The 57,360-nt window shown below is 59.5% G+C and carries 52 protein-coding genes (1 of these 52 only partly in view); 27 read left to right on the plus strand and 25 right to left on the minus strand.

The genetic code is table 11. From position 1 onward, the window contains the following. Positions 1-193: 193 nt before the first annotated feature. On the minus strand, positions 194-1,393 hold the full coding sequence (gene tyrS, locus AC1DKH_RS01840; RefSeq protein ID WP_477797439.1) for a tyrosine--tRNA ligase: 1,200 nt from the start codon (positions 1,391-1,393) through the stop codon (positions 194-196). 211 nt (positions 1,394-1,604) lie between these two features. Here tyrS and AC1DKH_RS01845 point away from each other — a divergent pair, with 211 nt between their 5' ends. Continuing rightward, positions 1,605-3,023 carry a peptidoglycan DD-metalloendopeptidase family protein gene (locus AC1DKH_RS01845; protein ID WP_477797266.1) on the plus strand — a complete coding sequence of 473 codons (1,419 nt, stop codon included), beginning with the start codon at positions 1,605-1,607 and terminating at the stop codon, positions 3,021-3,023. Positions 3,024-3,026: 3 nt separating this feature from the next. After that, complete coding sequence (locus AC1DKH_RS01850; RefSeq protein WP_477759774.1) at positions 3,027-4,118, plus strand: anhydro-N-acetylmuramic acid kinase; 1,092 nt, start codon at positions 3,027-3,029, stop codon at positions 4,116-4,118. Between the two features lie 68 nt (positions 4,119-4,186). On the opposite strand, the gene erpA is transcribed toward AC1DKH_RS01850, so the two are convergent. After that, entirely contained in the window at positions 4,187-4,537 is a 351-nt protein-coding gene (gene erpA / locus AC1DKH_RS01855; RefSeq protein ID WP_007906865.1) for an iron-sulfur cluster insertion protein ErpA, read from the minus strand. 166 nt (positions 4,538-4,703) lie between these two features. Then, positions 4,704-5,738, minus strand: coding sequence for an N-acetyl-gamma-glutamyl-phosphate reductase (gene argC / locus AC1DKH_RS01860; RefSeq protein ID WP_477797267.1), 1,035 nt, complete (start codon positions 5,736-5,738; stop codon positions 4,704-4,706). Between the two features lie 135 nt (positions 5,739-5,873). On the opposite strand from argC, the gene hemJ reads away from it, so the two are divergent. From hemJ to coq7, 6 genes are all read left to right on the plus strand, one after another. After that, positions 5,874-6,305, plus strand: a complete 432-nt coding sequence (hemJ, locus tag AC1DKH_RS01865; protein ID WP_477797268.1) for a protoporphyrinogen oxidase HemJ — start codon at positions 5,874-5,876, stop codon at positions 6,303-6,305. A 33-nt stretch (positions 6,306-6,338) separates the two neighbouring features. Continuing rightward, positions 6,339-7,307: an NAD(P)H-dependent flavin oxidoreductase gene (locus AC1DKH_RS01870; protein WP_477762829.1), complete on the plus strand. Its 969-nt coding sequence runs from the start codon at positions 6,339-6,341 to the stop codon at positions 7,305-7,307. A 93-nt stretch (positions 7,308-7,400) separates the two neighbouring features. Further along, positions 7,401-8,366, plus strand: coding sequence for a DUF805 domain-containing protein (locus AC1DKH_RS01875; protein ID WP_477797269.1), 966 nt, complete (start codon positions 7,401-7,403; stop codon positions 8,364-8,366). Between the two features lie 61 nt (positions 8,367-8,427). Continuing rightward, positions 8,428-9,216, plus strand: coding sequence for an SDR family NAD(P)-dependent oxidoreductase (locus AC1DKH_RS01880; RefSeq protein WP_116265103.1), 789 nt, complete (start codon positions 8,428-8,430; stop codon positions 9,214-9,216). A gap of 80 nt (positions 9,217-9,296) precedes the next feature. Continuing rightward, positions 9,297-9,635: a histidine triad nucleotide-binding protein gene (locus tag AC1DKH_RS01885; protein ID WP_046039514.1), complete on the plus strand. Its 339-nt coding sequence runs from the start codon at positions 9,297-9,299 to the stop codon at positions 9,633-9,635. A gap of 160 nt (positions 9,636-9,795) precedes the next feature. Then, a complete protein-coding gene (coq7, locus tag AC1DKH_RS01890) occupies positions 9,796-10,443 on the plus strand; it encodes a 2-polyprenyl-3-methyl-6-methoxy-1,4-benzoquinone monooxygenase (protein ID WP_223460272.1) in 648 nt (215 codons plus the stop codon). A 191-nt stretch (positions 10,444-10,634) separates the two neighbouring features. On the opposite strand, the gene speD is transcribed toward coq7, so the two are convergent. Together speD and AC1DKH_RS01900 are read right to left on the minus strand one after the other, a co-directional pair. After that, the gene (gene speD, locus AC1DKH_RS01895; protein WP_477756209.1) at positions 10,635-11,426 is read right to left on the minus strand and encodes an adenosylmethionine decarboxylase; all 792 of its coding nucleotides are present in this window, start codon (positions 11,424-11,426) and stop codon (positions 10,635-10,637) included. A gap of 239 nt (positions 11,427-11,665) precedes the next feature. Further along, entirely contained in the window at positions 11,666-12,088 is a 423-nt protein-coding gene (locus AC1DKH_RS01900) for an OsmC family protein (protein WP_007994936.1), read from the minus strand. A 230-nt stretch (positions 12,089-12,318) separates the two neighbouring features. Here AC1DKH_RS01900 and crp point away from each other — a divergent pair, with 230 nt between their 5' ends. Further along, positions 12,319-12,963 carry a cAMP-activated global transcriptional regulator CRP gene (gene crp / locus AC1DKH_RS01905; RefSeq protein WP_477756210.1) on the plus strand — a complete coding sequence of 215 codons (645 nt, stop codon included), beginning with the start codon at positions 12,319-12,321 and terminating at the stop codon, positions 12,961-12,963. Here the strand turns inward: crp and AC1DKH_RS01910 are convergent. The 4 genes from AC1DKH_RS01910 to AC1DKH_RS01925 form a co-directional block, all read right to left on the minus strand. Further along, a complete protein-coding gene (locus tag AC1DKH_RS01910; RefSeq protein WP_477797270.1) occupies positions 12,960-13,661 on the minus strand; it encodes a lipoate--protein ligase family protein in 702 nt (233 codons plus the stop codon). The two genes, crp and AC1DKH_RS01910, sit on opposite strands and share 4 nt — an antisense overlap. Positions 13,662-13,804: 143 nt before the next feature. Then, the gene (gene trpC, locus AC1DKH_RS01915) at positions 13,805-14,641 is read right to left on the minus strand and encodes an indole-3-glycerol phosphate synthase TrpC (RefSeq protein WP_477797271.1); all 837 of its coding nucleotides are present in this window, start codon (positions 14,639-14,641) and stop codon (positions 13,805-13,807) included. After that, positions 14,638-15,687, minus strand: a complete 1,050-nt coding sequence (trpD, locus tag AC1DKH_RS01920) for an anthranilate phosphoribosyltransferase (RefSeq protein WP_223548332.1) — start codon at positions 15,685-15,687, stop codon at positions 14,638-14,640. Before trpD ends, trpC begins: the two co-directional genes overlap by 4 nt. 9 nt (positions 15,688-15,696) lie before the next feature. Then, positions 15,697-16,290 (minus strand): aminodeoxychorismate/anthranilate synthase component II, encoded by a 594-nt coding sequence (locus AC1DKH_RS01925; protein WP_007906885.1) that lies wholly within the window; start codon positions 16,288-16,290, stop codon positions 15,697-15,699. A 408-nt stretch (positions 16,291-16,698) separates the two neighbouring features. Here AC1DKH_RS01925 and estP point away from each other — a divergent pair, with 408 nt between their 5' ends. Next, positions 16,699-18,609: an esterase EstP gene (gene estP, locus AC1DKH_RS01930; RefSeq protein WP_477797272.1), complete on the plus strand. Its 1,911-nt coding sequence runs from the start codon at positions 16,699-16,701 to the stop codon at positions 18,607-18,609. 165 nt (positions 18,610-18,774) lie between these two features. On the opposite strand, the gene trpE is transcribed toward estP, so the two are convergent. From trpE to AC1DKH_RS01980, 10 genes are all read right to left on the minus strand, one after another. Then, positions 18,775-20,256: an anthranilate synthase component I gene (trpE, locus tag AC1DKH_RS01935; protein WP_477797273.1), complete on the minus strand. Its 1,482-nt coding sequence runs from the start codon at positions 20,254-20,256 to the stop codon at positions 18,775-18,777. 70 nt (positions 20,257-20,326) lie between these two features. Next, positions 20,327-21,145 carry a phosphoglycolate phosphatase gene (locus AC1DKH_RS01940; RefSeq protein WP_007986028.1) on the minus strand — a complete coding sequence of 273 codons (819 nt, stop codon included), beginning with the start codon at positions 21,143-21,145 and terminating at the stop codon, positions 20,327-20,329. Further along, complete coding sequence (rpe, locus tag AC1DKH_RS01945; protein ID WP_477755507.1) at positions 21,142-21,816, minus strand: ribulose-phosphate 3-epimerase; 675 nt, start codon at positions 21,814-21,816, stop codon at positions 21,142-21,144. The genes AC1DKH_RS01940 and rpe overlap by 4 nt, the downstream gene beginning before the upstream one ends. 115 nt (positions 21,817-21,931) lie before the next feature. Then, positions 21,932-23,080 (minus strand): iron-containing alcohol dehydrogenase, encoded by a 1,149-nt coding sequence (locus tag AC1DKH_RS01950; protein WP_477797274.1) that lies wholly within the window; start codon positions 23,078-23,080, stop codon positions 21,932-21,934. A gap of 230 nt (positions 23,081-23,310) precedes the next feature. Continuing rightward, positions 23,311-24,135 carry an ABC transporter permease gene (locus AC1DKH_RS01955; RefSeq protein WP_046039496.1) on the minus strand — a complete coding sequence of 275 codons (825 nt, stop codon included), beginning with the start codon at positions 24,133-24,135 and terminating at the stop codon, positions 23,311-23,313. Positions 24,136-24,147: 12 nt separating this feature from the next. Beyond that, complete coding sequence (locus tag AC1DKH_RS01960; protein WP_108216892.1) at positions 24,148-25,395, minus strand: ABC transporter permease; 1,248 nt, start codon at positions 25,393-25,395, stop codon at positions 24,148-24,150. 193 nt (positions 25,396-25,588) lie between these two features. After that, positions 25,589-26,632, minus strand: coding sequence for an ABC transporter substrate-binding protein (locus AC1DKH_RS01965; RefSeq protein ID WP_477756444.1), 1,044 nt, complete (start codon positions 26,630-26,632; stop codon positions 25,589-25,591). A 48-nt stretch (positions 26,633-26,680) separates the two neighbouring features. Continuing rightward, entirely contained in the window at positions 26,681-27,805 is a 1,125-nt protein-coding gene (locus tag AC1DKH_RS01970) for an ABC transporter ATP-binding protein (RefSeq protein WP_477759780.1), read from the minus strand. A gap of 374 nt (positions 27,806-28,179) precedes the next feature. Then, positions 28,180-28,809, minus strand: a complete 630-nt coding sequence (locus AC1DKH_RS01975; RefSeq protein WP_008051638.1) for a response regulator — start codon at positions 28,807-28,809, stop codon at positions 28,180-28,182. A gap of 17 nt (positions 28,810-28,826) precedes the next feature. Further along, a complete protein-coding gene (locus AC1DKH_RS01980; protein WP_477797275.1) occupies positions 28,827-31,229 on the minus strand; it encodes a PAS domain-containing sensor histidine kinase in 2,403 nt (800 codons plus the stop codon). A gap of 73 nt (positions 31,230-31,302) precedes the next feature. Between AC1DKH_RS01980 and AC1DKH_RS01985 the strand changes: the two genes are divergently transcribed. After that, positions 31,303-32,301 carry an alpha/beta hydrolase family protein gene (locus tag AC1DKH_RS01985; protein ID WP_477797276.1) on the plus strand — a complete coding sequence of 333 codons (999 nt, stop codon included), beginning with the start codon at positions 31,303-31,305 and terminating at the stop codon, positions 32,299-32,301. A 152-nt stretch (positions 32,302-32,453) separates the two neighbouring features. Here the strand turns inward: AC1DKH_RS01985 and AC1DKH_RS01990 are convergent, their stop codons facing one another. The 3 genes from AC1DKH_RS01990 to AC1DKH_RS02000 are packed head-to-tail and all read right to left on the minus strand — an operon-like array spanning position 32,454 to position 34,910. Next, the gene (locus AC1DKH_RS01990) at positions 32,454-33,221 is read right to left on the minus strand and encodes a TerB family tellurite resistance protein (protein ID WP_477797277.1); all 768 of its coding nucleotides are present in this window, start codon (positions 33,219-33,221) and stop codon (positions 32,454-32,456) included. 1 nt (position 33,222) lies between these two features. Then, positions 33,223-33,894, minus strand: a complete 672-nt coding sequence (murU, locus tag AC1DKH_RS01995; RefSeq protein ID WP_477797278.1) for an N-acetylmuramate alpha-1-phosphate uridylyltransferase MurU — start codon at positions 33,892-33,894, stop codon at positions 33,223-33,225. Beyond that, entirely contained in the window at positions 33,891-34,910 is a 1,020-nt protein-coding gene (locus tag AC1DKH_RS02000) for an aminoglycoside phosphotransferase family protein (protein WP_477756437.1), read from the minus strand. Before AC1DKH_RS02000 ends, murU begins: the two co-directional genes overlap by 4 nt. Positions 34,911-35,040: 130 nt before the next feature. On the opposite strand from AC1DKH_RS02000, the gene AC1DKH_RS02005 reads away from it, so the two are divergent. The 11 genes from AC1DKH_RS02005 to AC1DKH_RS02055 all read left to right on the plus strand — a co-directional run bounded on the left by AC1DKH_RS02005 (position 35,041) and on the right by AC1DKH_RS02055 (position 49,214). Beyond that, positions 35,041-37,836, plus strand: coding sequence for an LPS-assembly protein LptD (locus tag AC1DKH_RS02005; RefSeq protein ID WP_477797279.1), 2,796 nt, complete (start codon positions 35,041-35,043; stop codon positions 37,834-37,836). Then, positions 37,817-39,133 (plus strand): peptidylprolyl isomerase SurA, encoded by a 1,317-nt coding sequence (surA, locus tag AC1DKH_RS02010; protein WP_477755974.1) that lies wholly within the window; start codon positions 37,817-37,819, stop codon positions 39,131-39,133. Before AC1DKH_RS02005 ends, surA begins: the two co-directional genes overlap by 20 nt. Continuing rightward, complete coding sequence (pdxA, locus tag AC1DKH_RS02015) at positions 39,130-40,119, plus strand: 4-hydroxythreonine-4-phosphate dehydrogenase PdxA (RefSeq protein ID WP_477762843.1); 990 nt, start codon at positions 39,130-39,132, stop codon at positions 40,117-40,119. The genes surA and pdxA overlap by 4 nt, the downstream gene beginning before the upstream one ends. Beyond that, positions 40,116-40,934, plus strand: coding sequence for a 16S rRNA (adenine(1518)-N(6)/adenine(1519)-N(6))-dimethyltransferase RsmA (gene rsmA / locus AC1DKH_RS02020; RefSeq protein ID WP_477755972.1), 819 nt, complete (start codon positions 40,116-40,118; stop codon positions 40,932-40,934). The genes pdxA and rsmA overlap by 4 nt, the downstream gene beginning before the upstream one ends. Positions 40,935-41,048: 114 nt before the next feature. Further along, entirely contained in the window at positions 41,049-41,429 is a 381-nt protein-coding gene (gene apaG / locus AC1DKH_RS02025) for a Co2+/Mg2+ efflux protein ApaG (protein WP_007980214.1), read from the plus strand. Continuing rightward, a complete protein-coding gene (locus AC1DKH_RS02030; protein WP_477755970.1) occupies positions 41,429-42,310 on the plus strand; it encodes a symmetrical bis(5'-nucleosyl)-tetraphosphatase in 882 nt (293 codons plus the stop codon). The genes apaG and AC1DKH_RS02030 overlap by 1 nt, the downstream gene beginning before the upstream one ends. Positions 42,311-42,343: 33 nt before the next feature. Then, a complete protein-coding gene (glpE, locus tag AC1DKH_RS02035) occupies positions 42,344-42,673 on the plus strand; it encodes a thiosulfate sulfurtransferase GlpE (protein WP_477797280.1) in 330 nt (109 codons plus the stop codon). A 297-nt stretch (positions 42,674-42,970) separates the two neighbouring features. Further along, positions 42,971-44,893 (plus strand): PrkA family serine protein kinase, encoded by a 1,923-nt coding sequence (locus tag AC1DKH_RS02040; RefSeq protein WP_108216905.1) that lies wholly within the window; start codon positions 42,971-42,973, stop codon positions 44,891-44,893. A 203-nt stretch (positions 44,894-45,096) separates the two neighbouring features. After that, a complete protein-coding gene (locus tag AC1DKH_RS02045; protein WP_007993202.1) occupies positions 45,097-46,368 on the plus strand; it encodes a YeaH/YhbH family protein in 1,272 nt (423 codons plus the stop codon). Beyond that, positions 46,365-47,927 carry a SpoVR family protein gene (locus tag AC1DKH_RS02050; RefSeq protein WP_477754890.1) on the plus strand — a complete coding sequence of 521 codons (1,563 nt, stop codon included), beginning with the start codon at positions 46,365-46,367 and terminating at the stop codon, positions 47,925-47,927. Before AC1DKH_RS02045 ends, AC1DKH_RS02050 begins: the two co-directional genes overlap by 4 nt. Before the next feature lie 63 nt (positions 47,928-47,990). Beyond that, the gene (locus AC1DKH_RS02055) at positions 47,991-49,214 is read left to right on the plus strand and encodes a multifunctional CCA addition/repair protein (RefSeq protein WP_477797281.1); all 1,224 of its coding nucleotides are present in this window, start codon (positions 47,991-47,993) and stop codon (positions 49,212-49,214) included. A 121-nt stretch (positions 49,215-49,335) separates the two neighbouring features. Here AC1DKH_RS02055 and folK read toward each other — a convergent pair whose 3' ends face one another. Together folK and folB are read right to left on the minus strand one after the other, a co-directional pair. Beyond that, a complete protein-coding gene (gene folK / locus AC1DKH_RS02060) occupies positions 49,336-49,854 on the minus strand; it encodes a 2-amino-4-hydroxy-6-hydroxymethyldihydropteridine diphosphokinase (RefSeq protein ID WP_477754892.1) in 519 nt (172 codons plus the stop codon). After that, positions 49,845-50,201, minus strand: coding sequence for a dihydroneopterin aldolase (gene folB / locus AC1DKH_RS02065; protein WP_477754893.1), 357 nt, complete (start codon positions 50,199-50,201; stop codon positions 49,845-49,847). The genes folK and folB overlap by 10 nt, the downstream gene beginning before the upstream one ends. A 74-nt stretch (positions 50,202-50,275) precedes the next feature. On the opposite strand from folB, the gene plsY reads away from it, so the two are divergent. After that, the gene (gene plsY / locus AC1DKH_RS02070; protein WP_477754894.1) at positions 50,276-50,845 is read left to right on the plus strand and encodes a glycerol-3-phosphate 1-O-acyltransferase PlsY; all 570 of its coding nucleotides are present in this window, start codon (positions 50,276-50,278) and stop codon (positions 50,843-50,845) included. Between the two features lie 23 nt (positions 50,846-50,868). Here the strand turns inward: plsY and tsaD are convergent, their stop codons facing one another. Beyond that, a complete protein-coding gene (tsaD, locus tag AC1DKH_RS02075) occupies positions 50,869-51,894 on the minus strand; it encodes a tRNA (adenosine(37)-N6)-threonylcarbamoyltransferase complex transferase subunit TsaD (RefSeq protein WP_477754895.1) in 1,026 nt (341 codons plus the stop codon). Between the two features lie 199 nt (positions 51,895-52,093). On the opposite strand from tsaD, the gene rpsU reads away from it, so the two are divergent. The 4 genes from rpsU to AC1DKH_RS02095 all read left to right on the plus strand — a co-directional run. Further along, a complete protein-coding gene (gene rpsU / locus AC1DKH_RS02080) occupies positions 52,094-52,309 on the plus strand; it encodes a 30S ribosomal protein S21 (RefSeq protein ID WP_002551877.1) in 216 nt (71 codons plus the stop codon). 480 nt (positions 52,310-52,789) lie between these two features. Then, a complete protein-coding gene (dnaG, locus tag AC1DKH_RS02085; protein WP_223460320.1) occupies positions 52,790-54,757 on the plus strand; it encodes a DNA primase in 1,968 nt (655 codons plus the stop codon). Positions 54,758-54,824: 67 nt separating this feature from the next. Further along, positions 54,825-56,672, plus strand: a complete 1,848-nt coding sequence (gene rpoD / locus AC1DKH_RS02090; RefSeq protein WP_477754896.1) for an RNA polymerase sigma factor RpoD — start codon at positions 54,825-54,827, stop codon at positions 56,670-56,672. A gap of 122 nt (positions 56,673-56,794) precedes the next feature. Beyond that, positions 56,795-57,360 carry the start of a bifunctional diguanylate cyclase/phosphodiesterase gene (locus tag AC1DKH_RS02095; RefSeq protein ID WP_477759785.1) on the plus strand. Its footprint extends 3,181 nt past the window's final position, so 566 of the gene's 3,747 nt are visible here — the first part of the coding sequence; the start codon lies at positions 56,795-56,797; its stop codon lies off the right edge, out of view.

Here is a 57,360-nt window from a genome sequence, read left to right on the forward strand (position 1 = left end):
TACAGCGTTACAGCGTTACACGCTGCTGTCAACACCTCTTTTTCAACTCCCTTTTGGCTTCGATGACCTGAAGCAACCTGCTGCCGAAAACTGCGTAACTCATTGTTTACCAAGGAGTTTTCCGTTTCGACTGCGCCGGAAGTGGGGCGAATTATAGGCTTCTAAAATTCGCCGTCAACCCTTTATCTCAGCTTTATTCGGATTTGAGCGTAATACGCGCAAATGCCTTCTTCCCAGCCTGGCAAACATGGGTCGCGCCCAGTGCATATATAAAGGTGCGATCGACAACCTCACCATCTATACGCACACCACCGGAACCCAGGAGATCTCGCGCCACCGCCGAGTTCTTGACCAACCCTGCCTTATTAAGGACAGCAGCGATCGGCATATCCTCGGTAGCAGTCAATTCGATTTCCGGCAGATCTTCAGGCAGCTCGCCATCCTTCATACGGTTACCGGCAGCACGATGAGCACTGGCCGCAGCCTCCTCACCATGGAAGCGTGCAACGATCTCTTCAGCCAGCTTGATCTTGATATCGCGCGGATTGGCACCCGCCTCCACATCAGCGCGGAACGCATTGATCTCATCCATGGAGCGGAAGCTGAGCAACTCGAAGTAACGCCACATCAGCGCATCCGGAATGGAAACCAGCTTGCTGTACATCACACCCGGCGCTTCCTGGATACCGACGTAGTTGCCCAAGGACTTGGACATCTTCTTCACGCCATCCAGGCCTTCAAGCAGCGGCATGGTCAAAATGCACTGGGCCTCCTGACCATAACCACGCTGCAGTTCACGCCCCATCAGCAAGTTGAACTTCTGATCGGTGCCGCCAAGCTCGACGTCTGCGCGCAGGGCTACCGAGTCGTACCCTTGAACCAGCGGATAAAGGAACTCATGAATGGCGATTGGCTGATTGGTTGTGTAACGCTTGTCGAAGTCATCGCGCTCGAGCATGCGAGCCACGGTGTACTGCGAAGTCAGGCGAATGAAGTCGGCCGGCCCCATCTGATCCATCCAGGTGGAGTTGAATGCCACTTCGGTCTTTGCCGGGTCCAGAATCTTGAAGACCTGAGTCTTGTAGGTCTCGGCATTATCGAGGACCTGCTCGCGAGTGAGCGGCGGGCGCGTAGCACTCTTGCCGCTCGGATCGCCGATCATCCCGGTGAAGTCACCTATAAGGAAGATCACCTGATGCCCCAGCTCCTGGAACTGGCGCAGCTTATTGATAAGCACGGTGTGACCCAAGTGCAGATCCGGAGCCGTTGGATCGAAGCCCGCCTTAATACGTAGCGGCTGGCCACGCTTGAGCTTTTCAATCAGCTCGGACTCGACCAACAGTTCTTCCGCACCACGTTTGATCAGCGCTAGCTGCTCTTCAACCGACTTCATAACCAACCTGCAAGGCTCAGATTCAAAGGGAACCAACCATACAAGATCGCGCGTCAAATACAAGGTTTGCCCGGCGCACGGACGCCAATCCGCAGACAGAGCGCCTGCGGACTTGCTTCAGAGATGATTTGGTTATATTTTATACAGTTATTTCATCTTCATCATGTCATTCATCTTTTCCAATTCATCTTTTTCAAAGTCAAAACCACTTATGACCACAGAATCGTCTAAAGCGCCGCCGCTTTACCCGAAGACCCACTTGCTTGCCGCAAGTGGCATCGCCGCCCTTCTCAGTCTGGCGCTCCTGGTATTCCCTTCCAGCGATGTTGAAGCCAAAAAGACAACCCTGAGTCTTGAACTGGAAAGCCCTGCTGAACAACTGACACAAGATCAAGACGCTGCTGACACCGTTCAAGCCACAAATGAGCCAGCAACCTCCCCCTTCGCGCAGATCGACAACAGCGCCGAAGACACTCAGGAAACCGCTCAAACCGAACCGGCGCCGGTCGTCGAAGAAAAGAAGCCGGCAAGCCACAGGGAAGTGATCGTCACCAAGGGTGACACCCTCTCTACACTGTTCGAGAAGGTCGGTCTCCCAGCCACCTCAGTGCGTGAAATACTGGCCAGCGACAAGCAGGCCAAGCAGTTCAGCCAGCTCAAGCATGGGCAAAAACTCGAATTCGAACTGAGCCCTGACGGCCAGTTGACCAACCTGCACAGCAAGCTCAACGACCTCGAAAGCATCAGCCTGACCAAGAACGACAAGGGCTACACCTTCAACCGCATTACCGCCAAACCGAGCGTGCGCTCGGCTTACGTTCATGGCGTGATCAACAGCTCGCTGTCGCAATCCGCGGCCCGAGCGGGCCTGTCTCACAGCCTGACCATGGACATGGCCAGTGTGTTTGGCTACGACGTGGACTTCGCCCAGGATATTCGCCAGGGCGACGAGTTCGACGTGATCTACGAGCAAAAGGTGGTCAACGGCAAGGCCGTCGGCACTGGTCCGATCCTGTCGGCGCGCTTCACCAACCGCGGCAAGACCTACACCGCCGTGCGCTACACCAACAAACAAGGCAACAGCAGCTACTACACCGCTGACGGCAACAGCATGCGCAAGGCATTCATCCGCACACCGGTGGACTTCGCCCGCATCAGCTCGAAATTTTCCATGGGCCGCAAACACCCGATCCTGAACAAGATCCGCGCCCACAAAGGCGTCGACTACGCAGCACCGCGTGGCACGCCGATCAAGGCTGCCGGTGATGGCAAGGTCTTGCTGGCCGGCCGCCGTGGTGGCTACGGCAATACCGTGGTTCTCCAGCACGGCAATACCTACACCACGCTCTACGGCCACATGCAAGGCTTCGCCAAAGGCGTGAAGACTGGCGGCACGGTGAAACAGGGCCAGGTGATTGGCTATATCGGCACCACCGGCCTCTCCACCGGGCCGCACCTGCACTACGAGTTCCAGGTCAATGGTGTACACGTCGACCCGCTGGGCCAGAAACTGCCAATGGCCGATCCGATTGCCAAGGCCGAACGCCCACGCTTCCTCGCCCAAAGCCAGCCACTGATGGCGCGCATGGAACAGGAAAAAGCCACTCTGCTAGCTTCGAGCAAGCGCTAAGTCATGGCGCTCTATATAGGTGTGATGTCCGGGACCAGCCTTGATGGCCTGGACATCGCACTGGTCGAGCAAGCCCCGGCGATCAGGCTGATCGCCTCTCACTACATCCCGATGCCCGATTCCCTGCGCGCCGAGCTGCTCGGCTTGTGTGCCAGCGGCCCGGACGAAATCGCCCGCTCCGCCATCGCCCAGCAGAACTGGGTGAAACTGGCAGCCCAAGGGATTCATGCCCTTCTCGCTCAGCAGCAACTGAAGCCTGACGACATTCGTGCGATCGGCAGCCATGGCCAGACCATCCGCCACGAACCGGCACGCGGTTTCACCGTGCAGATCGGCAACCCGGCCCTGCTGACGGAGCTGACCGGCATCACCGTGGTCAGCGACTTCCGCAGCCGTGACGTCGCTGCCGGCGGACAAGGTGCACCGCTGGTTCCTGCCTTCCACGAGACACTGTTTGAAGAACGGACCGGCAATCGTGCCGTGCTGAACGTCGGTGGATTCAGCAACCTGAGCCTGATCGAACCCGGTAAGCCTGTTGCCGGGTTCGACTGCGGCCCGGGCAATGTCCTGTTGGACGCCTGGATTCATCAGCAACGTGGCGACAACTATGACCGCGACGGCCAATGGGCCACCAGCGGCAAGGTTGAACCGGCTCTATTGAATGAGCTGCTCAGCGATCCGTTCTTCGTAACCAAAGGCCCGAAGAGTACCGGACGGGAAGTATTCAACCTACCTTGGCTGACACAGCACCTGGCACAACTGCCAGCCTTCGCCGCCGAAGATGTTCAGGCGACGCTGCTTGAGCTGACCGCGCTGACCATCATCGAATCACTGCAAAGCGCCCAGGCAGACACGCAGGAACTACTGGTCTGCGGCGGCGGCGCCCACAACACCGCGTTGATGAACCGCCTGGCCAGCCTATTGCCAAACGCCAGTGTCAGCAGCACTGCCACTTACGGCGTAGACCCCGACTGGGTCGAAGCCATGGCCTTCGCGTGGCTGGCTCATTGCTGCCTCGAAGGTATTGCGGCCAACCGCCCGAGCGTTACCGGTGCCCGCGGCTTGCGCGTACTGGGCGCCATCTACCCCGCATAAATTCTCCACACAGTAAAACGCCGCAGGACCCTGAGGCCATGCGGCGCTTTGTAATGCAGGCGCGCTGATCAGATCGAGAACGAAGAACCGCAGCCACAAGTGGTGGTCGCATTCGGGTTCTTGATGACGAAACGCGAACCTTCCAGACCTTCCTGGTAGTCCACCTCGGCACCTGCCAGGTACTGAAAGCTCATCGGATCGACAACCAGACTCACACCTTCGCGCTCGACGATGGTGTCGTCATCGGCCACTTCTTCATCGAAGGTGAAGCCGTACTGAAAACCTGAACAACCGCCGCCCGTAACGAATACGCGCAGCTTCAAGCGATCATTCCCCTCTTCATCGACCAGGCTCTTCACCTTGTGCGCGGCACCGTGGGTGAATTGCAAAGCCGTGGGGGTGAAGGATTCGACGCTCATGCTGACTATCTCCCGGCGTTACGCCGTCATATTGCGTGATGACGCGCATTATCCGCTTCTCCTAGAAAAGCGGTCAACTATTGTTATGGTATATCAACCAATCCAATCGCCGGCCCGGAATGCAAAAAGGCCCGTCAGACGGGCCTTTTGCTGTACGCGATAAAGCTTACGGCAGCATGCCGGCGTGGGACAGGCCCAGACGCTCATCCAGCCCGAACAGAATGTTCATGTTCTGCACCGCCTGACCCGAAGCGCCTTTGACCAGGTTGTCGATCACCGACAGCACAACCACCAGATCACCATCCTGAGGGCGATGCACGGCAATACGGCAGACGTTGGCACCCCGTACGCTACGAGTCTCCGGATGGCTGCCGGCCGGCATCACATCGACGAACGGTTCGTTGGCATAACGCTTTTCAAACAGCACCTGCAGATCCACCGAGCGATCAACAACGGTTGCGTAGAGCGTGGAATGAATGCCACGAATCATCGGAGTCAGGTGCGGAACGAAGGTCAGACCGACGTCCTTGCCTGCTGCACGACGCAGGCCCTGGCGGATTTCCGGCAAATGACGGTGCCCTTTGACCGCATAGGCCTTCATGCTTTCCGATGTCTCGGAGTACAGCGAGCCTACGGAAGCACCACGACCGGCGCCGCTGACACCGGATTTGCAGTCAGCAATCAGATGCGCAGTATCGGCCAGGCCGGCTTCGAGCAATGGCAGGAAACCCAATTGCGTTGCAGTTGGGTAGCAGCCCGGCACAGCAATCAGGCGCGCTTTCTTGATCTGCTCGCGATTGACTTCCGGCAAGCCATAGACCGCTTCGTCCAGCAACTCCGGTGCACCGTGCGGCTGGCCGTACCACTTGGCCCACTCATCCGCGTCTTGCAGACGGAAGTCCGCCGACAGGTCGATGACCTTGGTCCCGGCCGCCAGCAACTCGCCCGCCAAGGCATGGGCAACACCGTGCGGTGTGGCGAAGAACACCACATCGCAGGCACCCAGGGTCTTGATGTCCGGAACGCTGAACGCCAGGCCGTCGTAGTGGCCTCGCAGGTTCGGGTACATGTCGGCCACGGCAAGGCCAGCCTCGGATCGGGAAGTGATGACAACCACCTCAGCTTGCGGATGTTGCGCCAACAGACGCAGCAGTTCGACACCGGTGTAACCCGTGCCGCCGACGATACCGACCTTGACCATAAACCTGCCCTCAACGAACCCACTGGAAAGCCGTCGATAATAGGGGCCGCGCGCCCCTGCGACAACCGTCAAGGTGACGTGCGGAGCTTCTAGCCTCTACTATTCCCGCTACCGTGAACCTGGGAATAACTAAAAATGCTTTATCTGTGGCTCAAAGCACTTCACATCATCAGCATCGTTTGCTGGTTTGCCGGCCTGTTTTACTTGCCGCGGCTGTTCGTCTATCACGCTCAAAGCGAAGATACCGTCAGCAAGGAACGCTTCAGCGTCATGGAGCGCAAGCTGTATCGCGGCATCATGGGGCCGGCAATGATCGCTACGCTGATCTTCGGCGGCTGGCTGATCAGCCTCAACCCGAGTGCGTATTTCACTCAGGGTGGCTGGATGCACGCCAAGCTGGCGCTGGTGGTGATTCTGATCGGCTACCACCACATGTGCGGTGCCCAGGTAAAACGTTTTGCCCGTGGCGAGAACACCCGCAGCCATGTCTTTTATCGCTGGTTCAATGAAGTGCCGGTTCTGATATTGCTGGCTATCGTAATTCTGGTCGTCGTTCGGCCGTTCTAAATCCACCAGGCACCACTCACCGGGGTACTTCCAATGTCGCTGCCCGCTCTGCTCGAACAACGTTTGCGTCTGCCCGTGGTGGCGGCGCCGATGTTCCTGATTTCCAATCCGCAATTGGTACTCGCCTGTTGTCGCCAGGGCGTGGTCGGCAGCTTCCCGGCGCTGAACCAGCGCGAAAGCAGCGGTTTCAAGGCCTGGCTGGAAGAAATCGAAGCCGGGCTGGCGACACTGGAAAACCCCGCGCCTTATGCCGTGAACCTGATCGTCCATAACAGCAATCCACGGTTACAGGCGGATCTTGAGATCTGTGTCGAGCACAAAGTGCCGATCGTGATCACCAGCCTCGGCGCCGTGAAAGAACTGGTCGACGCGGTCCACAGCTACGGCGGCCTGGTGTTCCATGATGTGACGACTCGTCGTCATGCCGAGAAAGCGGCCGAAGCCGGCGTGGATGGTTTGATCGCCGTGGCTGCCGGCGCCGGTGGACACGCCGGGACCTGGAGCCCGTTCTCGCTGATTGCCGAAATCCGCCAGTTCTTCGACAAGACCCTGTTGCTGGCCGGCTGCTTGAATCATGGCCACGAAATTCTTGCCGCCCAACTGCTCGGCGCGGATTTGGCCTACTTTGGCACACGATTTATCGGCACGACCGAAAGTCACGCGCCCGACGCCTACAAAGAAATGCTGCTGACATCCAAAGCGGCAGACATCATCCATACTCCAGCCGTGTCAGGTGTCCCCGCGAGTTTCATGCGCCAGAGTCTGGAAGCAGCCGGTTTCGACATGGCCGCCTTGCAAGGCAAGGGCGAGATCAACTTCGGCTCCAAGCTCAAACCCGTGAGCGATGAGGCCAAAGCCTGGAAAACCGTTTGGTCTGCCGGCCAGGGCGTGGGAGAAATCGAGGACTTGCCGAGTGTCGAGCAGTTGATTGCACGTCTCGACGCGGAGTACCGCAAGGCCCTGGAGCAGGCTGCCCAGTTGACCAAACGCTGGCCGAGCTGACAGCAAACCTTGGCCAGTCTTGCCCGGCTGGCCTTACTCTCGCCCGGGCACAACATTCTTCTTTCAACCTCTCGCGACAAGGATGCTTCGCACATGGGCGAAAATCATTTCAAGATCGTATTCGAGGGCGCCTTGCTGCCCGGTGTCGACATCACCACGGCAAAGCTCAATCTCGCCGACTTGTTCAAAAGCGATGTCACGGCCATTGAACGCTTGTTCACCGGGCGTCCGGTAGCGCTCAAACGCAACCTGTCGCAAGCCGATGCCCAGACCTATCTCCAGGCGCTGAGCAAAACCGGTATCGACGCCCGCATCGAAGCCGAAACCCCGATCGAGCTGAACCTCGCCGACGTTCATGACCATGCTCCGGCCAGCAGCCAGGCGTCTTTTGCAGATCCGCAGTCCCCTTACGCGCCGCCTCGCGCGCCAGTCGGCGAAGCCGTGGCAGAGTTCGCCACGCTCAAGCCCTTCAATTTCGATGGCCGTATCGGCCGCTTGCGTTACCTCGCCTGGACGCTGGTGCTGTCAACTGTGCTTCTGGCCGTTTGCGGGGTGTTTGCCTTGGTCGCCCTGGCTCTCATCGGCGCGGATTCGACCGCCGGCCTGATATTGGGCAGCTTGCTGGCCTTGATCCTGTTCGTCGGATTTGTATTCGTCAGCATCCAGATCACTGTTCAACGCTTGCACGATGTCGGCTGGTCCGGCTGGCTGTGGCTGCTGAACCTGGTGCCGTTCGTTGGCAGTTTCTTTCCGTTCATGATCATGGTCGTACCGGGCAACGACACCGCCAACCGCTACGGCCCGCCGCCTCCGCCGAACAGTACCGCGGTCAAGGTATTGTCTTCGCTGTGGCTGATCGTTATCGCGCTGGTTCTGTTCGGCTCGCTGGCCGGTGGTCTCACGGCGATACGGGAAGAATACAAAAGCGCCGCCCAGAGCAGCTACGAAAGCAGTTCGGTCACCACCGATGAAATCGAAGTCGAGATCGAACCGGTGCCAAATTCCACCGACGATGCAGCCGAAGAGGCCCGGCCCCCTGTAGACTCTGCGAAAGAATGAACAGCGCTCCTGGCCCGTGACACCTGCGTCGCGGCGCGGAGCTGTTGCGATGGAGAACTGCATGACCCGTTACGCTCTGATCACTGGCGCCTCCAGCGGCATCGGCCTGGCAATGGCCGAAGCGCTGGCCCGGCGCGGCCGCAGCCTGATTCTGGTGGCCCGACAACGTGATCAGCTGGAAAGTATTGCGATTGAACTGACCCAAAGGTTCGGCGTGGAAGTGTTGTTCCGTGCCTGTGACCTGGGCGAACCGCTGCGCCTGTCCGGATTCCTGCTGGAGCTGGAAGAAGGCGACCGGCAGATCGATCTGTTGGTCAACTGCGCCGGTATCGGTACCTGCGGCCCGTTTCTGGCCCAGGACTGGATGACCGAGCAAGACCTGATCGAAGTGAACATCCTCGCCCTCACCCGCCTGTGCCACGCCATCGGCAACAGCATGGCCCTGCAAGGCGGCGGGCAGATTCTGAATGTGGCCTCGGTGGCGGCGTTTCAACCGGGGCCGTGGATGAGCACTTATTACGCCAGCAAAGCGTATGTGCTGCACTTTTCCGAAGGATTGCGCGTCGAGCTGAAAAAATGTGCGATCAAGGTTTCGGTGCTCTGCCCCGGACCGACCCGCACTGCATTTTTCCGTACCGCACAACTCGACAGCGACAAACTGGCCAACAGCAAACTGCTGATGAGCCCCGAGGAAGTGGCGCTCTACACCGTGCGCGCACTGGAAAAGAATCAAGCGATCATTATTCCCGGACGGCGCAACCGCTGGTTCGCCTTCCTGCCAAGGCTCGGCTCGCGCTGGCTGACGCGCACAATCGCCGGCATGGTCAACAAGGCGTACTGCCCGCGCTGATCCAATTCAAGGTAAAAAGCTGGGCGCTGGCATACGCCATGAGTACACTCAGGCCAGCCCAAATAACGGAGAAAACAGCTGTGGATACTCTGTTCACCAAGATCATCAACCGGGAAATCCCGGCGAAGATCATTTACGAGGACGACCAGGTACTGGCCTTCCACGACATTGCCCCACAGGCACCGGTACATTTTCTGGTGGTCCCGAAGAAACCGGTTCGCACCTTGAACGACCTGACCGAGGACGACAAGACGCTGGCCGGGCATATTCTGTTCACCGCGCAGCGCCTGGCACTGGAACTGGGCTGCGAAAAAGGTTTCCGCGTCGTCATGAACTGCAATGAAGAAGGCGGACAAACCGTCTACCACATTCATATGCACGTGCTGGGTCAGCGCCAGATGCACTGGCCGCCGGGCTGAGCATAGGTTCTCAAAAGATCGCAGCCTTCGGCAGCTCCTACGTGTATCGCGAACCTCTGTAGGAGCTGCCGAAGGCTGCGATCTTTTGATCTTGACCCAGCGCAAACCTTCCCTGGCCGATTGGGTTAAACTGGCCGCCGAGATTCCTCCGGAGGTCAGCATGACTACCCAACGTCACTACTCGCCAATCGACCGCCTTCTGCTGCAAGCCGATGCCGCAATGCGCACCCTGCTGCCCTTCAGCGGCCAGCCGTACCGTCCGTCGCCTGCCATCGTGCAGCCGGATGCGAAAATGAGCGACGAAGACACACGCCACGTTGCCGGCCTGATGCGCATCAACCACACCGGCGAAGTCTGCGCCCAGGCGCTGTATCAGGGGCAGGCGCTGACCGCCAAACTGCCGCAAGTGCGTGCCGCGATGGAGCATGCCGCCGAAGAAGAAGTCGATCACCTGGTCTGGTGCGAACAACGCATTCACCAACTGGGCAGCCATACCAGCATCCTCAATCCGCTGTTCTATGGCATGTCGTTCGGGATCGGCGCAGTGGCCGGCCTGATCAGCGATAAAGTCAGCCTGGGGTTCGTTGCGGCGACGGAAGACCAGGTGTGCAAACACCTGAACGAACATCTGGAGCAATTGCCGGCCGAGGACGAAAAGTCCCGGGCGATTCTTGAACAGATGCGCATCGATGAAGAACAGCATGCCGAAAGTGCGCTGGAGGCTGGCGGGTTCCGCTTTCCGGCACCGGTGAAGTTCGGGATGAGTCTGATGGCCAAGGTGATGACCAAGAGTACTTATCGGATCTGACTCCGTTTTTTGTAGGAGCGAGCTTGCTCCGGGCGGCGTTCCGACGAAAGACGTCAACGATAACGCGTGTTTTCTGGATAAACGTGTCGCCCTCAGGTCCATCGCGAGCAAGCTCGCTCCTACAAGAGCCAGCGCCAGAATAAAAAAAGGCGACTGCCGTGAGGGAGTCGCCTTTTTTGTGTTCGAGAGTCTTACGCCATATTGCGCGCGTAGAAGATTTCGAGCATTTCGTGTTTCACCCGCTCGGTCACCTGGGCACGTTGCTCAGAGGACAGGTTGTTGGTGGCGTCGCCGAACAGGTAGTTATCCAGTTCGAAGTTCTTCAGCAGCATCTTGGTGTGGAACAGGTTTTCCTGGTACACGTTCACGTCGGTCATCTGGTACGCGTCGTAAGTGTCATCGGAGAGGTAGTTCTGGATCGAATTGATCTCATGGTCGATGAAGTGCTTTTTGCCTTCAACGTCACGGGTGAAGCCGCGCACACGGTAGTCCACGGTCACGATGTCCGAATCGAACTGGTGAATCAGGAAGTTGAGCGCTTTAAGCGGTGAAATGACCCCGCAAGTCGACACGTCGATGTCCACACGGAAGGTTGCAATACCGCTGACCGGATGGATCTCCGGGTAGGTGTGCACCGTGATGTGGCTCTTGTCGAGGTGGGCCAGAATGATTTCGGGCAGTGGGCCCGGGGACTCTTCGATCTGACTGTCGGTCGGGGTTACGGGCTCTTCCGAGATCAGGATCGTGACGCTGGCGCCCTGCGGCTCATAGTCCTGACTGGCAATGTTCAGGATGTTGGCACCAATGATATCGACAACTTCCGTGAGGATCTGCGTCAGGCGTTTCGCGTTGTACTCTTTATTGATGTACTCGACGTAAGCCTGCTGGTCTTGCGGGGTTTCCGCGTAGCAGATGTCATAGATGTTGAAGCTCAAGGTCTTTGTCAGGTTATTGAACCCGTGGAGCTTGAGTTTGCTTTTCACCGTTAAAAACTCTCTATGTGTTTGCGGCCCGGCCGCGTGATCAAGCATGCCCGTCAAATGCGAACAACGCACCTGCGTAGGACGGTTAACACCTCTTCGCGATGGCGATTTTGGTTGTCTGCTCGGGTGCGAGGCCTGTCGGCTGACGGGCCACTACCCTGAAAAAAGTGGCGCATTATGCAGACGTCAGCTTGTGTTCGCCAGAGTCTGCACTGCTTTTATGATAGTTGAATGTCGATTCAACCGAGCTCGATGATCTCGTAGTCGTGGGTAATTGCCACGCCTGCCGCGCCGAGCATGATCGAGGCCGAGCAATACTTCTCGGCAGACAATTCGATGGCGCGCTTGACCTGGGCTTCTTTCAGCCCACGGCCCTTGACCACGAAATGCATGTGGATCCTGGTGAAAACCTTTGGATCTTCGGTCGCACGCTCGGCTTCAAGGAACGCTTCACAGCTTTCGACCGCCTGGCGGGACTTCTTGAGGATGCTGACCACATCGAAATTGCTGCAACCGCCGACACCCAGCAGCAGCATTTCCATCGGCCGGACACCCAGGTTACGTCCGCCGGCATCGGGCGGACCGTCCATGACCACGACATGACCACTACCGGATTCGCCGAGGAACATGGCTTCGCCAGCCCATTGGATGCGTGCCTTCATCGCCAAGACTCCACTGTATAAAAAAGGGTCGCCAGCTTAGCACAGGCCCCGTGACTGACGGCGCCCGGCGTCCTAGGACATATCCCACCGCCTTGTAGGTAAATGCTCGAATATTGCAGGAGGTGTCTGTTAAGCTGACGCCAAATCAATGGCGCATTGCCAGCTTTCCCCCAGCGTTCGCTATTCATAAAAAAACCAAACACACCGTGCAGTCTTTTCGGGATACAACCATGGTTGCGATTGCCCCCAACCCCAAGATCAAGAACCTCGACAAGCTGTTGATGCATTGCCAGCGCCGCCGCTATCAGGCCAAGAGCAACATCATTTGTGCCGGCGACCGTTCGGAAACGCTGTTCTACATCATCAAAGGCTCAGTCACCATCCTGATCGAAGATGACGACGGCCGGGAAATGATCATTTCCTACCTGAACACCGGGGACTTTTTCGGCGAGTTGGGTCTGTTTGAGCAAGCTGGCCTGGAGCAGGAGCGCAGCGCCTGGGTGCGGGCCAAGGCTGAATGCGAAGTCGCGGAAATCAGCTACGCGAAATTCCGCGAGTTGTCCCAGCAGGATCCAGACATTCTTTACGTCCTCAGCGGACAAATCGCACAGCGCCTGCGCAACACCACGCGCAAGGTCGGTGACCTGGCATTCTTTGATGTAACCGGTCGAGTCGCCCGCTGCCTGCTGGAGCTATGCAAACAGCCAGATGCCATGACTCACCCCGATGGCATGCAAATCAAGGTGACCCGTCAGGAGATCGGGCGGATAGTCGGTTGCTCCCGGGAGATGGTCGGTCGCGTCCTCAAGGATCTGGAAGAACGCGAACTGGTGAACGTCAAAGGCAAGACCATGGTGGTCTTTGGTACGCGTTAAGTGTTGAACATCTGTGCCAGCATCAACCGGTAGAGTTCGTCCAGACGTGCCAGTGCATTGGGTGCCGTGAACTTCTCATGCAGCGCGATGTGGCTTTCGGCGCGTACGCGTTGCTCCAGACCGCAGGCCTCGTTGAAACGATTGACCGCGGCGACCATTGACGCTCGCTCGTTATCGATCAGCATCGCCCCGTGCACCAGTCCTACCGGACGCTGCCCACCCTGGCTCTGACGCCAGCGCTGGGCGGTACCGACCATTTTGCGTCCGTCGAGGTTGACGTTGAAGCGACCGTCACAGAAGGCGCCTTCGATTTCACCCAGGGACGAAGTGCCACCCAACTCATCCAGCAACTGACAGATTGGATCGCATAGACGCCGGTAGCCGGATTCGATGCGGTTAAGGTCGCCTTCGCTGCGCGGCGGTGCGTAGACCAGAGCGATGTTGATCGTGGTGTCGGATTGCGGAACGGGTTCTCCGCCGGTATCGCGCAACAACACTGGCCAGCCTGCCGCTGCCGAGACTTCACATGCGGATTCAAAGCCTGGCAAGCGATTCAAGCGACGCGGCATCACTAGTGCCTGGTCACTCGGTTGCCAGAACAACAGACCAAATTCCGCGTTGCCGGCACAGACCGACGCCAGCAAATCCTGCTCGGCTTGCAGACCGGCTTCGATGGTCAGGGAAATAGGTGAGGTCATAAGGTATTCCGTAGGACATAAAGTCTGTGGTGCTTCTTATGCCGCTATCGCGAGCAAGCTCGCTCCCACATTTGATCTCGGCAGCTCATAGATTTTGTGGCCACCATCAAACCCTGTGGGAGCGAGCTTGCTCGCGATGCTTTTCAGTCGAGGGTCGAACCGCTGACCGGCACGCCGCGCTCAGGGAAGAACAGACGCTGCAACTCGGTACCCGGGCTTTCGGCGCGCATGAACGCTTCGCCGACCAGGAACGCGTAGACGTCGCTGATTTCCATCAGTTCGACATCGGCGCGGTTGAGAATGCCGCTCTCGGTGATGACCAGACGATCGCGCGGAATACGCGGCAACAGGTCGAGGGTGGTTTCCAGGCTGACATCGAAGGTGTGCAGATTGCGGTTGTTCACGCCAACCAGTGGAGTGTCGAGGGTTTTCAAGGCCCGCTCCAACTCGTCGCCGTCGTGGACTTCCACCAGCACATCGAGGTTGACGCTTTTGGCCACGGCCGCCAGTTCGGCCATTTTCACGTCATCCAGCGCGGAAACGATCAACAGCACGCAGTCGGCACCCAAGGCACGGGCTTCGACGATCTGGTATGGATCGATCATGAAGTCCTTGCGGATCACCGGCAGCTGGCACGCCGCGCGGGCCTGCTGCAGGTACGCATCGGCGCCCTGGAAGTAGTCGATGTCGGTGAGTACCGACAGGCAGGTCGCGCCGCCCTTCTCGTAGCTTCTGGCGATGTCGGCAGGAACGAAGTTCTCGCGGATCACACCTTTGCTCGGCGAGGCTTTCTTGATTTCGGCAATGACTGCCGGCTGCTTCAGCTTGGCCTGAGCCAGCAAGGCCTTGGCAAAACCACGAGGTGCATCGGCCACCTTGGCCAGGCTTTCCAGCTCGGCGAGGCTGACGCGAGCGCTGCGTTCGGCCACTTCCTCGACCTTGCGCGCCAGAATCTTTTGCAGAACCGTCGGTACACTCATCCCTCATTCTCCACTTTGAATACCGCGGTAAACGCACCCAGCTCCTCGAGCTTCTCTCGAGCGAGACCGGTGTGCAGCGCATCGTGCGCAAGCGCAACTCCCTCTTTCAAACTGCTGGCATGATCGGCTGCGTACAGCGCGGCACCGGCATTGAGCATGATCATCTCGGCCGCTTTCTGACCGTTCTCGGTCTTGCGCTTGCCCAGGGCATCGCGAATCAGTTCCAGGGACGCCGCCGGGCTATCCACCGCCAGGCCATGCAAGCTCTGGCTCTTCATGCCCAGGTCTTCCGGCTCGACCCAATACTCGGTGATCTGGTCGTTTTTCAGCTCTGCCACGAAGGTCGGTGCTGCCAGGCTGAACTCATCCAGGCCATCCTTCGAATGCACCACCAGCACATGCTTGCTGCCCAGACGCTGCAACACTTCCGCCAGCGGCCGGCACAATGCCTGGGTGAACACGCCCACCACCTGATGCTTCACACCGGCCGGATTCGTAAGCGGGCCGAGCATGTTGAACAAGGTCCGCAGACCCAGTTCGCGGCGCGGGCTGGCGGCATATTTCATCGCAGAGTGATGAGTCTGGGCAAACATGAAACCAATACCAACGTTGTCAATGCAACGCGCCACTTGGACTGGGGTCAGGTTCAGGTAGATACCGGCCGCCTCCAGCAGATCGGCACTGCCGCTCTTGCCCGAGACTGCACGGTTGCCGTGCTTGGCCACGGTGCAGCCAGCAGCGGAAACCACGAACGCAGCAGCGGTCGACACGTTGAAGATATTGGCGCCGTCGCCGCCGGTGCCGACCACATCGACCACACCGTCGAGTGTCTTGAGTTCGACTTTGTCCGCCAGCTCGCGCATCACCGACACCGCGCCGACGATCTCGTCGATGCTTTCGCTCTTCATGCGCATGGCCATCATGAACGCGCCGATCTGCGCGTCGGAGCATTGCCCGGTCATGATTTCGCGCATGACATCGCGCATTTCATCGGTGCTGAGGTCGAGGTGATCGACGATTCGGCTCAGGGCTGTCTTGATATTCATGAAAAGTCCTTAGCGCGTGCCGCCGGTTTGTTTGAGGAAGTTGGCGAACAGTTCGTGGCCCTGTTCGGTGAGGATCGACTCAGGGTGAAACTGCACGCCCTCGATGTTCAGCGTCTTGTGACGCAGGCCCATGATCTCGTCGACCGAGCCGTCTTCGAGCTGGGTCCAGGCGGTCAATTCCAGACAATCTGGCAGGGTTTCGCGCTTGACGATCAATGAATGATAGCGCGTGACCGTCAGCGGACGATTCAGGCCCTCGAATACACCCTTGTCCTCGTGAAATACCGGGCTAGTCTTACCGTGCATCACTTGGCGGGCGCGCACCACATCACCACCAAAAGCCTGGCCGATGGACTGGTGGCCGAGGCAGACGCCAAGAATCGGCAGTTTGCCGGCGAAATGCTTGATCGCTTCAATCGAGATGCCGGCTTCGGTCGGCGTGCAAGGACCGGGGGACACAACGATGCGCTCAGGGTTGAGGGCTTCGATTTCAGCGATGGTCAGTTCATCGTTGCGCACGACCTTGACTTGGGAGCCGAGCTCGCCCAGGTACTGCACAACGTTGTAGGTAAAGGAGTCGTAGTTATCGATCATCAGCAACATGGCGTTTAGAACCTCTTGAATTCACTGACTTTTAAGATGGCCTTCGAATGATTTACCCGCAGAGCGCTGCGCTTTGTCTGGTGCTGGAGCAGCGCCAGCAAAGCGGCATTTCAAACAGGTAAAGAAGGCAAAGCGATACAGGTCCGGCAAGGCCGGCAAAAGAATTCAGGCGCGCCAACGCCAGCGGGCGTGTGCCTTGATGACTTGATCCAGGAGTTTACTGATGATCAACACGGGGAAGGTCTCGTTCGTACGTTCCGGCACAGTAACTTAGCTGGGCAGAGCGCGCAATATCGCCGGGGGTGCTGCCCGCGAAACTATCAAAGGCTTCGCGACAGATGGCAAAAGGCCGAAAGTTTTTGGTACTGTCGTTTCGTTCACTACAACAATAAATAAACGGACTTGCTCATGATCAAACAGTCGTTGTTTGTACCACTCGCAGGATGCTTGCTCGCGATCGCATGCGCCCAGGCGAACGCCGCACCTAATCCTTATACAAGTTTCATTGTCTTCGGGGACAGCCTCAACGACGCTGGGACCTTTGCCGACACGGGCGGGCCTGCCGGGGCGACGCAGCGCTTCACCAACCGGACGGGGCCGGTGTACCTGGATGGCAGCGGCGAAGTCCGCTCGTTCAACGCCACGCAGATTCTGGGCGGAAAACTGGGGTTTTCACCAGACCAGACGGCATCCTCTGCTTCAGCAGTTCGCGCCAACGAAGGCCTGCCTGATGGTAACAACTGGGCTGTAGGCGGCTACCGTACCGACCAGATTCTTGATTCGATTACCAGCACCTCCGCCACCGGCGAACGCACCCGGGCCGGCTACCTTCCATCCAATAACTTCCGTGCCGACCCGAACGCACTGTATTACCTGTCGGGCGGCGGTAACGACTTCCTGCAAGGTCGAGTCACCAGTCTGCCCCAGGCCAGTGCCGCCGCCGACCGCCTGGCCGACAGCGTGCAGACGCTGCAAACCGCCGGCGCCAAGTACGTCATGGTCTGGTTGCTGCCCGATATCGGCTTTACCCCGGCGTTCAACGGCACCCCGCTGCAAGCGTTCACGTCCCAACTCAGCGCCCAGTTCAACACTGAACTGGTAAGCCGACTGCAAAACATCAATGCCGAAGTCATCCCGCTCAACATTCCGGTACTGCTCAAAGAGACGTTCGCCAACCCGGCACAGTTTGGCCTGGCCACCGACCAGAACCTCATCGCCACCTGCTTCAGCGGCAACGGCTGCACCGAGAACGCCCGCTACGGCATCAACAGCGCCACGCCGGACCCGACCAAGCTGATCTACAACGACTCGGTGCACCCCACCGAAGCCGGGCAGCGCCTGATTGCCGATTACGCCTATTCCCTACTGGCGGCGCCGTGGGAGCTGACCTTGCTGCCGGAAATGGCCCAGGGCACCGTGCGTGCGCATCAGGATGAACTGCGCAATCAGTGGCTGGCCGATTGGGAAAACTGGCAAGGCGTCGGCCAATGGCGAGCCATTGTTTCCGGCGGCGGACAGCATCAGGACTTTGACGGTCAGGACAGCGTGGCAAGCGCCGACGGTAACGGAGCCAACCTGAACATTGGTGGCAGCTATCGTCTCGACGATGCCTGGCGTGTCGGCCTGGTGGCCGGTTTCTATAACCAGAAACTCGAAGCCGGCAACAACGATTCCGACTACAAGCTCAACACTTACCTGGGCACAGCATTCGCCCAGTACCAGCAAAACCGTGTGTGGGCTGATGCGGCGTTGACGGCCGGGCATCTGGATTACGATAGCCTCAAGCGTAAATTCCAGCTGGGCGTCAACGAACGCGGCGAAAAAGGCGATACCAGCGGCTACGTCGAAGCCTTCAGCGCACGCGTGGGTTACGACATTGCGCAACAAGCCAGCAGCCCCTGGCACCTGTCTCCGTTTGTCAGCGCCGACTTCTCCAAGGTACAAGTCGACGGTTACTCGGAGGACGGCAACAACTCCACGGCGCTGACCTTCGCCGATCAGGAGCGTATTTCCCGGCGTCTGGGCGCTGGCCTGCAGGGCAAATACCAGATCACCCCGCAAACCCAGGTTTTCGGCGAAGCGGCAATCGAGCGTGAGTACAACGACGACACTCAGGACGTGGGTATCAACCTCAACAGCCTGCCGAACAATCAGTTCACGCTGGAAGGCTACACCCCGCAAAGTCATTTGCAACGTGTGAACCTTGGGGTGAGCCACAACCTCACCAAGGACCTGGCACTGCGCGCCAGCTACAACATCCGCAAGGACGACGACTTCACCCAACAGGGCATCAACCTGGGTGTTGCGCTGGACTTCTGATGTGCAGGCAATAAAAAACGCGGCACCCTCACAGGCGCCGCGTTTTTTTGGTGTCCGCAAATCCCCTGTAGGAGCTAGCTTGCTAGCGAAGGTGTGTCAGTCGACACTGTGTTGCTGACACGCCTTCGCTAGCAAGCTAGCTCCTACAGTAGGTTTTGCGTGGAATCAGGTATTCGGGGTTTGTTCGGCCAGGGCAACGGCGCGGAACATCGCGCGACGCTTGTTCAGGGTTTCTTCCCATTCCAGCGCCGGCACCGAGTCAGCCACAATGCCGCCACCGGCCTGCACGTGCAGTTCGCCGTTCTTGATCACCGCCGTGCGGATCGCAATGGCGGTGTCCATGTTGCCGTTCCAGGCGAAGTAACCGACCGCACCGCCGTAGACGCCACGCTTGACCGGCTCCAGTTCGTCGATGATTTCCATCGCGCGAATCTTCGGCGCGCCGGACAAGGTGCCCGCCGGCAGAATCGCTCGCAGTGCGTCCATGGCCGTCAGCCCTGCTTTCAGTTGCCCGGTGACGTTGGACACGATGTGCATCACGTTGGAGTATCGCTCGATGACCATCTTCTCGGTGAGCTTCACCGAACCGATTTCCGATACGCGACCGGTGTCGTTGCGACCGAGGTCGATCAGCATCAAGTGTTCGGCGATTTCCTTGTCGTCCGACAGCAGGTCTTTTTCCAGCGCCAGGTCGGCCTCTTCGTTGGCGCCCCGCGGACGGGTGCCGGCAATCGGGCGCACGGTGATCAGGTTGTCTTCGACCCGCACCAGCACTTCCGGCGAACTGCCGACGACGTGGAAGTCGCCGAAGTTGAAGAAGTACATGTAAGGCGTCGGGTTGAAGCAGCGCAGCGCGCGGTACAGATCGATCGGCGCCGCCTTGAAGTCGATTGACATGCGCTGGGACGGCACGACCTGCATGCAGTCACCGGCCAGGATGTATTCCTTGATGGTGTCGACGGCTTTTTCGTAATCGTCCTGGGTGAAGCTGGAGCGGAATACCGGGTCAGCCGATTGTTGTTTGCTGAAGTCCAGGCCACGGCGTGGGGTGATCGGCTGACGGAGTTTTTCCAGCAGCTCTTCCAGGCGTGCGCGACCTTGTTCGAAGGCGTCTTCCTGCGCCGGGTCGGCCAAGACGATGGCGTGCATCTTGCCGGCCAGGTTATCGAACACTACCACCGCGTCGGAAACCATCAGCAGAATGTCCGGCACGCCCAGCGGATCCGGGTTCGGGCACTTGCCCAGACGCTTTTCCACGTAACGCACGCAGTCGTAACCGAAGTAGCCCACCAGGCCGCCGTTGAAGCGCGGCAGGCCCGCAATGGTCGGCACGTTGTAGCGGGCCTTGAAGGTTTCGACGAAGGCCAGCGGGTCTTCCACATCGTGGCTTTCGGTCTCGACGCCATCGACGGTCACGCTGACGTGATGATCGTGAACCCGCAGCACGGTGCGGCACGGCAAGCCGATGATCGAGTAACGGCCCCACTTCTCGCCGCCCTGTACGGACTCCAGCAAGTAGGAATTGGGCTCGTCGGCCAGCTTCAGGTAGATCGACAGCGGCGTGTCGAAGTCGGCCAGGGTTTCGCAGGCAAGCGGGATGCGGTTGTAGCCGGCAGCGGCCAAACGCAGGAATTCTTCGCGGATCATGAGGTGCCTCGTGGCTTGAGGGTCGAACAGTCAGGTATGCAAACGCGCCGGATAACCGGCCAGAATCAAGTCAGGCGCGCCAACGCCAGCGGGCCAGGGCCTTGATGACTTTCATCCAGAGTTTGCGAGTGACCACCACGATGGCGTTTCCAGAAGGGGGTTTGACAGCGTCGGCCAACGTTATCTCAGCGGCCGGATCCAGGCAACCGGGAATTAGTTTGCGCAGGTCGTCGATCACCAGCGCCGGCGACTCTTCGGCAATTGGCCGACCGTGGTTATAGCCGTAGCTCAGGGCCACGCACTTGACCCCCGCCGCTTTCGCCGCCAGCACATCGCTGCGCGAATCGCCGACAAACAACGACTGCGAAGCCGGAATGTTGGCCATTTTCATCACGAAAAACAGCGCGGCCGGATCGGGTTTTTTCTGTGGCAGGGTGTCGCCGCCGATGATCCAGCGGAAGTAACGACCGATTTTCATCTGATCCAGCAGCGGCGCGACGAAACGCTCCGGCTTGTTGGTGATCAGCGCCATCTCGACGCCCTGCTTTTGCAGCCACTTGAGGAAGTCGCGCACACCGGGATACACCACCGTCAACTCATGGCTCTCGCCATAAGCCTGCATGAAATACTCCAGCGCCCGTTCGGCCTCGTGGTTATCGACCGCCGAATGATCGATAGCGCCAGCCAGCGCACGACGCACCAATACCGGCGCGCCGTTGCCGACCCATTCGCGTACTGCTTCCAGACCAGCGGGCTTACGACCGAGTTTGAGCAGCATCTTGTCCACAGCCACTGCCAGGTCCGGGACCGAGTCGATCAAGGTACCGTCCAGATCGAACATCACCAGCCGCGGCAGTTGCCCCGGGAACAACTGCTCAAAGCCACTCATGGGCGAGCCAGCGCCAGTTCGGAACGCATCTTGTCGATGACTTCCTGATAGTTCGGCGCATTGAAGATGGCCGAGCCGGCGACGAAGGTGTCGGCACCGGCCGCTGCGATTTCGCGGATGTTGTTCACGTTCACGCCACCGTCGATTTCCAGGCGAATGTCACGGCCGGAGGCATCGATCAGCGCCCGCACTTCACGCAGCTTGTCGAGGGTGCCGGGGATGAACTTCTGCCCGCCGAAGCCCGGGTTGACGCTCATCAACAGGATCATGTCGACCTTGTCCATGACGTACTTGAGCACATCCAGCGGGGTCGCCGGGTTGAACACCAGGCCCGACTTGCAGCCGCCTTCGCGGATCAATTGCAGGGAGCGGTCAATGTGCTGGGTGGCTTCCGGGTGGAAGGTGATGTAAGTAGCGCCGGCTTCGATGAAGTCGCCGACGATGCGGTCCACCGGGCTGACCATCAGGTGCGCGTCGATCGGCGCGGTCACGCCGTACTTGCGCAGTGCCGCGCAGACCATCGGGCCGATGGTCAGGTTGGGCACGTAGTGGTTGTCCATGACATCGAAGTGCACGAAGTCAGCGCCGGCGGCCAGGACATTGTCCACTTCTTCACCCAGGCGGGCGAAGTCGGCGGAGAGAATCGACGGAGCAATTACGAAGGGCTGCATGACGCACCTTTTCTGAGCAGAATCACGATGGCGCGCATTGTATACCTCATGCTTTGACGTGCGCACCGTGAGCGCGATGATTGGACCTTGCCATCATCCATCAACGGCAGAAGCCCTAATACGCCGCGCGATAGATCTTTTCGATATCGGTGGCACTCAATTTGCGCGGATTGTTGCGCATCAAGCGCTCGATCCCCGCCGCTTCCACGGCCATGGACGGGATGGCGTCCTCGGGCACACCGAAACTGCGCAGGCCCTGAGGAATTTCCACGGCTGTACACAGCTCGCTCATGGCTTGCACGGCTTTGTCGGCCGCTTCGTTGATGCTCAAATGAGCGGTCTTCACACCCATGGCCTCGGCGATATCCTGCATGCGTTCGATGCAGGCCATCTTGTTCCAGGTCATGACATGGGGCAGTAGCAAGGCATTACTGACCCCATGGGCAATGTTGAAACGCCCGCCCAGCGAATACGCCAGCGCATGCACCGCGCCGACCCCGGCATTGCCGAACGCCATCCCGGCCATCAGGCTGGCAGTGGCCATGTCTTCCCGGGCTTGCAGGTTCGACGGGTTGGCGTAGGCCTTGGGCAAAGCCTTGGCGATCAACTTGATGGCGCCGATGGCCAACGCATCGGTAATCGGCGAGGCGTTGACCGACAGATAGGACTCGATGGCGTGCACCAGCGCATCGACGCCGCTGGCCGCCGTGACGCTGCGCGGACAGGTCAGGGTCATTTGCGGACTGACCAGCGCCACATCCGGCAACAGGTAGTCGCTGACAATGCCCTTCTTCAGTTGCGCGACCTTGTCGGAAAGGATGGCGACGTTGGTCACTTCCGAGCCGGTGCCGGCGGTGGTCGGGATGGCAATCAGCGGCGGGCCCTTGCGCGGGACCTGATCGATACCGAACAGATCCTCCAGCGCGCCGTGGTAACCGGCATAGGCCGCCACGCTCTTGGCAATGTCGATGGCACTGCCGCCGCCCAGGCCGATCAAGCCGTCATGCCCACCGTCGCGATAGATCTGCATGCAATCTTCGACGATGGAAATTTCCGGGTCCGGCAGTACCCGGTCGAAAATCTCGTAGCTGCGTTCGCCCAGCTGCGCCAGTGCCAGTTCTACTGTGCCTGATTTCACCAAAGCGACATCAGTGACGATCAGTGGGTTGTCGATGTCCAGACGCGCCAGCTCGGCAGACAATTGCTCGATGGCACCTGCGCCGGTGATCAGTTTGTGAGCGATCTTGAAAGAGGAAAGACTCATGTGCGCAGCCTCTTATAGATAGGGGAGCTGGGCACAATAGTAGCTGGGGATTGCGGGTTGTCTTCCATTCAGGTCATGAATGACCGAGTTTTCCGGGAACACCAAAATACACTGTAGGAGCGAGCTTGCTCGCGATGAACCTGAGTGCGACGCGGGCATTCAGAAGGCCCGCGTTATCGTTGACGACCATCGCGAGCAAGCTCGCTCCTACAGTTGATTGGTGTGAAGGCTTAAACCTGCGCCGTACGCAGTTTCTCGCTACGACCGCGCAGCCATTCCAGAGTCAGCAGCAGGATCACCGAGAAGGCAATCAGCAGCGTCGCGGCGGCAGCGATGGTCGGGCTGAGGTTTTCGCGGATGCCGCTGAACATCTGCCGTGGCAGGGTCGCTTGTTCAGGGCCGGCGAGGAACAGCGTCACCACCACCTCATCGAACGAAGTCGCAAAGGCAAACAGCGCCCCCGAGATCACGCCCGGTGCAATCAGCGGCAAGGTCACCCGGCGGAACGTGGTCAACGGCGAAGCGCCCAGGCTTGCCGCGGCCCGTACCAGGTTCTGGTTGAACCCCTGCAAGGTCGCCGACACTGTGATGATCACAAACGGCACACCGAGCACGGCATGCACGACGATCAGCGAGGTGTAGCTGTTGCCAAATCCCAGTGGAGCGAAGGTCAGGTAACTGGCCACACCAATGATCACCACCGGCACCACCATCGGCGAAATCACTAGCGCCATCACCAGCGGCTTGCCCGGGAAATCGCCTCGGGTCAGGCCGATCGCCGCCAGCGTGCCGAAGATCATCGCCAGTACCGTCGCTGCCGGGGCCACGATGATGCTGTTCTTCAACGAACGCATCCATTCCGCCGAGGCAAAGAAGTCCTGGTACCAGTGCAGCGAAAAGCCTTGCAGCGGATAGACCAGAAAACTCCCCGAGTTGAACGACAGCGGAATGATCACCAGTACCGGCAGGATCAGGAACAACAGAATCAAGCCGCAGAGAATCCGCAAGCTGTAGAACCACACCCGTTCGATGGGCGACATATAAGGACTCAGCATTTCGTTCTCCCCTTAGCTCAGGCGCAGGCGGCTGGCGCCCACCAGCCAGCTGTAAATCAGATAAAGCACCACAGTCGCCAGCAGCAACAATCCACCGAGTGCGGTCGCCATGCCCCAGTTGATGCTGGTGTTGGTGTAGAAGGCGACGAAATAGCTGACCATCTGATCGTTCGGGCTGCCCAGCAATGCCGGGGTGATGTAGTAGCCGATGGCGAGGATGAACACCAACAGGCATCCGGCGCCGACACCGGCATAGGTCTGCGGGAAGTACACCCGCCAGAAACTGGCGAACGGATGGCAGCCGAGGGAAATCGCGGCACGCATGTAGGTCGGCGAGATGCCTTTCATCACGCTGTAGATCGGCAGGATCATGAACGGCAGCAGGATGTGCACCATCGAGATGTAGACACCGACGCGGTTGAACACCAGCTCGATCGGCTTATCGATGATGCCCATGGCCATCAGGCCGCTGTTGATCAGGCCACCCGATTGCAGCAATACGATCCACGCCGCGACCCGCACCAGGATCGACGTCCAGAACGGCAACAGCACCAGAATCATCAGCAGGTTGCTCTGCCGCGACGGCAGGTTGGCCAGCAGGTAAGCCAGTGGATACGCCAGCACCAGGCAGATCACGGTGATGATCAGGCCCATCCAGAAGGTGCGGGCGAAGATGTCGAGGTAGATCGCCTGGTCCGGGGTGGCCGGGGCGATTTCGCCGAGGTCGTCGATGCGATGATCGACGGCCGCCAGCAGGTAATACGGGGTGATGCTGCTGGTGTTGCGGCGTACCGCTTGCCAGTAGGCCGGGTCGCCCCAACGTTCATCGAGACCTTCCAGCGCTTCTTTATAAGAAGCCGGCTCAGTGGCGAGCGGCAAGGCGCGGGCGGTTTTGGTCAGCAGGCTGCGGTAGCCGGCCAGTTCCATGTTCAGGCGCTTGGACAAATCGCCCAGGGTCTGGTTCTTGCGAGCGTCGGCGAGATCTTCGGCCGCCGCTTTGTAAACCGGTTCAGCGGGCAGGCCGCGGCCGTCCCAACTGGCGATGGCGGTCACGGTGCGCGGCATGCCGCCGACCACTTCCGGGTTGCCAACGCTTTTGTAGAGCAGCGCCACGATCGGCACCAGGAACACCAGCAACAGAAACAGCACCAGCGGCGCGATCAACGCCTGGGCCTTCCAGCGGTTGACCCGCTCGGCATGCTTGAGCCGCTGCTTCAAGGTGGGGCTGGTGCCCTCGTTCAGGGGAACGGCGATAGCCATGACGTACTCCGGGAATCTTTGAATGGGCGGCACCACCCACGGTGATGCCGCATTACATCAACACTCATGAAACACACCGCCCCCTGTAGGAGCTGTCGAGTGCAACGAGGCTGCGATCTCTTGATCCTGGAAAGGCAAAGTCAAAACCAAAATCAAAAGATCGCAGCCTTCGGCAGCTCCTACGGGCGAAGGATTATTTCGCAGCCCAGGCGTTGAAGCGCTGTTCCAGTTGCTCGCCGTTGTCAGCCCAGAAGCTGACGTCGATCTGCACCTGGTTGGCGATGTTCTCCGGGGTGGTCGGCATGTCTTTCAGGACATCCTTGGACAGCAACGGTACGGCTTGGGTGTTGGCCGGGCCGTAGGCGATGTTTTCCGAGTAGGTCTTCTGCTGTTGTGGCATCACCGAGTAAGCGATGAACTTCTTCGCCGCTTCGGCACGCGCCTTGTCCAGGCCTTTTGGAATGGCCCATGCGTCGAAGTCGTAGATGCCGCCGTTCCACACCACTTTCAGGTTGCTTTCTTTCTGCACGGCAGCGATCCGGCCGTTGTAGGCCGAACTCATGACCACGTCACCGGAAGCGAGGTATTGCGGCGGTTGTGCGCCGGCTTCCCACCACTGGATGTTCGGCTTGAGTTCATCGAGCTTCTTGAATGCGCGGTCCTGACCGTCCTTGCCGGCCAGCACTTTGTAGACGTCTTTCGGCGCAACGCCGTCGGCCATCAGTGCGAATTCCAGGGTGTACTTGGCGCCTTTACGCAGACCACGCTTGCCCGGGAACTGCTTGGTGTCCCAGAAATCCACCCAACTGGTCGGTGCGCTTTTCAGCTTGTCGGCGTTGTAGGCCAGCACGGTCGACCACACGAAGAAACCCACGCCGCAAGGCTGGATGGCGCCCTTGACGTAGTCTTCGTTCTTGCCGAACAACTTCGGATCGAGCTGCTCGAACATGTCTTCGTCGCAACCACGGGACAGTTCCGGCGATTCAACCTCTACCAGATCCCAGGACACGCTTTTGGTGTCGACCATGGCCTTGACCTTGGCCATTTCGCCGTTGTACTCGCCGGCCACGATCTTGCCGTTACCTGCCGCTTCCCACGGTGCGTAGAAGGCTTTGACCTGAGCCGCCTTGTTCGCGCCGCCAAAGGACACCACGGTCAGGTCCGGGCCAGCCGCCATTGCGTGTGCCGCGCCCATCATGCCCAGTGCCAAAGCGGTGAATTTCAGGGATCTCAACATTTATTGTTCTCTCCACGTGCAGGGTTGGTGTTGGTATTGCCGGGGCGATCAATGCGCCTCTAGAAGTGGGTCGAGTGCGCGAACGTGCTCGACCTGCCAGCCAAGCGGTACCACGTCGCCGACGGCGAGCGAGGGATCAAGCTCGGCAATCGGCTGTTTCACGAAGAAGTCGGTCTTGCCGCAGACTTCCATGCGCACCCGGACGTGGTCGCCCAGATAGATGAATTCTTCGACTCGCCCGGTGAAGCGGTTGACGCATTGGTCGCTGGAGCCATTGAGGCTCACGCGCTCCGGACGAATGGACAGGGTCACCGGCTCACCGGTCTGGCCGACGTTAACCGCCAGGGCTTCCACCTTTTCACCGCGTCCGAGTTCGACAATGCAACGGTCGCCGGTTTGGCTGTGCAGGCGGCCATTGAGGCGGTTGTTCTCGCCGATGAAGTTGGCGACGAAGGTGTTCTTTGGCTCTTCATAGAGGGTGCGCGGCGGCGCGATCTGCTGGATTTCGCCCTGATGGAACACCGCCACACGGTCGGACATGGTCAAGGCTTCGCCCTGATCGTGGGTCACGTAGACCACGGTTACGCCCAGGCGCTGGTGCAGGTGCTTGATCTCCATCTGCATGTGTTCACGCAGTTGTTTGTCGAGTGCGCCGAGGGGTTCGTCCATCAGCACCAATTGCGGCTCGAACACCAGTGCGCGGGCCAATGCCACACGCTGTTGCTGACCACCGGAGAGCTGCGCCGGGTAGCGTTGGGCGAAGGCATCGAGCTGGACCATGCTCAGGACCCGCTTGACCCGGGCACTGACGTCGCTCTTGTTCATGCCACGCACGGTCAGCGGGAACGCCAGGTTCTCGGCCACCGTCATGTGCGGGAACAATGCATAGTTCTGAAATACCATGCCGATGTCGCGCTTGTGCGGCGGCACGTTGTTGATGGCACGCCCCGCCAACAGGATTTCGCCCGCGGTCGGCGTTTCGAAGCCGGCGAGCATCATCAGGCTGGTGGTCTTGCCGGAACCGGAAGGCCCGAGCAAGGTGAGGAATTCGCCTTTGCGAATGTCCAGGTTGAGGTCTTTGACGATCAGGTTCTCGCCGTCGTAGCTCTTCTGCACTCCACGAAAGCTGACCAGAACATCATTGGCCCCTGCACTTGAATCGACCTGGCTCATACCCACACCTTTGTTATTGATGACTGCTGTGGGATTAAGCCTAGTGGACGCTGGAGACCACGCAAATCGGGGGGCAAGAGAGATTCGCCTCAGCCGGATGGAAGGTTGGGGGTAGGGATTGCCCTACAAGGATGGCGCGTTTTGGCAAATGTAGTGGCAAGGGGTCAGCTACAAGCCACAAGTAACGGTGAAAGCAGCTCGTCAGGCACGTCGCTATTGGATATGCGCACGGTTCAACGACTGATGGAGAACCCTGTGGGAGCGAGCTTGCTCCGGGCGGCGTTCCGACGATAGCGGACTGTCAGTCGACATCAGTATTGACTGATAGGGCCTCATCGCGAGCAAGCTCGCTCCCACAGGTACAGCGGTGTGGTTTAGAGGAGCTTGTGTTCCATCGCGTACTTCACCAGTTCCGCCAACGAGGTGATGTTGAGTTTCTGCATCAGCCGCGCCTTGTGGGTGCTGATGGTTTTGCTGCTCAGTGCCAGTTGCTGGGCGATATCGTTGACGTTGGCGCCCTGGGCCAAGCGTTCGAACACAGAAAATTCGCGCTCGGAGAGCAGCGAATGCAAAGGACGCGAGTCGGTCAGGCCGACCTCGAAGACCATGCGGTCTGCCAGTTCCGGGTCGATATAACGCCCGCCCGACGCCACTTTGCGAATGGCCGTCAGCAACAGCGCCGGGTCGCTGTCCTTGGTCGCATAACCGGCAGCGCCCACCTTCAGCGCCCGGGCGGCCATCTGCGCTTCGTCGTGCATCGACAACACCAGGATCGCCGGCGGATTATTCAGCGCGCGAATCCGCGGAATGGCTTCCAGACCGTTGACGCCTGGCATGGAGATGTCCAGCAACACCACTTCGCAGGGCACATGACGCAAGGTGTCGAGCAACTGCTCGCCATTGCTCGCCTCCCCCACCACCAGCAAGTCCTTGGCCAGGCCGATCAACTGCTTGATGCCTTCGCGAACGATGGTGTGGTCTTCGGCTACCAGTACACGAATCACTTACCCCTCCTCATTGATTACGACTGTCGGCGGTCCAGCGGCACGCGCACACTCAGGGTCGTGCCTTCACCCGGTTCACTCTCAAGGGATAACTCACCACCCATGATCAATACCCGCTCACGCATTCCGACGATCCCAAAGGACGCTGGCCTGCCAAGCGCGGCGACAAATCCTACACCGTCATCGCTGACCGTCAGACACAACTCGTCGCCTTCCAGCGCCAGCGTCAGTTCAACAGTATGCGCCTGAGCGTGGCGCATGACATTGGTCAGCGCTTCCTGAAGGATCCGGAACAGGCCGATAGCCTTGGCGTCGCTGAGCACCGGAAGATTGTCCGGCACTTGCACCAGACACGGGATCTGCGTGCGCGCCTCAAACCGTCGGGCCTGCCATTCGATGGCCGAGGCAATACCCGCATCGAGAATCGGTGGGCGCAATGCAGTCGCCACGTCGCGAACCAATTGGAAGAGTTGAGCGATCAGGCGCTTCATGCTGCCCAGGCGCTCGTTAAGGCCTGGATCGAGTTGCGCGTAAGCCAGTTCACACATGGAGGTTTCCAGCTTGAGCACGGTCAGCATCTGACCCAGCTCATCGTGAACTTCCCGGGCGATGCGCGCCTTTTCTTCTTCGCGCACGCTTTCCAGGTGCGCGGACAACTCACGCAGTTGTTCCCGGGAGCTGGCCAGTTCAAGCTCTATGCGCTTGCTCTCGCTGATGTCCCAGACAATACCGTCCCAGACATAGGCTCCGTCTTCCAGCCGGCGGGTGATGGCCTTGATTTCTGCCCAGCGCTGTTCGCCCTGGCGCGTGAGAATTCGACCTTGCCACGACCAGTCGCTGTCGGTATCCAGCGCATGATCCTGGGTCTGGTGATAGCTGGCCTTGTCATCCGGATGCACGAGGCTGCGCAGGCCTTTGTCGCGATGCGCCAGCGTGGCCGGCGAATAACCCACCAGGCTTTCGCTGCCTTCGCTGATGTAGGCAAAGTCGATCTGACCGGTCACCGGCGCCCGCTCCAGGCGGAATACCAGCCCCGGAACATTGGCGGCGATGCCTTGCAGCCGCGCCTCGCTTTCCTGCAAGGCGGCCAGGGCGCGGCGCCGCTCGGTGACGTCGTTGAGGTAAACCACCAGGTATTCGCCATCGCGAAAGCGCAGAAAGCTCAACGAGACATCGGCCGGCAGGATGCTGCCATCGGCCCGCACGCAATTGGATTCGAAACTTTGCGGGCCGTCTTCACTGGCCCGGGCGCGCTTCCACAGGTTCAGCCAACGGTCCATGTGCAGACCAGGCTCGAAGTCGATCAGGGGTCGATCGATGATCCCTCCGGCCGGATAGCCCAGCATGCTTTCCGCCGCGCGGTTGGCGTAGCGCACATGGCTGTCCCAGTTGACCCAGAGGATGCCGACAGTGCTCTGGTCGATGGAAAACTGGGTGAGCTGTAACGCCTCTTCGCTGGCGGCGCGCAAGGCGATGTCTTCCTGCGCGGCCAGCAGGCGCTGTTCCAGGTTGTGTTGCTGGCGACGCTGCCAGAACACGATGGCCATGCAGCTTAACGTCAGCACAGCCAGTAACAGGCAGAGGTTCTGCCAAAAACCCGGAGACTCGGAGAGCCGTGGATACTTGGGCTGCAGCCATTGATTGTGCAGTTGCTCCAGATCCTTGGCCGGGATCGCCCGCAATGCGCTTTCGACGATGCCCGCCAGTTCCGGCTTGTCGCGGCGCGTGGCCACCCGCAGCAGCTGCGGCAGGCCGACATCCCCCACCACCACCAACCCCGCGAACTCCGTCTCGACCGACAAGCGTCCCAATTGCGCCTCATCAACCACCGCATAACCCGCCTGCTGGCCAATCAGTAATTGCAATGCCTGACGCTCCATCGGGACGCCTTGCAGATTCAGGTGCGGATAGTTGCTACGCAGGTAATCGGCGATGGCGCTGGGCATGCGCACGGCGACGCGGGTCTGGCTGTCGAGCTTTTCCAGCTCGACAGCGCCGGCGCTTTTCTGGTCGCTGACCACCAGTTGCGGCACTCGCATGTAAGGGTCGGAAAACTGCCACAGGCGTAATCCGCCAGGGGTTTGGGTCAGCCCCGGGGCGATGTCGATTTCGCCCTCGCGTGCAGCCGCCTCCAGTTGTTCAAGGTCGGGAAAGTTACGCCAGCTCAGTTCGACGTTGAGGGTCTTTGCCAGCCACTTCATCAAGTCGACATTCACCCCGGACAGGCGCTGCAAGCGGCGATCATATTGCGCATAGGGCGCCTGCAACACCACGCCGACCCGCAACTCGTCCTGCTGCGCCAGCCAGTGTTGTTGTTTCGGGGTCAACTGGGCAACGTGCTCCGGGGGCATGGCCGCCGCCCAACCCATCAAGGGAAACCACAAACAGCCGATAACCCACAGGCAGCGTAAACGCATCATTGAACTCTCACACACTGACAAATACTGACCAACCCATTAGGCTGCCGGAACAACTTCTGGCCTGGAATATCCAATGCCCCCTGTCTACCGCCTGGCACTGCCAGCATTGTGCCTGTCGCTGATCCTGCCATGCGCTTTTTCCGTTGAGGCGGCCGACCCGGCGCCTGCAGCAGCAGAAAAAACCGCCGAAGAAAAACCACTCGAGCGTCAGCCGTTGCCTGAGCGTAGTAAGGAAGAAGCGACTGCACTTGAGCGAAAAATCCCGGCTCAGGAACAGCAACAACTGCAAGTGGGAACCGACACGTTTCTGGCATTGTGGAAACCTGCCAATACCGCCGACCCCAAAGGTGCGGTGATTATCATCCCCGGCACCGGCGAAACCGTTGACTGGCCGCAAGCGGTTGGCCCTTTACGGCGCAAACTGCCGGACGCCGAGTGGAGCAGCCTGAGTATCACCTTGCCGGACCTGCAAAGCGATGCCATTGCGCCACGAGTCGTGGAAGCAGCGCCGGCTCCCAAGGCCCCCGAAACCGGCAGCAAAGACTCGACCACCGTGGCCCCCATCGAACAAGTGGCCGGTGGCGAGGCCGACGTGGCCGACGTGGCCGACAAGGCCATTGCCGAGACCACTGAGGAACAGTCCAAGGCAGATGCCGAGCGCATCTTCGCCCGGATCGACGCCGCGATCGCCTTCGCCGAACAGCAAAGCGCCCGCAGTATCGTGGTGTTGGGGCATGGTTCCGGCGCCTATTGGGCCACGCGTTACCTGAGCGAGAAGCAGCCGTCGCAAGTCGAAAAACTGGTAATGGTTGCCGCCCGGACACCTGTGGCAGCCACGCCCGGGCTGGCAGAGCTGACCCCGACCCTGAAACTGCCGACCGCGGATATTTTCTACAAGGACAAAGCGCTGGATCGCGACGCAGCACTGGAGCGCCTGCAGGCCAGCAAACGCCTGAAGTCATCGGCATTCAACCAGGTCGCACTCAAGGCGTTACCGGATACCAAGGCTGAACAGGAGCAATTGTTCCGTCGGGTGCGGGGTTGGTTGAATCCGCAGCCTGCGACAGACTGAAAGACTGTGTCGCCCTCATCGCGAGCAAGCTCGCTCCCACAGGATTAACGTCGTACACAATTTTTGTTATCGACATAAAACCTGTGGGAGCGAGCTTGCTCCGGGCGGCGTTCCGACGATAGGGTCATTACAGACGACACAAGCCTTTCCTGTTAGCGAAAATCCCGCCGCTCCCGAATCAGCGTGTAGGCGTTATGCAGCTCACGCGTTCGCTCGGTAGCCTCACGCACCTGCAACGCCGTCGCGCCACTGCCGGCAATCTTGTCCGGATGATGGCGACTGAGCAGACGCCGATAGGCACGCTTGATCTGCGCCGGTTCAGTGGTGGCCGACACCCCCAAAAGCCTTAACGCTTCCTGATAACTTGGCACGCTGCTGCCCAATGGCCGCTTCTGCGGCTCATAGTCATGGGCCAACGCCTGTACCTGGCGCGGCGTCCAGCCCAGCCACTGGCCCCATTGGCCGATCAACTCACGCTCACTGCTGCCGGCACGACCATCGGCCCAGACCATTCGCCAGCAGGCGCGCAACACGCCTTCCGCCGCATGGGGCTGGGCACTCAGGCGACGCAGATAACCACGTAGCCGGTCGCGGCCCGACTTGCCGCGATTGAACGCGGCTATCGCACGACGCCGGGCCGGCTCGGACATGTCCAGCGCACGCATTTCCGCTCGGGCCTGATCGATGTGCCCGGCCATCACCTGGCCGTCGCACTTGGCCAGGCGCCCCAACAGGACAAATAGCAATTCATCGTTACGCAACACCGGGCGACCGCCCAGTTTTTCCCACAAATGTCCCCAGCTCTGCAGGTGCAAGCGCCGGTCCAGCGCCTGCCCCAACAACGCGCCAAGCAAGGCCCCCGGAATACTGGCTAAGGCAAAGCCTGCTCCGGCTCCAATCAGAGTCCCTGGCCACAACATGTCAGCGGCTCGCTTCGATTAATGTTTCAACTTCGGCCAGACGCTCGTGAGTGCCGACATCGACCCAGTGCCCATTCAGCTGTTCGCCAGTCACTTGACCGTCAGCCATGGCCTTGCGCAACAGCGGCGCGAGCTTGAAGGCCCCCGCGGTGCAACCGTCGAACAACTGCGGATGCAACACGGCGATGCCGCTGTAGGTCAGAGTGTCGGCTTGCGGCTGCCCGTCGGTCACCCGGGTTCCGACCAGGCTGAAGTCCCCGGCCGGATGATGGGGCGGGTTGCTGGCCAGTACCAGGTGCGCCAGGCCGTTGATGGGTTGATGCAGCACGCTGAAGTCGTAATCGGTCCAGATGTCGCCGTTGACCACCACAAACGCTTCATCCCCCAGCAACGGCAATGCGCGGAAAATCCCGCCGCCGGTTTCCAGGGGCTCACCTTCCGCCGAGTACTGGATGCTCACGCCATAATTCGAACCATCGCCCAGATAGTCTTCGATCTGCTGACCGAGCCAGGCGTGATTGATCACGATGTCGGTGAACCCGGCCGCGGCCAGTGCTCGCAGGTGATATTCGATCAGCGGCACGCCGCCTGCACGAACCAGAGGTTTTGGCGTGGTCAGGGTCAGCGGGCGCATGCGCTCGCCTTTGCCCGCTGCCAGAATCATTGCCTTCATGCTTTCACTCCGGCGCGCAGACTGGCCAGCAACACATCCAGCTCGGCCAGTTCAGGACGGCGAGCGATCACCGCTTCTATGTACGCAAAGAAACGTGGCACATCGCCCAGATAACGCGGTTTGCCGTCGCGATGGCAGATGCGCGCAAAAATGCCGATGACTTTCAGATGGCGTTGCACACCCATCAAATCGCTGGCCCGCAGGAAGTCCTCGAACTCGGGTTGCACCGCAATGCCGAGGGCGCTTGCTTGCTGCCAGTAGTTTTCAAGCCAGCCGTTCACGCGCGCCTCGGGCCAGCTGAGAAACGCATCCTTGAACAGGCAGGTCACATCGTAGGTCACCGGGCCGTACACCGCATCCTGGAAATCCAGCACACCGGGATTGGGCTCGCTGAGCATCAGGTTGCGCGGCATGTAGTCACGATGCACCAGGACTTTTGGCTGTGCCAGGGCACTGTCGATCAACAGTTCGCTGACCTGCTGCCAGAGCACTTGCTGCGCCGCGTCGAATTCGATGCCCAATTCGCGCTTCACGTACCACTCAGGGAACAGTTCCAGCTCACGACGCAGCAAGGCCACGTCATAGCTCGGCAATGGCGCAACCATCGGCAACTGCTGGAAAGCCAGCAACGCCTGCAGGGCATCCTTGAACAAATCGTCGGCGTTTTCGTTGTCGATGACGTCCAGATAGGTCTTGTTGCCCAGGTCATTGAGCAAAAGAAAACCGCGCTCGAGGTCTTCGGCATAAATTTTCGGCACATTTATTCCGGACTTGGCCAGCAAAAAGGCGATATCCACGAAGGGTTTGCAGTTTTCCTGGGGCGGCGGCGCGTCCATCACAATGAAACTTTTGCCACCGCCTTCCCAGCGAAAATACCGCCGAAAGCTCGCGTCGCTGCTGGCCGCAGTCAACGTGGCCGGGGGGACGGCGCCCCAGCCCTGCTCGGCAAAAAGGGTCGCCAATTGTTCATCGAGCCAAACATTCAGGTGTTGCAAGCGTACATCTTGATCAGGCATTGCAAGGGTCTCCGACGGCGCTAGCCGTCAAGCGGGTCATGCTTTATTATCCAGCATCTTTTTCAGACCATCGAGAGGCGTGCGGCCCACACCGCGGGCAGATGGCACGCAGGAAGCCCGGACTAATAAGATGGCATTGAAATCCCCCGCGTTTCGTAAAAAATTTCCGTTGTTGGTTACCGGCAGTTTGCTGGCGCTGCAACCCCTTGCCACTTCCTACGTGGTCGCCGCGGAACAGTTTGACTGCTCAGTCTCTGCTTCGGGTTCCTGGGACTGTGCACCAAAGTCGCCGGCGGCTGCATTGCCACCGCGTCCCGTTCATGATGGCAGCGCAGCTTCCGCCACCGGCGAAGCCCCGGCCGAGAACGGTTCCAGCCAAGACACTGGCGCCAAGCCGGTGCTGGTCACCGAGTCCAAAGGCCGTGGCCTGAAGTCGCGTAGCGCAGACTACAGTCACCTCGACTGGGTTCCCCGCGAGCAGCTCACCGCCGCACAATTGGCCGAAACCGGTCCTTATTGCTCTGGTTCCTATATCGAACCGATTCGTCCTGGCATGGATGACAAGACGGATAAAAGTGACGCTCCAACCTTTATCGGCGCAAAAGCCTCCCGCTATAAGCAGGATGAGCAGGTCGCGACCCTGGCCGGCGACGTTGTCATGCGCCAGGGCAGCATGCAGGTCGAAGCCGACGAAGCCAACCTGTACCAGGCCGAGAGCCGTGGCGACCTGAACGGCAACGTGCGCATTCGCGACAACGGCGCACTGATCGTCGGCGACCACGCCGACGTGCAGCTCGACACCGGTGAAGCCAAGGTCGACAACGCCGAATACGTGATGCACAAATCCCGTATCCGCGGTAATGCGCTGTACGCCAAACGTGCCGAGAACGCGATCATCCGCCTCAAGGATGGTACGTACACCACGTGCGAACCGAACAGCAACGCCTGGCAGCTCAAGGGCAACAACATCACCCTGAACCCGGCCACCGGTTTCGGTACGGCGACCAACGTGACGCTGCGGGTCAAGGACATTCCGGTCCTGTACACGCCGTACATCTATTTCCCGATCGACGACCGTCGCCAGTCCGGCTTCCTGCCGCCGACCATTGGCACCGGCAGCGATACCGGCTTCATGCTGGTCACCCCGTACTACTTCAACCTGGCGCCGAACTACGATGCCACGTTGTACCCGCGCTACATGGAAAAGCACGGCTTGTTGATGGAAGGCGAATTCCGCTACCTGACCAAGTCCAGCGAAGGCCAGTTCGGCGCGGCGTACCTCAACGACGAAAGCGACGAGCGCGACAAACAGTCAGACGCCGAAAAAACCCGCTACATGTACAACTGGCAGCACAAGGGTGGTCTCGACTCGCGAGTGCTCACGCAAGTCGACTACACCAAGATCAGCGATCCGTATTACTTCCAGGATCTGCAGACCGACCAGATTGGCGTGAAAAGCCAGGACTACGTGAACCAGCAGGGCTCTGTCACCTATCGCGGCGACAGCTATACCGCTCGCGTAAATGCCCAGGCCTTTCAGCTGGCGACCGTTTCGAACATTACGCCGTACGACCGCCTGCCGCAGATCACCCTCGACGGTATGCTGCCTTATCATCCGGAAGGCCTGGATTTCACGTACAACACCGAAGTCGTACGGTTTGACCGGGATCTGCAGAACGGGGAATACTTTGACGAAGACGGCGTCGGCTCTCCCCGTCTTGATAACAACATTCAAGGTCTGGCTCGCGCCAATGGCGACCGACTCAACCTGGCTCCGGCTGTCAGCCTGCCATTGAACTGGACCTACGGCTTCCTGAAACCGACGCTCAAGTACCAGTACACCCAGTACCAACTGGATCTGGACAACACCGGTAAGGCGCAGATCGCCGCGCAAAGCGCAGAGCAGGACAAGCTCAGCGGGACCTTCGACAGCAACCAGAACCGCGGCGTGCCGATCGCCAGCATCGACAGCGGCCTATACTTCGATCGCAATACCCAGTATTTCGGCAAGAACTACCGCCAGACCCTCGAGCCGCGCCTGTTCTACCTGTACGTGCCTGAAGTCGACCAGGAAGACATCCCGGTATTCGACACCAGCGAAAACACCTTCAACTTTGCATCGCTGTTCCGTGACAACCGCTTCTCCGGTTCCGACCGTGTCGGCGACGAGAACAAATTGTCCCTGGGTGTGACCAGCCGCTGGATCGAAGACAACGGTTTCGAGCGTCAACGCATCAGTGTCGGCCAGGCCTTGTACTTCAAGGACCGTGAAGTCCAGTTGCCAGGCGTGAACTTCAACGACCGTGACGACGCCAAAGCCAGCGTTTCCCCATATGCACTGGAATACGAGTATCGCTGGAACCGCGACTGGCGTACCACGGCCGACTACAACTGGGACCCGGACAGCCGCAGCCCTCGTTCGGGCAGCGCGATGTTCCACTACCAGCCTGAAGACAACCCGAACAAGGTCGTCAACGTTGGCTATCGCTATCGTAACGACCAGGTGATCTACAACCAGAACACCGGTAAATGGCAGTTCGGCGGTGACTACGGCACCCCTGGCCAGCCTGGCTTCGTGAAGGATTACTACAAGATCCAGCAGCACGACTTCTCGGTGATCTGGCCGATCGTGCCGCAATGGAGCGCTATCAGCCGTTGGCAGTATGACTACAACCGCAACCGTACCCTGGAAGCCTTCGGTGGTTTCGAGTACGACAGCTGCTGCTGGAAACTGCGCCTGATCAACCGCTACTTCGTTGATTATGACGAGTTCAGCCAGCAAGCACCGCAAAACGAAAAAGGCGACCATGGCGTCTTCCTCCAAATTGTTCTGAAGGGACTCGGCGGCCTCACCGGCGCCAAGGCAGAGAGCTTCCTCGACAAAGGCATTCAAGGTTATCGTGAACGTGAAGACCAAGCTTTCTGATTGTCTGCGCCCGCTGATGCTGGGCGCGCTGTTCCTGAGCACGGCGGCCAGTGCCGCCGTACAGTCCATCGATAAGGTGGTGGCCATCGTCGACAACGACGTGGTCATGCAGAGCCAACTGGACCAGCGCGTTCATGACGTTCAGCAAACCATTGCCAAGCGTGGCTCTGCCGTGCCGCCGGCCAGTGTGCTGGAGCAGCAGGTACTTGAGCGCCTGATCGTCGAAAACCTGCAATTGCAGATCGGCGATCGCTCCGGCATCCGCATTACCGATGAAGAGTTGAACCAGGCTGTCGGCACCATTGCCCAGCGCAACAACATGTCAGTCGAGCAGTTCCGCGCCGCCCTGACTCGCGACGGCCTGTCCTACGACGACGCGCGTGAGCAGATTCGCCGCGAAATGGTCATTAGCCGTGTGCGCCAGCGTCGGGTTGCCGAACGCATTCAGGTCTCCGAGCAGGAAGTGAAGAACTTCCTGGCGTCCGACTTGGGCAAAATGCAGCTGTCCGAAGAGTTCCACCTGGCCAACATCCTGATTCCTACGCCGGAAAGCGCCAACTCCGACGCGATTCAGAATGCAGCCAAACAGGCCAATGCGATTTACCAGCAACTCAAGCAAGGCGCTGACTTCGGTCAGTTGGCCATCGCCAAGTCCGCCAGCGAAACCGCACTGGAAGGTGGCGACATGGGCTGGCGTAAGGCCGCTCAACTGCCTCCGCCGTTCGATCGGCTGCTGAGCACCATGCCGGTGGGTGATGTCACCCAGCCAATGCGCACCCCGGGTGGTTTCATCATCCTGAAGATTCTCGACAAGCGTGGCGGCGAGACCCAGATGCGCGATGAAGTGCATGTGCGCCACATCCTGGTCAAACCGAGCCCGATCCGCGACGAAGCGAAAACCAAGGCCCTGGCCGAGTCGCTCTACAGCCGTATCGCGGCTGGTGAAGACTTCGGTGAGCTGGCGAAAAGCTACTCGGAAGACCCGGGTTCCGCCCTCAACGGCGGCGACCTGAACTGGATCGACCCGAACGCGCTGGTGCCCGAGTTCCGCGCAGTGATGGCCAAGACCCCGCAAGGTCAGCTGTCCAGGCCGTTCCAGACTCAATACGGCTGGCACGTCCTGGAAGTCCTTGGCCGTCGCGCCACCGACAGCACCTCACAGGCCCGCGAGCAACAGGCAATGACCGTTTTGCGTAACCGCAAATACGACGAAGAGCTGCAAACCTGGCTGCGTCAGATCCGTGATGAAGCGTACGTGGAAATCAAACTCCCTGGCGCCGACCAGGCAGCGCAGTGAAAACCCAACGTTTCGCGCTGACACCCGGTGAACCAGCCGGCATAGGTCCTGACCTGTGCCTGCTGCTCGCCTCCCAAGCCCAGCCCCACCCCCTGATTGCCATTACCAGCCGCGACCTGCTCACTGAGCGGGCCGCGCAACTGGGCGTGGCTGTCGACTTGCTGCCGGTAAAACCGGACAACTGGCCGGATGTACCCGCGCCAGCCAACAGCCTGTATGTCTGGGATACACCGCTCAATGCCAAGGTCGTCACCGGGCAACTGGACAAGGCCAACGCTGCCTTCGTTCTGGAAACCCTGACCCGTGCCGGCCAGGGCTGCCTGAGCGGGGATTTTGCCGGCATGATCACCGCACCGGTGCACAAAGGCGTGATCAACGAATCCGGCATCGCCTTTTCCGGGCACACGGAATTCCTCGCCGACCTGACCCACACCGCGCAAGTGGTGATGATGCTGGCCACACGTGGCTTGCGCGTGGCCCTGGTGACCACTCACCTGCCCCTTCGCGAGATTGCCGATGCAATCACGCCGGAGCGCCTGGAACGCGTCACGCGAATCCTGCACGCCGACCTGCAAAACAAATTCGGCATCGCCCAGCCACGTATCCTGGTCTGCGGGCTCAACCCCCATGCCGGCGAAGGCGGACACCTGGGCCATGAAGAAATCGATATCATCGAACCCACATTAGAGCGCTTGCGCGGCGAGGGCATGGACCTTCGCGGCCCCCTGCCCGCCGACACTCTGTTTACCCCCAAATATCTGGAGCACTGCGATGCGGTGCTGGCGATGTACCATGACCAGGGCCTGCCGGTGCTGAAGTACAAAGGCTTTGGCGCAGCAGTCAACGTGACCCTCGGCTTGCCGATCATCCGCACCTCGGTCGACCACGGCACTGCCCTGGACCTGGCCGGCAGTGGAAAGATCGACACCGGCAGCCTGCAAGTCGCCCTGGAAACCGCCTACCAGATGGCCGAGACCCGTTTATGACCGAGCAATACCAACACAAGGCGCGTAAACGCTTTGGCCAGAACTTCCTGCACGATGCCGGCGTTATCGACCGTATCCTGCGTTCCATTCATGCCAAGGCAGAAGACCGCCTGCTGGAAATCGGCCCGGGCCAGGGCGCACTGACGCAAGGCCTGCTCAGCAGCGGCGCGCAACTCGACGTGGTGGAACTGGACAAGGACCTGATCCCGATCCTCAACCAGCAGTTTGCCGGCAGGAGCAACTTCAATCTGCATCAGGGCGATGCACTGAAGTTCGACTTCAACAGCCTGAATGCCGCGCCAGGTAGCCTGCGCGTGGTCGGCAACCTGCCGTACAACATCTCCACGCCACTGATTTTTCACCTGTTGCACAACTCGCACCTGATCCGCGACATGCACTTCATGCTGCAAAAGGAAGTGGTCGAGCGCCTGGCTGCCGGTCCTGGTGGAGGTGACTGGGGCCGCCTGTCGATCATGGTTCAGTACCACTGTCGGGTCGAGCACCTGTTCAACGTTGGTCCAGGCGCGTTCAACCCGCCACCGAAAGTCGACTCGGCCATCGTGCGCCTGGTGCCCCACGCGGTATTGCCGCACCCGGCCAAGGATCACCGCTTGCTGGAGCGCGTCGTGCGCGAAGCGTTCAACCAGCGCCGCAAAACCCTGCGCAACACCCTCAAGCTGCTGCTGAGCAATGCCGAAATCGAAGCCGCCGGCGTCGATGGCAGCCTGCGTCCCGAGCAACTCGACCTGGCCGCCTTCGTGCGTCTGGCCGACAAGCTCAGCGAGCAAGCGCCACAAACGCCAGTTGCAGTCTGACAGGCGATAAGCGCTATCGGGTAGGACACCACTCTGGTCTACTACCCGATACTTGGCCTAGACTGAACCCATCAGCTACGCCCCGCGTCCCGCTTCGTTTTTAAGGCCCCTTGCATGTCCGATCCTCGTTATCAGGTCGACGTCAGCGTCGTCACCCGCTATCTGGCAGAACAATCGCAACCCGAGCACGACCGCTTTGCCTTCGCCTACACCATCACCGTGCAAAACAACGGCGAAATGCCCGCCAAACTGCTTTCACGGCACTGGGTCATCACCGATGGTGACGGGCATGTCGAAGAAGTGCGCGGCGCAGGCGTGGTAGGTCAGCAGCCGTTGATCGACCCCGGCAAGAGCCACACCTACAGCAGCGGCACGGTCATGACCACCAAAGTCGGCACCATGCAAGGCACCTATCAGATGCTTTCCGACGACGGCAAACATTTCGATGCCATCATCGCGCCCTTCCGCCTGGCGGTGCCCGGAGCCCTGCACTGATGGCGACGTACGCGGTTGGTGACCTGCAAGGCTGCCTTCAAGCCCTGCAATGCCTGCTCAAACAAGTGGCGTTCGACCCACAACGGGATCGTCTGTGGCTGGTGGGCGACCTGGTCAACCGCGGCCCGCAGTCTCTGGAAACCTTGCGCTTCCTCTACGGCATTCGCGAATCGCTGGTGTGCGTGCTCGGCAACCACGACCTGCACCTGCTGGCGGCCGGACGCAACATCGAGCGCCTGAAGAAGGCCGACACCCTGCGCGAGATCGTTGAAGCGCCGGATTGCGCCGAACTGCTCGAATGGCTGCGCCAGCAAAAGCTCATGCACTACGACGAACAGCGCAACATTGCACTGGTCCATGCCGGCATTCCACCCCAGTGGTCGCTGCGCAAAGCCTTGAAGTGTGCTGCCGAAGTCGAGACTGCCTTGCGTGACGACAACCTGTTGCCGCCTTACCTCGATGGCATGTACGGCAACGATCCGGCGAAATGGGACAACGACCTCAAAGGCGTAACGCGCCTGCGGGCGATCACCAACTATTTCACGCGCATGCGTTTTTGCACCGCCGAAGGCAAACTCGACCTCAAGAGCAAGGAAGGCCTCGATACCGCGCCCGCCGGCTACAAGCCCTGGTTCCAGCACAAGGAGCGCAAGACCAGGGATGTGAAAATCATCTTCGGTCACTGGGCAGCACTGGAAGGCAAGTGCGACGAGCCGGGCATCTCGGCCCTCGACACCGGTTGCGTCTGGGGCGGCGCCCTGACCCTGATGAACGTCGACAGCGGTGAGCGCCTTTCCTGCAAATGCGACGAACACGGTCATGTCGTGCCGCCAGTCGCCTTATCCATTCCCCAAACATCGTCAGCCGGCGCCCCGCGCTAGACTGCCCATTCAGCCGAGCCACAGGAGCCCGCCATGAGCGAATTCAAACGTATCCCCCCGGAACAGGCCCAGGCCCTGCGCGAACAAGGCGCGGTGGTGGTCGACGTCCGCGACCCGGCCACTTTTGCCGCCCTGCACATCGCAGGCTCCAGGCATCTGGACAATCATTCCCTGCACGCTTTCATCCAGGATGCCGACCTCGACGCACCGACCGTGGTGGTCTGCTATCACGGCAATTCCAGCCAGGGCGCGGCCGCCTACCTGATCAGCCAGGGCTTCTCCGACGTCTACAGCATGGATGGCGGATTTGAGTTGTGGCGTACGACGTATCCAGCAGAAACCGCACAAGGCACCTCCGAATAATTTTTTTGTAACGTTGCAGGCCCCGGCTCCCGCGGGCTGGCGCGGTGGCAGACGAACGGTCTGCCACAAACAATTTCGTATCTCGCCTTTACCTGCCGAATTCCCAACTATCCTTAAGCGCAGGCCATCCAAAACAGGGGAGAGCCGGTACACCGGCGCACGGGTCATCGGGAGTAGCTTTCGGGGCGGTAAGCCTTGAGGGAGTTCTGGGGGGTAAACAGCAACCGCCTGTTCGGTTGCTGCCAGCATCGACTGAGTGATCCGGCGTCGGCTCCACGTATCGAGCGAGGTGACGTCATGAGTATCTTTAGCCACTTCCAACAACGCTTCGAGTCCACACGCCAGGAAGAACTCTCTCTGCAAGAGTACCTGGAGCTGTGCAAAAAGGACCGCAGCGCCTACGTTTCCGCCGCCGAGCGTCTGCTGCTGGCCATCGGAGAACCGGAGCTGCTCGACACCTCGACCAACTCGAGACTGTCGCGAATCTTTTCCAACAAGGTGATCCGCCGCTATCCGGCCTTTGAAGACTTCCACGGGATGGAAGAATGCATCGACCAGATCGTATCGTATTTCCGCCACGCCGCTCAGGGCCTGGAAGAGAAGAAACAGATCCTCTACCTGCTTGGCCCCGTCGGTGGCGGTAAATCGTCCCTGGCCGAGAAGCTCAAGCAACTGATGGAAAAAATACCCTTCTATGCGATCAAGGGCTCGCCGGTTTTCGAATCACCCCTGGGTCTGTTCAACGCCACCGAAGATGGCGCGATCCTCGAGGAAGACTTCGGCATTCCACGGCGCTACCTCAACACCATCATGTCGCCATGGGCCACCAAACGCCTGGCCGAATTCGGTGGCGACATCAGCCAGTTCCGCGTGGTCAAACTCTATCCGTCGATCCTCAACCAGATCGCCGTGGCCAAGACCGAACCGGGCGATGAAAACAACCAGGACATCTCGGCACTGGTGGGTAAGGTCGATATCCGCAAACTGGAGGAATTCCCACAGAACGACGCCGATGCCTACAGCTACTCGGGCGCACTGTGCCGGTCCAACCAGGGTCTGATGGAATTCGTCGAAATGTTCAAGGCACCGATCAAGGTGCTGCACCCATTGCTGACGGCTACCCAGGAAGGCAACTACAACAGCACCGAAGGTCTTGGTGCGATTCCGTTCACCGGGATCCTGCTGGCCCACTCCAACGAATCGGAATGGCATACCTTCCGCAACAACAAGAACAACGAAGCCTTCATCGACCGGATCTACATCGTCAAAGTGCCGTACTGCCTGCGGGTCAGTGACGAAGTGAAGATCTACGACAAGCTGCTGTTCAACAGCTCGCTGGCCAAGGCTCATTGCGCGCCGGATACCCTGAAGATGCTGGCCCAGTTCACCGTGCTCTCGCGCCTCAAGGAGCCGGAAAACTCCAACATCTACTCGAAGATGCGCGTGTACGACGGCGAGAACCTCAAGGACACCGATCCGAAAGCCAAGTCGATCCAGGAATACCGCGACAACGCCGGTGTCGACGAAGGCATGAACGGTCTCTCCACCCGGTTCGCGTTCAAGATCCTGTCGAAGGTGTTCAACTTCGATCCGCACGAAATCGCCGCCAACCCGGTGCACTTGCTCTACGTGTTGGAACAACAGATCGAACAGGAACAGTTCCAGGCGGAGACCCGCGAACGCTATCTGCGCTTCCTCAAGGAGTACCTGGCACCGCGCTATATCGAATTCATCGGCAAGGAGATCCAAACCGCCTACCTCGAGTCCTACAGCGAGTACGGCCAGAACATCTTCGATCGCTATGTGCTGTACGCCGACTTCTGGATCCAGGACCAGGAATACCGCGACCCGGAAACCGGCGAGATCCTCAACCGCGTAGCGTTGAACGAAGAACTGGAGAAAATCGAGAAACCGGCCGGCATCAGCAATCCGAAGGATTTCCGCAACGAAATCGTCAACTTCGTCCTGCGTGCCCGGGCCAACAACAACGGCAAGAACCCGACCTGGCTCAGCTACGAAAAACTGCGGGTGGTCATCGAGAAGAAAATGTTCTCCAACACCGAGGACCTGCTGCCAGTCATCAGCTTCAATGCCAAGGCCAGCAAAGAGGACCAGCAGAAACACAACGACTTCGTCACACGGATGGTCGAGCGGGGCTACACAGACAAACAGGTGCGACTGCTGTCCGAGTGGTACCTGCGGGTCAGAAAATCACAATAAACCGCTGCCGGTCAGACCGGTTGTCGTCAGCCAGAGACCTGTGTGGGCTTTTCTGTTACACAGGCCTCTGGGAGGTGTTCGAAAGTCGGTAGCGAGTTCAGGCAGCATCCAAAGCGCTTGGGGGAGCGTTCAATATCCCTCGGCTCTCGGTTCGATGCTGTATCACCGCTCGCCCCTTTCAGGACAGCTTCTAAGGAGCAGTCATGAGCTATGTGATCGACCGACGTCTCAATGGCAAGAACAAGAGCACGGTGAACCGCCAGCGGTTTCTGCGGCGCTACCGTGATCACATCAAAAAGGCTGTCGAAGAGGCGGTCAGCCGGCGCTCCATTACCGATATGGAACACGGCGAACAAATCAGCATTCCCGGCCGCGACATCGACGAGCCGGTGCTCCACCACGGTCGCGGCGGCAAGCAAACGGTCGTGCACCCGGGCAACAAGGAATTCACCAGCGGCGAACATATCGCCCGCCCACCGGGAGGCGGTGGCGGTAGAGGCCCCGGCAAGGCCGGTAATTCCGGCGAAGGGATGGACGAATTCGTCTTTCAGATCACCCAGGAAGAGTTCCTCGAATTCATGTTCGAGGATCTCGAACTGCCCAACCTGGTCAAGCGCAACCTGACCGGCACCGATACCTTCAAGACCGTGCGGGCCGGGATCAGCAACGAGGGCAACCCGTCGCGGATCAACATCATCCGCACCCTGCGTTCAGCCCACGCCCGGCGAATCGCCCTGTCCGGCAGCAGCCGGGCAAAACTGCGCGAAGCCAAGGAAGAACTTCTGCGACTCAAGCAGGAAGAACCAGACAACTTCGGCGATATTCAGGAAATAGAAGCTGAAATCGAAAAACTCAGCGCGCGCATCCACCGCATACCTTTTCTCGACACATTCGACCTCAAATACAACCTGCTCATCAAGCAACCCAACCCCAGTTCCAAGGCCGTGATGTTCTGCCTGATGGACGTGTCCGGCTCGATGACCCAGGCGACCAAGGACATCGCCAAGCGCTTCTTTATCCTGCTGTACCTGTTTCTCAAGCGGAACTACGAAAAGATCGACGTCGTGTTCATCCGCCATCACACCAGCGCCCGCGAAGTGGATGAGGAGGAATTTTTCTACTCCCGGGAAACCGGCGGCACCATCGTCTCCAGCGCCCTGAAACTGATGCAGGAGATCATGGCCGAGCGTTATCCGAGCAACGAGTGGAACATCTACGCCGCCCAGGCTTCCGACGGTGATAACTGGAACGACGACTCTCCGATCTGCCGCGACATCCTGATCAACCAGATCATGCCATTCGTGCAGTACTACACTTACGTTGAGATCACCCCGCGCGAACACCAGGCCCTGTGGTTCGAGTACGAGCGCATCGCCGAAGCCTTTTCCGACACTTTTGCCCAGCAACAACTGGTCTCGGCCGGGGATATCTATCCGGTCTTCCGTGAACTCTTCCAGCGCAGGTTAGTGACATGACCGCCAAAGAGCAGAAACGCCAACCCATTTCCACCGGCTCCGAATGGACGTTCGAGCTGATCCAGGCCTACGACCGCGAAATCAGTCGTATTGCGGCTGGCTATGCACTCGATACGTACCCCAACCAGATCGAAGTGATCACCGCCGAGCAAATGATGGACGCCTACGCCTCGGTCGGTATGCCGCTGGGTTATCACCACTGGTCCTACGGCAAGCACTTCCTCAGCACCGAAAAGTCCTACACACGCGGCCAGATGGGCCTGGCGTACGAGATCGTGATCAACTCCGACCCGTGCATCGCCTACCTGATGGAAGAAAACACCATCTGCATGCAGGCGCTGGTGGTGGCCCATGCCTGCTACGGGCACAACAGCTTTTTCAAAGGCAATTACCTGTTCCGCACCTGGACCGACGCCAGTTCGATCATCGATTACCTGGTGTTTGCCAAGCAGTACATCATGCAATGCGAAGAGCGCCACGGTATCGACGCGGTCGAGGACCTGCTCGACTCCTGCCATGCACTGATGAACTATGGTGTCGACCGCTACAAACGCCCCTATCCGATCTCCGCGGAAGAAGAACGTCGCCGGCAAAAGGACCGGGAAGAACATCTACAGAAACAGATCAACGATCTGTGGCGCACCATTCCCAAGGGCGCGGACAAGTACAGCGACAAGGACAACGCACGCTTTCCCGCCGAACCTCAGGAAAACATCCTGTACTTCATCGAAAAACACGCGCCGCTGCTGGAGCCATGGCAGCGGGAAATCGTGCGCATCGTGCGCAAGATCGCCCAGTATTTTTATCCACAGCGTCAGACCCAGGTGATGAATGAAGGTTGGGCCACGTTCTGGCACTACACCCTGATGAACGACCTGTACGACGAGGGCCTGGTCACCGACGGCTTCATGATGGAGTTCCTGACATCCCACACCAGCGTGGTCTTTCAGCCGGGCTTCGACAGCCCTTACTACAGCGGAATCAACCCCTACACTCTCGGGTTTGCCATGTACCGGGACATCCGGCGCATGTGCGAAGAACCCACCGAGGAAGATCGCCACTGGTTCCCGGAAATTGCTGGCACAGATTGGCTGGCAGCCATCAAGTTCGCCATGAGCAGCTTCAAGGATGAGAGCTTCATCCTGCAGTACCTGTCGCCCAAGGTGATCCGCGACCTGAAGCTGTTCAGCATTCTCGATGACGACCAGAAGGACGACCTGCTGGTGCCCGCCATTCACGACGAAGGAGGCTACCGCATCATCCGTGAAACTCTCGCGGCACAGTACAACCTGGGCAATCGCGAGCCCAACGTGCAGATCTATAGCATCGACCGGCGTGGTGACCGTTCTCTGACCCTGCGCCACCAACAGCACGACCGCAAACCGCTGGGAGAGTCCACCGAGGAAGTGCTCAAGCACTTGCACCGCCTCTGGGGTTTCGACATTCACCTGGAAACCCTGCAGGGCGATCAGGTCATGAAAACCCATCATGTGCCGCCCAGAAGCGAGCACAGCGAAGGCGATTACGGCCGCCTGGACCTGGCCGTCATCCATCTTTGATCCGGTTTGTGCCTCCGAAAGCTCGATGCAACGGTTATCCTGTCGAGCTAACGGAGGTTTTTTATGCGGATTTATAAAGTCGGTGGTGCGGTACGCGATCGCCTGCTGGGCAAACCGGTTACCGATATCGACTGGGTCGTGGTCGGCGCGACGACCGAAGAGATGCTCGCCAAGGGCTTTCGCCCGGTGGGCGCGGATTTCCCGGTGTTCCTTCATCCCAAAAGCGGTGAGGAATACGCCCTCGCCCGCACCGAGCGCAAAAGCGGGCGCGGATACGGCGGGTTCACTTTTCACGCCAGCCCTGAAGTCACCCTCGAAGAAGACCTGATCCGTCGCGACCTGACCATCAATGCCATGGCTGAAGACGATCAGCAGAACCTGACCGACCCGTACCACGGCCAGCGCGATCTCGAAGCACGCCTGCTTCGCCACGTCTCCCCGGCATTTGCCGAAGATCCGCTCCGGGTCCTGCGTGTTGCCCGCTTCGCGGCGCGCTACGCGACGCTGGGTTTTACCGTCGCCCCGGAAACCCTGGCGCTGATGCGCCAACTCAGCGAATCAGGCGAGCTTGAGGCGCTGACCCCGGAGCGCAGCTGGAAGGAAATTTCCCGCGCCCTGATGGAAGATCAGCCACAAGTGTTTGTTGAGGTTTTACGCGCATGCGGCGCACTCAAGGTACTGATGCCCGAGGTCGACGCGCTGTTCGGCGTACCACAACCCCCGGCCCATCACCCGGAAATCGATACAGGCGCGCATACCCTGAGCGTGTTGCAGCAAGCGGCGTTGTACAAACAGCCGCTGACCGTGCGCTGGGCCTCCCTGCTGCATGACCTGGGCAAAGGCCTGACGCCAGAGAAAGAATGGCCGCGACACATTGCCCACGAGTGCAAAGGCCTGAAGCTGATCAAAGCGATCAACGAACGTTTCAAGGTGCCGAGAGACTGCCAGGAACTGGCGCTGCTGGTGGGCGAGTATCACACCCACGGGCATCGCGCCCTTGAGCTGAAGCCATCGACATTGCTGGACTTGCTGCAAAGCTTCGACATTTACCGTCGGCCACAGCGGTTCGAGGAGTTCATCGCGGCATGCGAGATGGATGCGCGGGGGCGCAAAGGGCTGGAAGAAAGAAGTTATCCACAGGCGGATTATTTGCGCGGCGCAGCAACCGCTGCTCGCAGCGTGGCGGTTCAGCCATTGCTGGAGCAAGGCTTCAAGGGACCAGAGCTGGGGGAGGCGATCAAGCGCGAGCGGCTAAAGGCACTGAAGGCTTACAAAGAAAAAACCTGACCAGGATAAAAGATCGCAGCCTTCGGCAGCTCCTACAGGACGCATCAATCCATGTAGGAGCTGCCGAAGGCTGCGATCTTTTTGCTTTGTAGGAGCTGCCGAAGGCTGCGATCTTTTTGCTTTACAGTAAATCAGAGGGCGTCAGCTGCTCACCACGCCATTCGAAAGCCACTGGCGCCAACACCTGATCAATCTGCGCTTCAGCCCACAAGGTCGCAAAGCTCTTGCCTGCGCCCGGGTGCACGCGATCCGGCGCTATCAACGACAACGGCCACAGAACGAACGCATTTTTCAGAATTTCTGCGCGCGGCAAGATCAGTCCATCGAAGTTGCCCACCAGGTCACCGAACAACAACACGTCGATATCCAGCGGCAAACCTCGGCGATCCGGTGCGTAACGACCGTTATCCGCCTCGATGAACTTCAGTCGACGATCAAGCTCCATCAGCGGCAGATCGGTATACGCCGACACCACGAAATTGAAGAACGGCCCGCTCTTGATGCCCACCGGCTGGCTTTCGAACACCGCCGAACAGCGGATATCGACAAGGAATGTCGCCAATGCATCGAGCCCCGCCCGCAAATGGGCTTCACGCTCGATATTGCTACCGAGCCCGAGGTACACCTGAGTCAGCGACATCCGCGCTCGATCTCCACGCCCACGCCGCCGGTGGCGGCAGGAATCGCACCTGGCTTGGTCAGCTTGATGCGCATCCAGGTGATCTTGAATTCGCTCATCAGCACTTCAACCAGGCGCTCGGCAAAGGTTTCCACCAGCTGGAATTGCGCCTGCTCGGCAAACGCCTGGATGCGCGAGGAAACACTGGCGTAGTCGAGCGCCAGGGTCAGGTCATCACCGGCTGCGGCCGGGCGATTATCCCAGGCGAAGCTCAGGTCAAGACGCAAGCACTGTCGGATGCCTCGCTCCCAATCGTAGGCACCAATCACCGTGTCGACTTCCAGGCCCTCGATAAACACTCTGTCCAAGCACTTCTCTCCGCTACACGACAAGGGCGCAATGCGCCGTTAGAATCAGGGCTTCCTCGCCCGGAATAGTTAGCATGTTTTGGTTATTGGCGATCCTCGCCTACCTGCTCGGCTCTCTGTCCTTTGCCATTTTGCTCAGCCGCCTGACCGGCAACCCCGATCCGCGAATGAGTGGCTCGGGCAATGCCGGCGCCACCAACATGTTGCGCCTGGCCGGCAAGAAACTCGCCATCCTGACCCTGCTCGGCGACCTTTGCAAAGGCCTGCTGCCGGTACTGATTGCGCGCCTTGCGGGCCTTTCGCAGCAGGAACAAGCCTGGATCGGCGTCTATGCCGTCATCGGCCATCTGTTTCCGTTGTACTTCCGCTTTCGCGGCGGCAAGGGTGTCGCCACCGCTGCGGGCATGTTGCTGGGATTGTACCCGCCCGCTGCCCTTCTGGCGGTCTGCGCCTGGCTCTTGACGTTCTACCTGACCCGCACCAGCTCCCTGGCCGCCCTCATCGCCACACCGCTGAGCCTGCCGTTGCTGGCCTGGCAAGAACCGGCCGCCCTGCTGCCCATGAGCGCGCTCACCGGGCTGATCGTCTGGCGTCATCGCGGCAATCTACGCGACCTGTTTGCCGGGCGCGAACGGCATTTCTAGCAGCCGGACATGAGCGCCGCTCATCACAATGCGGACAACTGCTCCATCGGCCAGCGTGCCTGCACGCTGATCGCCAGGCTTTCCTGCTGACCGGCCTGCAAGCGCTGGCAGCCAGCAAAGGCGATCATCGCGCCGTTATCGGTGCAAAACTGCGGACGGGCATAAAACACATCACCCTTCATGTCGCCGAGCATTTTCTCCAGGGAAGTGCGCAACGCCTTGTTGGCACTGACGCCCCCTGCAATCACCAGGCGCTTCATGCCGGCGGCCTTCAGGGCACGCTTGCACTTGATGGTCAAAGTCTCCACCACGGCCTGCTGGAATGCCAGCGCGATGTCGCAACGGGTTTGTTCGCTGTCGTCCCCGGCGCTGACGCACTGTTGCCAGGTATTCAGTGCGAAGGTTTTCAAGCCACTGAAGCTGAAATCCAGGCCCGGGCGGTCGCACATTGGACGCGGGAAGACGAAACGTCCTGCAACACCCAGTTCTGCAAGGCGAGCGATCTCCGGTCCGCCGGGATAATTGAGGCCCATCATCTTGGCCGTCTTGTCGAAGGCCTCGCCAGCGGCGTCATCCAGGGTCTCGCCCAAGAGCGTGTACTGACCAATTCCGTCGACCTGAACCAGTTGCGTATGACCACCCGACACCAACAAAGCGACGAACGGAAACTCCGGCGGTTGCGGCTCCAGCATCGGCGCCAGCAAATGGCCTTCCATGTGATGCACGCCAAGAGCCGGAATGCCCCAGGCAAAGGCCAGCGCCTGAGCGCAGGAAGCCCCTACCAACAAGGCACCGACCAGGCCAGGACCCGCGGTGTAGGCGATCGCATCGATCTCGGTCGGCACGCAGTCGGCCTCAGCCAGCACCTGACGAATCAAGGGCAGCATGCGTTTGACGTGATCGCGCGAAGCCAGCTCCGGCACCACGCCACCATAGGCGCGGTGCAGGTCGATCTGACTGAACAATGCGTCGGCCAGCAGGCCGCGCTCACTGTCATATAATGCGACACCGGTTTCGTCGCAGGAGGTTTCTAATCCCAGTACTAGCATGGGTTTGCGCCTTGTTTAGGCTGAATTCGAAGGCGCGCATAATAGTCGTCGCGTGATGCCCCGACCAGCGGTTTTCGATCAGAGGCTTTGCATTCCGAGCGTTGAGGGGTTAACATCCGCAACCCTTAAAAACCGACGTCTTCAAGTGCTCTTTTGCCGCGAGGATGTTGACCCCGGTAATGAATGAAGGTAGCTCTGGATGCCAGCCGTCAAAGTAAAAGAGAACGAACCCTTCGACGTAGCTCTGCGTCGTTTCAAGCGCTCCTGCGAAAAAGCCGGTGTACTGGCTGAAGTTCGTAGCCGCGAATTTTACGAGAAGCCAACTTCTGAGCGTAAGCGCAAAGCAGCAGCCGCTGTTAAGCGTCACGCCAAGAAAGTTCAGCGCGAACAGCGCCGCGCCGTTCGTCTGTACTAATACACAGACGATCGTAGCAAGCTTCTGCCAAGCCCGGCCCTCAGCCGGGCTTATGGCATTTGCGTAAAACGCTTGATGCTTCACTGTCAAAGCCGCAGACGCGACCGAGACAAATCTGCTTCACCGCGTCAGACCTGGCTCTTTTGCCAGCGGTGCACGTCTTTTCTGACGAGCCTTTCAAGGCTACTGACGAGCACACCCACTGATTCCTCTCACGACGATCAGCCCAAGGCACCTGCTTGCGTGCCAGATGATGAGCTATCCGGGGCCCATGATTGGCCACAGCGGATTCAGCGCAACACATTCAAACAGTCGAATACTGATTAGCATTAACGTCAGTGGATTTTCGGCAGATACACTTCCCGACAGCGATTACGCAGACGACACTGGTCGAGCCGCACACTTTGCGCGCCTCAAACAATGACCGCGTTCGATCGCCGCACGTTTCGGGCTCCTTTCAGCGCAGATGACGAGAACGCCATGGCCGGGTTAATTCCCCAGAGCTTCATTGACGACCTTCTGAACCGCACCGACATCGTCGATGTGGTCAGCTCGCGCCTGCAATTGAAAAAGGCCGGCAAGAACCACACCGCCTGCTGCCCGTTCCACAAGGAAAAGACTCCATCGTTCAGCGTCAGCCCCGACAAGCAGTTCTATTACTGCTTCGGTTGCGGCGCTGGCGGCAACGCCCTCGGCTTCATCATGGACCACGACAACCTGGATTTCGTCCAGGCCGTCGAAGAGCTGGCCAAAGCCGCCGGCATGGAAATCCCCCGCGAAGAAAGCGGCCGCCCGCACAAACCGCGACAGCCGACCGATTCGCCGCTGTATCCACTACTCAGCGCCGCTGCCGACTTTTATCGCCAGGCCCTGAAAAGTCATCCATCGCGCAAGGCCGCCGTGGATTACCTGAAAGGTCGCGGGCTGACCGGCGAAATCGCCCGGGACTTCGGCCTCGGCTTTGCTCCACCCGGCTGGGACAACCTGTTCAAGCACTTGAGCAGCGATACCCTGCAACAAAAAGCCATGATCGATGCCGGCCTGCTGATCGAAAACGCCGAAAGCGGTAAACGTTACGACCGCTTCCGCGACCGCGTGATGTTTCCGATCCGCGACAGTCGCGGGCGCGTCATCGCCTTCGGCGGCCGGGTATTGGGCGACGACAAGCCGAAGTACCTGAACTCCCCGGAAACCCCTGTTTTCCATAAAGGCCAGGAACTCTACGGCCTGTACGAAGCGCGCAAGACCAACCGCAACCTCGACGAGATCATCGTCGTCGAGGGTTACATGGACGTCATAGCCCTGGCCCAGCAAGGCCTGCGCAATGCCGTTGCGACCCTGGGCACCGCTACTAGCGAGGAACACCTCAAGCGGCTGTTTCGCGTCGTGCCCAGCGTGCTGTTCTGCTTCGACGGCGATCAGGCCGGCCGCAATGCGGCATGGCGGGCGCTGGAGGCGACACTTTCGAGCCTGCAGGACGGTCGTCGCGCACGCTTTCTGTTCCTGCCCGAAGGCGAAGACCCGGACACCCTGGTCCGCTCCGAAGGCACCGATGCCTTCCGCGCACGGATCAACCAGCACGCGCAGCCTCTGGCCGATTATTTCTTCCAGCAGCTGACGGAAGAAGCCGACCCGCGCTCGCTCGAGGGCAAGGCCCACATGGCCACCCTCGCCGCGCCACTGATCGACAAAGTCCCCGGTGCCAACCTGCGCACCTTGATGCGTCAGCGCCTGAGCGAAATCACCGGCCTTAGCGGCGAAGCGGTGAGCCAGCTGGCACAAAGCGCCCCGCAAGAAGCACCGCCGGCCTACGACCCGGGCATCGATTACGACGCAATGCCCGATTACAGCGACTATCATCAGCCGCAGGCACAGGAAATGTATGTGCCGCAGCAAGAATGGACGCCGAAGAAGCCCGGTGCAGGAGGCAAGAAATGGGACAAGAAACCATGGGACAAGAATGGCAAGCGAGGCGGTGATCGCGATCAACCCCGCGCGCCACGGGTGCCCGCCGCCGTAGAACCGCCAACCCTCGCCGCCTTGCGCACGTTGCTGCATCACCCGCAACTGGCGGAAAAAGTCGAGGATGCCGGGCACTTCGCCGCCGAAGATCACACCAACACACAATTGCTGGTGGCGCTGCTCGAAGCCGTGCAGAAGAATCCCAAGCTAAACTCAATTCAACTGATTGCGCGTTGGCACGGCACAGAACAAGGCCGTTTGCTCAGGGCGCTGGCCGAAAAGGAATGGCTGATTGACGGAGATAACCTTGAACAACAGTTTTTCGACACCATTACTAGCTTGTCAGCCCGCCAACGCGAGCGAAACCTGGAACAACTTCTGCGAAAAGCGCGTCAAAGCGAATTGACCAGCGAAGAGAAAAATCAACTGCGCGATCTCTTGAGTCGCAATGTTTCCGCAACAAACCCGACCTCAACTGGCGCGTGAGGTCATAGCTCAGGTATAATCCTCGGCTTGTTTTTTGCCCGCCAAGACCTTCAGTGGATAGGGTGTTATGTCCGGAAAAGCGCAACAGCAGTCTCGTATCAAAGAGTTGATCACACTTGGTCGTGAGCAGGGCTACCTGACTTACGCGGAGGTCAACGACCACCTGCCGGAGGATATTTCAGATCCGGAACAGGTGGAAGACATCATCCGCATGATCAACGACATGGGGATCAACGTGTTCGAGGTTGCGCCAGATAAGGATTCCCTTATGCTGGCCGACGCCGATACCGACGAAGCCGCAGCCGAAGAGGCCGCTGCAGCGTTGGCTGCGGTCGAGACCGACATTGGTCGCACTACCGACCCGGTGCGCATGTACATGCGCGAAATGGGTACGGTGGAGCTCCTCACGCGTGAAGGCGAAATCGAAATCGCCAAGCGTATTGAAGAGGGCATCCGTGAGGTGATGAGCGCAATCGCGCACTTCCCTGGCACGGTTGATCATATTCTCTCCGAGTACACCCGCGTCACCACCGAAGGTGGCCGCCTGTCCGACGTCCTGAGCGGTTATATCGACCCGGACGACGGCATCGCGCCGCCTGCGGCAGAAGTGCCGCCGCCAATTGACGCGAAAGCCGTCAAGGCGGATGACGATTCCGACGACGAAGACGGTGAAGCCTCGGATGACGAGGAAGAAGCCGAAAGCGGTCCGGATCCGGTCATCGCTGCACAGCGCTTTGGCGCTGTGGCCGATCAGATGGAAATCACCCGCAAGGCGCTGAAAAAGCACGGTCGCAACAACAAGGCAGCAATTGCCGAGCTGTTGGCCCTGGCCGAGCTGTTCATGCCGATCAAATTGGTGCCGAAGCAATTCGAAGGCCTGGTCGAGCGTGTTCGCAGTGCCCTGGATCGCCTGCGTCAGCAAGAGCGCGCAATCATGCAGCTCTGCGTTCGTGATGCACGCATGCCGCGTGCCGACTTCCTGCGCCAGTTCCCGGGCAACGAAGTCGACGAAAGCTGGAGTGACGCCCTGGCCAAAGGCAAAGGCAAATACGCTGAAGCCATTGGTCGTCTGCAGCCGGATATCATCCGTTGCCAGCAGAAGCTGACCGCGCTGGAAACCGAAACCGGTTTGACCATCGCCGAGATCAAGGACATCAACCGTCGCATGTCGATCGGTGAGGCCAAGGCCCGCCGCGCGAAGAAAGAGATGGTTGAAGCCAACTTGCGTCTGGTGATCTCCATCGCCAAGAAGTACACCAACCGCGGCCTGCAATTCCTCGATCTGATCCAGGAAGGCAACATCGGCTTGATGAAAGCAGTAGACAAGTTCGAATACCGTCGCGGCTACAAGTTCTCGACTTATGCCACCTGGTGGATCCGTCAGGCGATCACTCGCTCGATCGCCGACCAGGCCCGCACCATCCGTATTCCGGTGCACATGATCGAGACGATCAACAAGCTCAACCGCATTTCCCGTCAGATGCTGCAGGAAATGGGTCGCGAACCGACCCCGGAAGAGCTGGGCGAACGCATGGAAATGCCTGAGGACAAGATCCGCAAGGTATTGAAGATCGCTAAAGAGCCGATCTCCATGGAAACCCCGATCGGTGATGACGAAGATTCTCATCTGGGTGACTTCATCGAAGACTCGACCATGCAGTCGCCAATCGATGTCGCCACTGTTGAGAGCCTTAAAGAAGCGACTCGCGAAGTCCTGTCCGGCCTCACTGCCCGTGAAGCCAAGGTTCTGCGCATGCGCTTCGGTATCGACATGAATACCGACCACACCCTCGAGGAGGTTGGTAAGCAGTTCGACGTGACCCGTGAACGGATTCGTCAGATCGAAGCCAAGGCGCTGCGCAAGCTGCGCCACCCGACGAGAAGCGAGCATCTGCGCTCCTTCCTCGACGAGTGATCACAGAACCCCCGGCCCAGGCCGGGGGTTTTGCTTTGTACAGATTAAATCTCCCCGCTTCCCCCCTCCTCCCTGTAGCCGTCTACACTCGAAACATTCCCCCGAGCCATAACGAGACCGTTATGCCCAGACTGCCGACCGTGTTTTTTTTGCTGTCGCTGATGACCTGGACCGCAACGGCTGGCGCGCTGACTCTCACTGACGATGAACGTAGCTGGCTGGCGGCTCACCCGGAATTGCGCCTGGGTGTCGATGCGTCGTGGCCGCCCTTCGAGTTTCGTGACGATGGGGGCCGCTACCAGGGCCTTGCCGCGGATTACATCGAGGTCATCCGCAAAAGGCTGGCAACCCGGCTCACGCCCATCGAGCCGGTGAGCTGGACCGCTGTCCTGGAACAAGCCAAAAAGGGCAAACTGGACCTGCTGCCGGGCATCATGTCGACCCCGGAACGCCAGAAATACCTGTCGTTCACTCGCCCCTATCTGGATTTTCCGATTGTCATCCTGGCCCATGTCGGCGGCCCCCAGCCACATAACCTGCAAGACTTGTACGGCCTGAAAATCGCCGTGGTGGAAAACTACGCCCCCCACGAGCTGCTGCGCAGCCACCATCCCGACTTGAACCTGGTGGCGGTACCCAACGTCAGCTCGGCGCTACAGGCGCTGGCCACCGACGAAGTGGACGCCGT

Source organism: Pseudomonas sp. 05L36 (genome assembly GCF_056398125.1).

Excerpts from the sequence above, each read along its gene's own strand:
- tyrS (WP_477797439.1), bottom strand. The coding sequence starts at position 1,393 with ATGAAGTCGGTTGAAGAGCAGCTAGCGCTGATCAAACGTGGTGCGGAA.
- AC1DKH_RS01845 (WP_477797266.1), top strand. The coding sequence starts at position 1,605 with ATGACCACAGAATCGTCTAAAGCGCCGCCGCTTTACCCGAAGACCCAC.
- AC1DKH_RS01850 (WP_477759774.1), top strand. The coding sequence starts at position 3,027 with ATGGCGCTCTATATAGGTGTGATGTCCGGGACCAGCCTTGATGGCCTG.
- erpA (WP_007906865.1), bottom strand. The coding sequence starts at position 4,537 with ATGAGCGTCGAATCCTTCACCCCCACGGCTTTGCAATTCACCCACGGT.
- argC (WP_477797267.1), bottom strand. The coding sequence starts at position 5,738 with ATGGTCAAGGTCGGTATCGTCGGCGGCACGGGTTACACCGGTGTCGAA.
- hemJ (WP_477797268.1), top strand. The coding sequence starts at position 5,874 with ATGCTTTATCTGTGGCTCAAAGCACTTCACATCATCAGCATCGTTTGC.
- AC1DKH_RS01870 (WP_477762829.1), top strand. The coding sequence starts at position 6,339 with ATGTCGCTGCCCGCTCTGCTCGAACAACGTTTGCGTCTGCCCGTGGTG.
- AC1DKH_RS01875 (WP_477797269.1), top strand. The coding sequence starts at position 7,401 with ATGGGCGAAAATCATTTCAAGATCGTATTCGAGGGCGCCTTGCTGCCC.
- AC1DKH_RS01880 (WP_116265103.1), top strand. The coding sequence starts at position 8,428 with ATGACCCGTTACGCTCTGATCACTGGCGCCTCCAGCGGCATCGGCCTG.
- coq7 (WP_223460272.1), top strand. The coding sequence starts at position 9,796 with ATGACTACCCAACGTCACTACTCGCCAATCGACCGCCTTCTGCTGCAA.
- AC1DKH_RS01900 (WP_007994936.1), bottom strand. The coding sequence starts at position 12,088 with ATGAAGGCACGCATCCAATGGGCTGGCGAAGCCATGTTCCTCGGCGAA.
- crp (WP_477756210.1), top strand. The coding sequence starts at position 12,319 with ATGGTTGCGATTGCCCCCAACCCCAAGATCAAGAACCTCGACAAGCTG.
- AC1DKH_RS01910 (WP_477797270.1), bottom strand. The coding sequence starts at position 13,661 with ATGACCTCACCTATTTCCCTGACCATCGAAGCCGGTCTGCAAGCCGAG.
- trpC (WP_477797271.1), bottom strand. The coding sequence starts at position 14,641 with ATGAGTGTACCGACGGTTCTGCAAAAGATTCTGGCGCGCAAGGTCGAG.
- trpD (WP_223548332.1), bottom strand. The coding sequence starts at position 15,687 with ATGAATATCAAGACAGCCCTGAGCCGAATCGTCGATCACCTCGACCTC.
- AC1DKH_RS01925 (WP_007906885.1), bottom strand. The coding sequence starts at position 16,290 with ATGTTGCTGATGATCGATAACTACGACTCCTTTACCTACAACGTTGTG.
- estP (WP_477797272.1), top strand. The coding sequence starts at position 16,699 with ATGATCAAACAGTCGTTGTTTGTACCACTCGCAGGATGCTTGCTCGCG.
- trpE (WP_477797273.1), bottom strand. The coding sequence starts at position 20,256 with ATGATCCGCGAAGAATTCCTGCGTTTGGCCGCTGCCGGCTACAACCGC.
- AC1DKH_RS01940 (WP_007986028.1), bottom strand. The coding sequence starts at position 21,145 with ATGAGTGGCTTTGAGCAGTTGTTCCCGGGGCAACTGCCGCGGCTGGTG.
- rpe (WP_477755507.1), bottom strand. The coding sequence starts at position 21,816 with ATGCAGCCCTTCGTAATTGCTCCGTCGATTCTCTCCGCCGACTTCGCC.
- AC1DKH_RS01950 (WP_477797274.1), bottom strand. The coding sequence starts at position 23,080 with ATGAGTCTTTCCTCTTTCAAGATCGCTCACAAACTGATCACCGGCGCA.
- AC1DKH_RS01955 (WP_046039496.1), bottom strand. The coding sequence starts at position 24,135 with ATGCTGAGTCCTTATATGTCGCCCATCGAACGGGTGTGGTTCTACAGC.
- AC1DKH_RS01960 (WP_108216892.1), bottom strand. The coding sequence starts at position 25,395 with ATGGCTATCGCCGTTCCCCTGAACGAGGGCACCAGCCCCACCTTGAAG.
- AC1DKH_RS01965 (WP_477756444.1), bottom strand. The coding sequence starts at position 26,632 with ATGTTGAGATCCCTGAAATTCACCGCTTTGGCACTGGGCATGATGGGC.
- AC1DKH_RS01970 (WP_477759780.1), bottom strand. The coding sequence starts at position 27,805 with ATGAGCCAGGTCGATTCAAGTGCAGGGGCCAATGATGTTCTGGTCAGC.
- AC1DKH_RS01980 (WP_477797275.1), bottom strand. The coding sequence starts at position 31,229 with ATGATGCGTTTACGCTGCCTGTGGGTTATCGGCTGTTTGTGGTTTCCC.
- AC1DKH_RS01985 (WP_477797276.1), top strand. The coding sequence starts at position 31,303 with ATGCCCCCTGTCTACCGCCTGGCACTGCCAGCATTGTGCCTGTCGCTG.
- AC1DKH_RS01990 (WP_477797277.1), bottom strand. The coding sequence starts at position 33,221 with ATGTTGTGGCCAGGGACTCTGATTGGAGCCGGAGCAGGCTTTGCCTTA.
- murU (WP_477797278.1), bottom strand. The coding sequence starts at position 33,894 with ATGAAGGCAATGATTCTGGCAGCGGGCAAAGGCGAGCGCATGCGCCCG.
- AC1DKH_RS02000 (WP_477756437.1), bottom strand. The coding sequence starts at position 34,910 with ATGCCTGATCAAGATGTACGCTTGCAACACCTGAATGTTTGGCTCGAT.
- AC1DKH_RS02005 (WP_477797279.1), top strand. The coding sequence starts at position 35,041 with ATGGCATTGAAATCCCCCGCGTTTCGTAAAAAATTTCCGTTGTTGGTT.
- rsmA (WP_477755972.1), top strand. The coding sequence starts at position 40,116 with ATGACCGAGCAATACCAACACAAGGCGCGTAAACGCTTTGGCCAGAAC.
- apaG (WP_007980214.1), top strand. The coding sequence starts at position 41,049 with ATGTCCGATCCTCGTTATCAGGTCGACGTCAGCGTCGTCACCCGCTAT.
- AC1DKH_RS02030 (WP_477755970.1), top strand. The coding sequence starts at position 41,429 with ATGGCGACGTACGCGGTTGGTGACCTGCAAGGCTGCCTTCAAGCCCTG.
- glpE (WP_477797280.1), top strand. The coding sequence starts at position 42,344 with ATGAGCGAATTCAAACGTATCCCCCCGGAACAGGCCCAGGCCCTGCGC.
- AC1DKH_RS02040 (WP_108216905.1), top strand. The coding sequence starts at position 42,971 with ATGAGTATCTTTAGCCACTTCCAACAACGCTTCGAGTCCACACGCCAG.
- AC1DKH_RS02045 (WP_007993202.1), top strand. The coding sequence starts at position 45,097 with ATGAGCTATGTGATCGACCGACGTCTCAATGGCAAGAACAAGAGCACG.
- AC1DKH_RS02050 (WP_477754890.1), top strand. The coding sequence starts at position 46,365 with ATGACCGCCAAAGAGCAGAAACGCCAACCCATTTCCACCGGCTCCGAA.
- AC1DKH_RS02055 (WP_477797281.1), top strand. The coding sequence starts at position 47,991 with ATGCGGATTTATAAAGTCGGTGGTGCGGTACGCGATCGCCTGCTGGGC.
- folK (WP_477754892.1), bottom strand. The coding sequence starts at position 49,854 with ATGTCGCTGACTCAGGTGTACCTCGGGCTCGGTAGCAATATCGAGCGT.
- plsY (WP_477754894.1), top strand. The coding sequence starts at position 50,276 with ATGTTTTGGTTATTGGCGATCCTCGCCTACCTGCTCGGCTCTCTGTCC.
- tsaD (WP_477754895.1), bottom strand. The coding sequence starts at position 51,894 with ATGCTAGTACTGGGATTAGAAACCTCCTGCGACGAAACCGGTGTCGCA.
- rpsU (WP_002551877.1), top strand. The coding sequence starts at position 52,094 with ATGCCAGCCGTCAAAGTAAAAGAGAACGAACCCTTCGACGTAGCTCTG.
- dnaG (WP_223460320.1), top strand. The coding sequence starts at position 52,790 with ATGGCCGGGTTAATTCCCCAGAGCTTCATTGACGACCTTCTGAACCGC.
- rpoD (WP_477754896.1), top strand. The coding sequence starts at position 54,825 with ATGTCCGGAAAAGCGCAACAGCAGTCTCGTATCAAAGAGTTGATCACA.